Annotated in this window: 51 protein-coding genes, 2 tRNA genes and 1 pseudogene; 25 read left to right on the top strand and 29 right to left on the bottom strand. The window is 52.2% G+C overall.

Annotation, left to right across the window (positions count from 1 at the left end; translation table 11 throughout):
* Positions 1-3 precede the first annotated feature (3 nt).
* Both ABSE13_RS01920 and ABSE13_RS01915 read left to right on the top strand, forming a co-directional pair.
* Positions 4-109, top strand: a tRNA-Tyr gene (locus tag ABSE13_RS01920).
* Positions 110-125: 16 nt separating this feature from the next.
* A tRNA-Asp gene (locus ABSE13_RS01915) sits at positions 126-198 on the top strand.
* Positions 199-343: 145 nt separating this feature from the next.
* On the opposite strand, the gene ABSE13_RS01910 is transcribed toward ABSE13_RS01915, so the two are convergent.
* From ABSE13_RS01910 to ABSE13_RS01895, 4 genes are all read right to left on the bottom strand, one after another.
* Entirely contained in the window at positions 344-1,762 is a 1,419-nt protein-coding gene (locus tag ABSE13_RS01910; protein ID WP_424026786.1) for an MFS transporter, read from the bottom strand.
* Between the two features lie 346 nt (positions 1,763-2,108).
* Positions 2,109-2,387 carry a hypothetical protein gene (locus ABSE13_RS01905; RefSeq protein WP_424026785.1) on the bottom strand — a complete coding sequence of 93 codons (279 nt, stop codon included), beginning with the start codon at positions 2,385-2,387 and terminating at the stop codon, positions 2,109-2,111.
* A 147-nt stretch (positions 2,388-2,534) separates the two neighbouring features.
* On the bottom strand, positions 2,535-3,005 hold the full coding sequence (locus ABSE13_RS01900; protein WP_424026784.1) for a hypothetical protein: 471 nt from the start codon (positions 3,003-3,005) through the stop codon (positions 2,535-2,537).
* Between the two features lie 71 nt (positions 3,006-3,076).
* Complete coding sequence (locus tag ABSE13_RS01895) at positions 3,077-3,703, bottom strand: hypothetical protein (protein ID WP_424026783.1); 627 nt, start codon at positions 3,701-3,703, stop codon at positions 3,077-3,079.
* A gap of 117 nt (positions 3,704-3,820) precedes the next feature.
* Between ABSE13_RS01895 and ABSE13_RS01890 the strand changes: the two genes are divergently transcribed.
* From ABSE13_RS01890 to ABSE13_RS01875, 4 genes are all read left to right on the top strand, one after another.
* Positions 3,821-4,270 (top strand): hypothetical protein, encoded by a 450-nt coding sequence (locus tag ABSE13_RS01890; RefSeq protein ID WP_424026782.1) that lies wholly within the window; start codon positions 3,821-3,823, stop codon positions 4,268-4,270.
* Between the two features lie 165 nt (positions 4,271-4,435).
* Positions 4,436-6,019, top strand: coding sequence for a zinc-ribbon domain-containing protein (locus tag ABSE13_RS01885; protein ID WP_424026781.1), 1,584 nt, complete (start codon positions 4,436-4,438; stop codon positions 6,017-6,019).
* A gap of 68 nt (positions 6,020-6,087) precedes the next feature.
* Complete coding sequence (locus tag ABSE13_RS01880) at positions 6,088-6,357, top strand: hypothetical protein (RefSeq protein WP_424026780.1); 270 nt, start codon at positions 6,088-6,090, stop codon at positions 6,355-6,357.
* Positions 6,358-6,434: 77 nt separating this feature from the next.
* Positions 6,435-6,719 carry a hypothetical protein gene (locus ABSE13_RS01875; protein ID WP_424026779.1) on the top strand — a complete coding sequence of 95 codons (285 nt, stop codon included), beginning with the start codon at positions 6,435-6,437 and terminating at the stop codon, positions 6,717-6,719.
* Between the two features lie 10 nt (positions 6,720-6,729).
* Here the strand turns inward: ABSE13_RS01875 and ABSE13_RS01870 are convergent, their stop codons facing one another.
* Positions 6,730-7,650, bottom strand: a complete 921-nt coding sequence (locus tag ABSE13_RS01870; protein WP_424026778.1) for a DUF4349 domain-containing protein — start codon at positions 7,648-7,650, stop codon at positions 6,730-6,732.
* Between the two features lie 213 nt (positions 7,651-7,863).
* Between ABSE13_RS01870 and ABSE13_RS01865 the strand changes: the two genes are divergently transcribed.
* From ABSE13_RS01865 to ABSE13_RS01840, 6 genes are all read left to right on the top strand, one after another.
* The gene (locus tag ABSE13_RS01865) at positions 7,864-8,958 is read left to right on the top strand and encodes a hypothetical protein (protein ID WP_424026777.1); all 1,095 of its coding nucleotides are present in this window, start codon (positions 7,864-7,866) and stop codon (positions 8,956-8,958) included.
* Positions 8,959-9,366: 408 nt separating this feature from the next.
* Positions 9,367-9,969, top strand: coding sequence for a HEAT repeat domain-containing protein (locus ABSE13_RS01860; RefSeq protein ID WP_424026776.1), 603 nt, complete (start codon positions 9,367-9,369; stop codon positions 9,967-9,969).
* Positions 9,970-10,158: 189 nt separating this feature from the next.
* The gene (locus ABSE13_RS01855) at positions 10,159-11,358 is read left to right on the top strand and encodes an ankyrin repeat domain-containing protein (RefSeq protein WP_424026775.1); all 1,200 of its coding nucleotides are present in this window, start codon (positions 10,159-10,161) and stop codon (positions 11,356-11,358) included.
* A gap of 136 nt (positions 11,359-11,494) precedes the next feature.
* Entirely contained in the window at positions 11,495-13,645 is a 2,151-nt protein-coding gene (locus tag ABSE13_RS01850; RefSeq protein WP_424026774.1) for a PAS domain-containing protein, read from the top strand.
* Positions 13,646-13,756: 111 nt separating this feature from the next.
* Positions 13,757-14,377, top strand: coding sequence for a superoxide dismutase (locus ABSE13_RS01845; protein ID WP_424026773.1), 621 nt, complete (start codon positions 13,757-13,759; stop codon positions 14,375-14,377).
* Between the two features lie 361 nt (positions 14,378-14,738).
* On the top strand, positions 14,739-15,212 hold the full coding sequence (locus ABSE13_RS01840; protein WP_424026772.1) for a CAP domain-containing protein: 474 nt from the start codon (positions 14,739-14,741) through the stop codon (positions 15,210-15,212).
* A 130-nt stretch (positions 15,213-15,342) separates the two neighbouring features.
* Here ABSE13_RS01840 and ABSE13_RS01835 read toward each other — a convergent pair whose 3' ends face one another.
* The 3 genes from ABSE13_RS01835 to ABSE13_RS01825 all read right to left on the bottom strand — a co-directional run bounded on the left by ABSE13_RS01835 (position 15,343) and on the right by ABSE13_RS01825 (position 17,448).
* Positions 15,343-15,660 carry a hypothetical protein gene (locus ABSE13_RS01835; RefSeq protein ID WP_424026771.1) on the bottom strand — a complete coding sequence of 106 codons (318 nt, stop codon included), beginning with the start codon at positions 15,658-15,660 and terminating at the stop codon, positions 15,343-15,345.
* Between the two features lie 80 nt (positions 15,661-15,740).
* Positions 15,741-16,058 (bottom strand): hypothetical protein, encoded by a 318-nt coding sequence (locus ABSE13_RS01830; protein WP_424026770.1) that lies wholly within the window; start codon positions 16,056-16,058, stop codon positions 15,741-15,743.
* Positions 16,059-17,202: 1,144 nt separating this feature from the next.
* Positions 17,203-17,448: a hypothetical protein gene (locus tag ABSE13_RS01825; RefSeq protein WP_424026769.1), complete on the bottom strand. Its 246-nt coding sequence runs from the start codon at positions 17,446-17,448 to the stop codon at positions 17,203-17,205.
* A 215-nt stretch (positions 17,449-17,663) separates the two neighbouring features.
* On the opposite strand from ABSE13_RS01825, the gene ABSE13_RS01820 reads away from it, so the two are divergent.
* Positions 17,664-18,290, top strand: coding sequence for an ArsR/SmtB family transcription factor (locus tag ABSE13_RS01820; protein ID WP_424026768.1), 627 nt, complete (start codon positions 17,664-17,666; stop codon positions 18,288-18,290).
* The gene (locus tag ABSE13_RS01815; protein WP_424026767.1) at positions 18,280-18,699 is read left to right on the top strand and encodes a hypothetical protein; all 420 of its coding nucleotides are present in this window, start codon (positions 18,280-18,282) and stop codon (positions 18,697-18,699) included. Before ABSE13_RS01820 ends, ABSE13_RS01815 begins: the two co-directional genes overlap by 11 nt.
* A gap of 29 nt (positions 18,700-18,728) precedes the next feature.
* Here ABSE13_RS01815 and ABSE13_RS01810 read toward each other — a convergent pair whose 3' ends face one another.
* From ABSE13_RS01810 to ABSE13_RS01795, 4 genes are all read right to left on the bottom strand, one after another.
* A complete protein-coding gene (locus tag ABSE13_RS01810; RefSeq protein ID WP_424026766.1) occupies positions 18,729-19,448 on the bottom strand; it encodes a hypothetical protein in 720 nt (239 codons plus the stop codon).
* Positions 19,449-19,647: 199 nt separating this feature from the next.
* Positions 19,648-20,373 (bottom strand): hypothetical protein, encoded by a 726-nt coding sequence (locus tag ABSE13_RS01805; RefSeq protein WP_424026765.1) that lies wholly within the window; start codon positions 20,371-20,373, stop codon positions 19,648-19,650.
* Between the two features lie 118 nt (positions 20,374-20,491).
* A complete protein-coding gene (gene nrdD / locus ABSE13_RS01800; protein ID WP_424026764.1) occupies positions 20,492-22,675 on the bottom strand; it encodes an anaerobic ribonucleoside-triphosphate reductase in 2,184 nt (727 codons plus the stop codon).
* A complete protein-coding gene (locus tag ABSE13_RS01795; RefSeq protein WP_424026763.1) occupies positions 22,675-22,944 on the bottom strand; it encodes a glutaredoxin family protein in 270 nt (89 codons plus the stop codon). Before ABSE13_RS01795 ends, nrdD begins: the two co-directional genes overlap by 1 nt.
* Positions 22,945-23,077: 133 nt before the next feature.
* Between ABSE13_RS01795 and thpR the strand changes: the two genes are divergently transcribed.
* On the top strand, positions 23,078-23,617 hold the full coding sequence (gene thpR / locus ABSE13_RS01790; RefSeq protein ID WP_424026762.1) for an RNA 2',3'-cyclic phosphodiesterase: 540 nt from the start codon (positions 23,078-23,080) through the stop codon (positions 23,615-23,617).
* Positions 23,611-24,978: a CCA tRNA nucleotidyltransferase gene (gene cca, locus ABSE13_RS01785; RefSeq protein ID WP_424026761.1), complete on the top strand. Its 1,368-nt coding sequence runs from the start codon at positions 23,611-23,613 to the stop codon at positions 24,976-24,978. Before thpR ends, cca begins: the two co-directional genes overlap by 7 nt.
* 134 nt (positions 24,979-25,112) lie before the next feature.
* Here cca and ABSE13_RS01780 read toward each other — a convergent pair whose 3' ends face one another.
* From ABSE13_RS01780 to ABSE13_RS01760, 5 genes are all read right to left on the bottom strand, one after another.
* Entirely contained in the window at positions 25,113-26,654 is a 1,542-nt protein-coding gene (locus tag ABSE13_RS01780; protein WP_424026760.1) for a PAS domain-containing protein, read from the bottom strand.
* A 482-nt stretch (positions 26,655-27,136) separates the two neighbouring features.
* Entirely contained in the window at positions 27,137-28,159 is a 1,023-nt protein-coding gene (locus ABSE13_RS01775; RefSeq protein ID WP_424026759.1) for a Coenzyme F420 hydrogenase/dehydrogenase, beta subunit C-terminal domain, read from the bottom strand.
* Between the two features lie 5 nt (positions 28,160-28,164).
* A complete protein-coding gene (locus ABSE13_RS01770) occupies positions 28,165-28,908 on the bottom strand; it encodes a GltB/FmdC/FwdC-like GXGXG domain-containing protein (protein ID WP_424026758.1) in 744 nt (247 codons plus the stop codon).
* 3 nt (positions 28,909-28,911) lie between these two features.
* Positions 28,912-30,423 carry a glutamate synthase-related protein gene (locus ABSE13_RS01765; protein WP_424026757.1) on the bottom strand — a complete coding sequence of 504 codons (1,512 nt, stop codon included), beginning with the start codon at positions 30,421-30,423 and terminating at the stop codon, positions 28,912-28,914.
* Positions 30,420-31,469 carry a class II glutamine amidotransferase gene (locus tag ABSE13_RS01760; protein ID WP_424026756.1) on the bottom strand — a complete coding sequence of 350 codons (1,050 nt, stop codon included), beginning with the start codon at positions 31,467-31,469 and terminating at the stop codon, positions 30,420-30,422. Before ABSE13_RS01760 ends, ABSE13_RS01765 begins: the two co-directional genes overlap by 4 nt.
* A gap of 119 nt (positions 31,470-31,588) precedes the next feature.
* Between ABSE13_RS01760 and glnA the strand changes: the two genes are divergently transcribed.
* The 4 genes from glnA (at position 31,589) to ABSE13_RS01740 (ending at position 34,810) form a co-directional block, all read left to right on the top strand.
* Positions 31,589-32,914 carry a type I glutamate--ammonia ligase gene (gene glnA, locus ABSE13_RS01755; protein ID WP_424026755.1) on the top strand — a complete coding sequence of 442 codons (1,326 nt, stop codon included), beginning with the start codon at positions 31,589-31,591 and terminating at the stop codon, positions 32,912-32,914.
* Positions 32,915-32,941: 27 nt separating this feature from the next.
* Positions 32,942-33,136: a hypothetical protein gene (locus ABSE13_RS01750; RefSeq protein WP_424026796.1), complete on the top strand. Its 195-nt coding sequence runs from the start codon at positions 32,942-32,944 to the stop codon at positions 33,134-33,136.
* Positions 33,137-33,151: 15 nt separating this feature from the next.
* Complete coding sequence (locus ABSE13_RS01745; RefSeq protein WP_424026754.1) at positions 33,152-33,481, top strand: P-II family nitrogen regulator; 330 nt, start codon at positions 33,152-33,154, stop codon at positions 33,479-33,481.
* A 180-nt stretch (positions 33,482-33,661) separates the two neighbouring features.
* Positions 33,662-34,810: a hypothetical protein gene (locus ABSE13_RS01740; RefSeq protein WP_424026753.1), complete on the top strand. Its 1,149-nt coding sequence runs from the start codon at positions 33,662-33,664 to the stop codon at positions 34,808-34,810.
* 60 nt (positions 34,811-34,870) lie between these two features.
* Here ABSE13_RS01740 and ABSE13_RS01735 read toward each other — a convergent pair whose 3' ends face one another.
* From ABSE13_RS01735 to ABSE13_RS01695, 9 genes and pseudogenes are all read right to left on the bottom strand, one after another.
* Positions 34,871-36,460, bottom strand: a complete 1,590-nt coding sequence (locus ABSE13_RS01735) for an FMN-binding glutamate synthase family protein (RefSeq protein ID WP_424026752.1) — start codon at positions 36,458-36,460, stop codon at positions 34,871-34,873.
* Positions 36,461-36,658: 198 nt separating this feature from the next.
* Positions 36,659-37,765: a DUF362 domain-containing protein gene (locus tag ABSE13_RS01730; protein WP_424026751.1), complete on the bottom strand. Its 1,107-nt coding sequence runs from the start codon at positions 37,763-37,765 to the stop codon at positions 36,659-36,661.
* 57 nt (positions 37,766-37,822) lie between these two features.
* Positions 37,823-39,199, bottom strand: a complete 1,377-nt coding sequence (locus ABSE13_RS01725; RefSeq protein WP_424026750.1) for a response regulator — start codon at positions 39,197-39,199, stop codon at positions 37,823-37,825.
* Between the two features lie 50 nt (positions 39,200-39,249).
* Positions 39,250-39,714 (bottom strand): tetratricopeptide repeat protein, encoded by a 465-nt coding sequence (locus ABSE13_RS01720; RefSeq protein ID WP_424026749.1) that lies wholly within the window; start codon positions 39,712-39,714, stop codon positions 39,250-39,252.
* Between the two features lie 34 nt (positions 39,715-39,748).
* Positions 39,749-40,762, bottom strand: coding sequence for a hypothetical protein (locus tag ABSE13_RS01715; RefSeq protein ID WP_424026748.1), 1,014 nt, complete (start codon positions 40,760-40,762; stop codon positions 39,749-39,751).
* A gap of 134 nt (positions 40,763-40,896) precedes the next feature.
* Entirely contained in the window at positions 40,897-41,499 is a 603-nt protein-coding gene (locus ABSE13_RS01710; protein ID WP_424026747.1) for a DUF2179 domain-containing protein, read from the bottom strand.
* 144 nt (positions 41,500-41,643) lie between these two features.
* Positions 41,644-41,784: a YHS domain-containing protein gene (locus tag ABSE13_RS01705; RefSeq protein WP_424026746.1), complete on the bottom strand. Its 141-nt coding sequence runs from the start codon at positions 41,782-41,784 to the stop codon at positions 41,644-41,646.
* 1 nt (position 41,785) lies between these two features.
* Positions 41,786-44,181: pseudogene (locus ABSE13_RS01700) on the bottom strand (heavy metal translocating P-type ATPase).
* 127 nt (positions 44,182-44,308) lie between these two features.
* Entirely contained in the window at positions 44,309-45,733 is a 1,425-nt protein-coding gene (locus tag ABSE13_RS01695; RefSeq protein WP_424026745.1) for an MFS transporter, read from the bottom strand.
* A 148-nt stretch (positions 45,734-45,881) separates the two neighbouring features.
* Here ABSE13_RS01695 and ABSE13_RS01690 point away from each other — a divergent pair, with 148 nt between their 5' ends.
* Complete coding sequence (locus ABSE13_RS01690; protein ID WP_424026744.1) at positions 45,882-46,112, top strand: AN1-type zinc finger domain-containing protein; 231 nt, start codon at positions 45,882-45,884, stop codon at positions 46,110-46,112.
* 118 nt (positions 46,113-46,230) lie between these two features.
* On the opposite strand, the gene ABSE13_RS01685 is transcribed toward ABSE13_RS01690, so the two are convergent.
* Positions 46,231-46,557 (bottom strand): hypothetical protein, encoded by a 327-nt coding sequence (locus ABSE13_RS01685; protein WP_424026743.1) that lies wholly within the window; start codon positions 46,555-46,557, stop codon positions 46,231-46,233.
* An 82-nt stretch (positions 46,558-46,639) separates the two neighbouring features.
* Positions 46,640-47,320, bottom strand: a complete 681-nt coding sequence (locus ABSE13_RS01680; protein WP_424026742.1) for a hypothetical protein — start codon at positions 47,318-47,320, stop codon at positions 46,640-46,642.
* A gap of 330 nt (positions 47,321-47,650) precedes the next feature.
* Between ABSE13_RS01680 and ABSE13_RS01675 the strand changes: the two genes are divergently transcribed.
* From ABSE13_RS01675 to ABSE13_RS01660, 4 genes are all read left to right on the top strand, one after another.
* A complete protein-coding gene (locus ABSE13_RS01675) occupies positions 47,651-49,561 on the top strand; it encodes a hybrid sensor histidine kinase/response regulator (RefSeq protein WP_424026741.1) in 1,911 nt (636 codons plus the stop codon).
* 153 nt (positions 49,562-49,714) lie between these two features.
* A complete protein-coding gene (locus ABSE13_RS01670) occupies positions 49,715-49,906 on the top strand; it encodes a hypothetical protein (RefSeq protein WP_424026740.1) in 192 nt (63 codons plus the stop codon).
* Between the two features lie 163 nt (positions 49,907-50,069).
* Positions 50,070-50,540, top strand: coding sequence for a hypothetical protein (locus ABSE13_RS01665; protein ID WP_424026739.1), 471 nt, complete (start codon positions 50,070-50,072; stop codon positions 50,538-50,540).
* Between the two features lie 157 nt (positions 50,541-50,697).
* Complete coding sequence (locus ABSE13_RS01660; RefSeq protein WP_424026738.1) at positions 50,698-51,939, top strand: Ig-like domain-containing protein; 1,242 nt, start codon at positions 50,698-50,700, stop codon at positions 51,937-51,939.
* A 197-nt stretch (positions 51,940-52,136) separates the two neighbouring features.
* On the opposite strand, the gene ABSE13_RS01655 is transcribed toward ABSE13_RS01660, so the two are convergent.
* Positions 52,137-52,430 carry a hypothetical protein gene (locus ABSE13_RS01655; protein ID WP_424026737.1) on the bottom strand — a complete coding sequence of 98 codons (294 nt, stop codon included), beginning with the start codon at positions 52,428-52,430 and terminating at the stop codon, positions 52,137-52,139.
* Positions 52,431-52,514 lie beyond the last annotated feature (84 nt).

Raw genomic sequence — 52,514 nt, 5'->3', positions numbered from 1 at the left:
TGCCCCGCCTTAACTCAGCCTGGTAGAGTGCGCGGCTGTAGATTGGTTTACCGTCATAGGTAACTGCGCGGCTACCGCGATGTCCCCGGTTCGAATCTGGGAGGCGGGATTAACTGTACCAAAGTGCCCAGGTAGTGTAGTGGCCTATCATGATTGCCTGTCACGCAATCGACTCGGATTCGAATTCCGACCTGGGCGTCACTGCGATTTTATATTTTTTTTATAAACTTCATACCTTTTTACCAACTTTGACAATTACGGGAACCCTGATTATCCCTCATCGGATTGTTTAAAAAAGCACTACACCGTGAGTGGCCAACAGTGGTGACTAAAAAATCCTCGCTCACACCTTATACTCGCACACAGCCCCGGCCAGGCAGATGAGGCCGGCAACATACATGCAGTTCCCGAAGATGGCAGCAAGCAGCCCAGGGCCGGCATCTGTCAGCCCGGCATAGCCGGCCCAGTCCAGCTGCGCAGTCATAAGGAAGGCGGCGATGGAGATCCCGAACATGATGCCCAGGTACTGCAGTGCGGTGATCAGGCTCGATCCGATGCCGTGCAGCGCCGGTGGCAGCGACCCCATGATCCCGATACTGTTGGGGCCCTGGTACACGGAACGGGATATCCCGGCGATTACAAACAATACGAGGATGAGTCCGATGTCCATTCGCGTGAATGCAGCTCCGCACCCGAGGAATGCGATCCCCATAATTGCGATGCCGGTTACGGTATACCGGGATGACCGGTACCGGTCGTAAAGCCAGCCAAAGAGGGGGGAGGCGACCAGCATCGAGAGTGGTAGGATCAGGGCAATAAGTCCGATATGCGAAGGCCGGAGTTCTATCACGTACTCGAAATAGAATGGCTGGACCGTGAGCAGGACAAAGGTTGCCGTCAGGTACAGGATCAGGCTGACTGACTGCAGGACAAACCCCCGGTTACGGAAGATCCCTATCGGGACAACGGGGTTCTCGACCGATTGCTCGCGTGCGACAAATGCAATGAGGCAGACGAGACATATGCCTGACCAGATGCCGAAGGATTCCAGCCGGACCGGGGGATTCGAGAGCGCGTTCAGCGCCACGGCAAGCGATGCCATCAGCCCGATGAGGAGAAGAGCCCCGGGGTAGTCGATGTGCCGGAAGGTCATCGGATTCCTATCGATCGCAAGATACTTCGTAGCGGTAATCAGGAGCAGGATGCCGATCGGCACGTTAACAAGGAAGATGAACGGCCAGCCGATGAGGTCGACGATGAACCCCCCGGCAGCCGGCCCAACGATCAGCCCGAGCGCGATCACGGCCGTATAATACCCCATCGCCCGGCCGCGCTCATCCGGAGGGAAGACCTGCATGATGATCGCAACACAGACACTCATCAGCATCGATGCCCCCAGCGCTTGCAGGACCCGGAAGAGGATCAGATCCGGAATTGAGGATGAGAGTCCGCAGCCAAGGGAACTGATCGTGAAGAGCAGAAGTCCTGCCTTGAAGAGCCTGCCATTGCCCACGGAGTGGGAGAGCGACCCGAAGAGCAGTACCGTGGCAAGAACGGTGATCACGTAACCGGTCGCAATCCACTGGACCTGGCCGATACCGGCGCCCAGGAACTGCATAATGGTGGGAAGGGCGATCGCGACGATCTGGACGTCCAGCACGCACATAAATATCCCGACAAGGACGATGGCGAGAATGATATACCGGGCCTTATAACCGTTGGCCAGAATGATTGCAGGGTCGGGATCGCAGGCTTCTGTCATGGTCTGGAGTCCTTAACACTCTCACATGGCTGATGGATTTAAAGTTCCCGGGAGTGTGCGGTCTTATTGTAAATTAATTACTTGAAGGATCCGCATAGAATTGTTTTCGTTCCTTAACATGGAGTACGCACCTGTACTTGTATGCCCAGTGGATAGTAAGAGGGAACAAGAATTACCTGAGGGGGGTCAGCTGCAGACCTCGTTCCCATGCAGCTGGGGGCTACCCCCCTACTGGTATCCGGGATCACGCTTTCTCTTCATGTATCTGGCCGCACAACCGGGAGTAAAGCATGAAACTCCGGGAAAGCTCCCACTGGTTTTCGTGAACCGTGGAAGGAAAAAAGTATCAGCTGGTGGTGGTTGGCTGGATGAGTAAGCGGCCCCGCGATGTGAGCCTGAGGATCACTTCGCTGCTGGACTTCCCTCCATCAAGATATCGCTTGGAGAGGAGGACTCTGACACCGGACCTGACACTGCTCTCGCTATGGGTGGGATGCAGCATCTGAACAACCTGACTTATGTGGCAGCTCTGTTTGTTTGCAACTGCCCCGAGAATATCAAGATGGGTGGGAGTTGCTACAAATGCTACGGGGGTTTCAAAGGAAATTTCTTTCATTGTCGTCATAGTGCGCCCTGGTGATAGTGAAAACACGAGTATTTTTAGATCGCGTGGAACGGATCACCAGTGTAGTATATGCTGTTTGAGATGAAGTAATCATGTATAAAAAACGGGCATGAGAAAATGGACTTTTCTGCAGCACTGAAAACAGGGTTACTCGACCCGGTACCCGTGCGCCTCCAGGATCTGCTGGTACAGGCGCTCTGCATCGGGATGCCTAGGGGGAATTGCCTGTTCAGCCTCCTCCCAGTCCGTACGCAGGGCGGGATTGTCTGTATGAAGCGAGAGGTTGCCGGTCACGTACCCAAGTGATTTTCCGTCGGGGTCAGCGATCCGCATCACAACACAGCGATAGTGCTTGCATTGCGCAGGGCTGTCGCGGTGGATGGTGCAGCGGATAAGATCCCTGTCAGGCCTGAGGAACCGGCAGGCATGGGGGTGTCGGTCGGAAAAGGAATGATCAGAAAAGATCTCCCGCTTGTCCACATCGATCACAGCAGCGAACTGCGCGCCGGTGGAGACTGATTCACAGGAAAATGTGAAAGGACCCGTCTGCTTCTCGATTACAATAAAGTCGCCCAGGTACATACAGCAGGTGCCGCACTGACGGCAGGTGAACACCATTCGATCGCCCTCGTACCTGTACTATCCGGAAGTCATAGGTAAAAAAAGAAGCCGGTACAGGGTCAGCCGGCTCAGTGGATCCGGCCGGCTGCGGCCTGTGCGAGGGTTTTAAGCACTTCGTAATCCGTTGTCGTGCCCTTCATGCTTATCTGTTCAAAGACGTTGCTCTTCACGAAAATCACGCTGTATGCGGTAATATCCCCCGGTGAATTGCCCGTACTTTCCTTCCATGCAAGACTCTGGTCCCCGATGACCGGGAAGGGGACCTGATAACCGCTCGTGTTATATCCGGCCGGTACGAGCGCATCCCGCTTGATCCGGTAGACCTCGTTGATATTCTCCGGGGTATAGGTGCTGATCTGCTGGATTACATTGGTCATGTCATCGTGCTTCTTGTCCATACGGTAGTATGAGACCTCGTAGCCCTGCCGCCAGCCAAGGTCACGGTCCAGCTGGCTGATCCCGCCATAAGCGACAAGAGACCGGTCCCGCAATATATAATCTGAAGGAAGATCTGCGGGCTGCAATGCCATCTCGTCAATCGTTGCGTTGGCAGCGGGGGTTTGAGATGGCGTGGCCGTGGCGGGCTGGTTGTATGTCGGGGCAGGGCCGAACACGCTTGACAGGCACCCGGCAGATCCTGCCGATACTAATACGACGAGGATCAGGAGGAAGAATACACGATACCTGTATTCCATATCATACACCATGGCAGAGGCAATTTAAATTGTTGGTGGATGGAGCCGCCGGACAACCGCTTTCATCCACAAGCGCTATAATGCCGGCAGCAGAACATTGTGCAGGGAAGATACAACATGCCGATCACCAGCGTAGCCATGCTTGACAAGGATCACCATATCCACCTGATCCCTGCCGACCGGGTCCTCATGATGAGCATCGAGCACTCGGCGATTAAGAAAGTGGAAAACGAACGGTTCGAAGTTGAATGTTTCATCAAGCTCTCGGTCGAGGGATTCCCCCATCCGCTCGAGGATGTGATCCGGTTCACGTTTGCCGCAACGAAAATTCCCGGCCAGCAGATGATGACCGAACTGACATTCGTGCAGAACCATATCATCAAGTTTGTCTTCGACAAGGGGCTGGCCGGAGACCTCTGCAGCTGCGTGCCCGATACCCCTTCCGCCAGGGAATGCGGGATCACCATCTCGTCCGAGATAAAAACGGAAATGCTCGCTTCGCAGCAGTTCAAGTCGGTACTTGCCCAGCACGGGGCATTACCGGATTCGGTTATTTTCGTTAAGTGACCGGAAAAACCGTATCCTTTTTTTATCATCAGTCCCGCCATTTTTGGATCGTAATAACCACATAGTATAGCGGGGCAGTCGTTGAGGTAGCGGGCCCCTCTGGATAAATATCTTTTTCACATGCAAGAGACAACCACTACCGAACAGATTACGTGCGGTGGTATCATGGGCGATCCAGAAATCCGAAGTGACGAAAAAGTTCTCATGAGGACACAGGGGGTTCACGTCAAGTCGATCCCGTTTGAAGGCATCCTTACGAACAGGCGTATCATCCTTGTCGACAGGGCAAAGAACATCCTGCCTCCCAAGGAGATCCCGCTTGCTACGGTCAAAGACGTGGAAACCGGGGAAAATGCAATCAGTGACCTGACCCTCACCATCTCGATCATGGCAAAGACCGGTGAGATCCGCCAGATGATCCTCACTTTTTCCCGACAGGAAGGCGGGGACCGGACCAGGGAACGGGATGAATGGGCCCGGCTGATCCGGGAGAGCACATCGACTTCATTTGAGCAGGTGATCAGGAAAGTGATCCCCGGAGTTGATCCAGCGCAGCGTCAGTCGGCACCTGCAGCTCCCTCTACAGAGACTCCGAAAAGGGCCCAGCCAAGGATTGCGTTCGAAGGTGTCCACCCGATAAAGAAGATCATCGAGACCGCCCCTCCCGAATCCCCGGTACCAGCCGCTCAGTCCTCCACCGCACCTGCCACAGGAGAGGTCGTATTCTGTACCCGCTGCGGGAACAAGGTTTCTGCAGACTCAGCATTCTGCAACAAGTGCGGCTCACCGGTTGTCGTTCCTGCCGCTATACCCCGGCAACCCGCTGCCCGGCAGGCCGCAGCACCAGCGTCGCAACCGGCTCCCGTCCGCCGGGCACCGGCTGAGGCCGTCCGGACAATACCTGCGGATGTGTCCCTTCAGCAGTCTCTTGCATGGGATGATGAACCCGATCAGGCTCCCGTGCAGTCCCCCGCATCCCGGCAGGCTGCCCGCAAACCGGAAAAGAAAGGATTCCTTGCCGGTATCTTTTCGCCTAGGAAGCGTGTTGCGCCCCAGACGAAAGCGGCGGCACCCGCACCTTCCGCTCCCCCTTCCAGGAAACCCCGCGCCAGCCTGATGCCCGGTAAGAAGACCCTTATCGCCGGAGTCGTTGTCCTCGTTGTTATCATTGCGCTCGTTATCGGTGCCGTATTCGTGTACCCGATGCTGATGAATGGAAACAGCGCAGACGCGTCCGGGACAACCGGTACTTCCGGTTCATCTGGCAGCAGCGCACCCGCCGCCGCTCTGTCCAATACCGGTGTCGCATCCATTACCGTGAAGGAAACCACGGCCCCGAATATTCCTGCAACCGGTGTCTGGGTTAATATCAGTTATATCGGCGCCTGGTCGGGCACTTATGGTATGCCATCTGATCCGCAGAAGGTAACCTCATCCGGTATCCGGTTAGAAGAGGTCGTCAACGCCAGCGGTACGATCCAGGCCAGTATTACAAAACAGGACAGTTCAAAGCACCCTCTGACCGTTGATATCTACGATAACGGCAAACTCCTTGCCAGCGGTAATACCAGCGATCCATCCGGGAAAGTAATCGTGTCCGCAGATGCCGGTACCGCAGCCCCAAGTGCCCCGTCAACCACAACTCCGGCAAAGACCGGTACTACCACGGCTTCTGCCCAGGCGACAACTGCTGTGACTACCGCAAAAACCGTCGCCCCTACAGCCACTACCACCACCAAATCCACCTGATCCGGTACGGTCTGCACGATCGACCCCAATTTTTTTCCCCGGTCTCCGGATAGTTGTCCGGATATATCATGACCGACTTGGAACGTTTTCCCCTCGGAACCCCCTTAAGACCATCCCCGGCATTCGTGCCCTGGTTCATCATCGATTTTGTACTGTTTGCTCTCCTGATCCTGTGCTGTACCGCGTTCCCGCTCCTGCTTTCGGATACCGGAGCCCCTCTTGCCGGAGCGGCAGCTCTCGGCATCTTCGTCCTTGCTCTCCTTCTCTTTGCCACATGGACCCGGCTCTACTACCAGAGCATGTCGTACGAGCTCCATGATGACGAGATGCGCTGGTGACGGGGCGTCTGGTTCCGCACAACTGGTATCGTTCCTTATAATCGGATCACGAACCTGGATATCCGCCAGGGGCCGTCATGCGCAGGCTCGGGATCTCCAGCATCTCCATCCAGACTGCGGGATATTCCGGACAGGCCGTGCCGGAGATACGGATCGAAGCTATCGAACATGCCGAGGAACTCCGTGAGCTTATCCGGTCCCTGGTGCGCCGATGCAGCTCTCACGGTGACGGCACGGGTACCCGGGACGGGCCGGGTGCCCCGCAGGAAGTCCAGCCTGCCACCGGCTCCATGGCGTTCAATATCCTGATGCCCGGTGAGCTCAGGAAGATTCGCATAATTCTTGAACAGCAGAAAAAATAGCAGTGAAAAATTAGGGACTCTCTTTTTTGTCCGGTGCCGGCTGCGCCGGGTTTTTCCCTTTCCTCCAGCGGTAGATACCGTACCCGATGGCCCCGATGATGATAAGCGGGAGAATGGTCAGGAAAAAGATGATGATTGCGTCAATCATGCCCAGGAACCCGGCAATTCCTTCATTGATGGTAGCAACAAAGTCATGGCCCGCCTGCCCGCCGACCGGTTCCGGCTCCTGGAGATAGACCGTGATGGATGATAGATCGATCCGGTTGTTCATATAGTTCAGCCTGCCGTTCAGCTGGTCTAATTGTGTCTGGACTTGGTCGATCTGTTCCTGCACCGTGATGATATCTTCAACTTTGGTGCTCTGCTTCATAATTACATTATACTGAGCCAGCTGGTTCGTGTACGAAGTCTTCTGTGCCTGGAGATCCACGTATTCTTCAGTTACATCCTGCCCGCTTGTCGAGATCGACTTGACGGTCCCAAGTGCCTTTGCACCGGCAATGGCATTGTCGAATCCTACCGCCGGGATCCGGATAGTGACGGTGCCGGTGAGCTGGTTGTTGTAATCCTTCTGGATGTTTGTTGAGGATAGATATCCCCCCTGAGCAGTTGCTACTGCCTTGAGGGTATCAACCGTGCCGGGTACATCCTTGACCTCGAGGGTCATCTCGGCGGTTTTGATGATTTTGGTGTCGATGGCCCCGGAACCGGTGATGTCACCGGCAGTCGGGACCGGCATCATGACAGATCCGCTGCTTCCGGCCAGGACCACATTGTCTTCAGTCAGCACGCGGCTGTTTGCCGGTGAGATATGCGTGATATCTGGGGGGGAACTTTGCGTGGAGACGCTGCCAGAGGAAAGTCCCGTGCAGCCTGCTGCAGCGATCATAGCAATGATCACCACAAGCAGGGCAAAAACCTTGTAGTTCATATACACTCGATGGTCCGGGAAATATAAAAACACGTCGTTAACTGCGGTTTTTTTGGCAGTCATGGGGGGATTTGCCGGGCATCGTCAGGATAACCTGCAGGTTCCATGATCCAACCGTGCCGATTTTACGAATTTAATATACTGCCTGCAGACCGTGTATGCAGAGTTCCATCATGGAGGATGGAGTCCGGAAATACGTGGGGTAGATCGAACATGTCAGCAAAATCATCTCTTCTGTTGTTTGCTGCGGGGTGGTTGCTGCTTGCAGTAGCCACATTACCGGCCCAGGCTTCAGGTATAACCCAAACTTCCGCAACACCATCAACGGTTGTGACCGGAACGTTCCCGTTGTTTGATGACCAGGTCCCGTCCAGCCAGGCGCACCTGCTCTGGCTTGCAGCCCGGGAGGATGTCGGAATGCAGGCAACCATCGGATATATCGCGTCCATCAACGGGTCGACCAGCACCCTCTCCTCCATTCATGGGGACTTTGTGAACTGCCAGGGAAGTATCAGCCATGCGACAACACCCGCTGATATCAGGGATGGCCTTGCCGATCTCCGCAGGATCACGGAATCGTTCCGCGGAGAAACGGACGCCCGGCTCAGGGAAGCCGGCGGAAACCCTGAAAAACTCTGGCGGGTTGTACAGAACGCGACCTCCGGGAATCCTGCCGTCGCACAGGCCGAAGACCTGTACTGGGAGACCCGCATGCGAGTTGGGCTTTCGGATTTCGACCAGTGGGTGAGTCAGGCCAAGAGTACAATCACGCAATTACAGGAGAACGGGTATGAAACTACCTCAGCACAGGAGAACCTTACGGAGATCACCACAATGCGCAGCACACTCGAGATTCCATTCCGGGCGAGGAATGATGCCGATATCGATCAGGAAAGAAAGACGATTCATGGTGCGACCGTAGAATATGCACAGGCAATCCGGGCTTCGAAAAAGATCGTTCCTGAACGCGAGATGGAAGGGAACCTGCTGGATCAGGGCGAGGGGGTCCTGACCCGTTCCGGCATGATGAATGCGAATCTCACCTCTCTGGGTATTAACTGCACGAAAACCCGGGTGCTGGTCGAGACCGGTCATGCCCAGATTGCTGCCACCATTGCACAGGTGAATGCCGGGGATGTCCGTGGGGCGAGGTCTACCCTGGCCCAGCTGAACGAGACCATTCGTTTCCTCCGGGATGACTACCGCGGGATTCTTGTGCGAGAAGACCTGCCCCAGACCACAGCACAGGGAGTGCTTTCCGTTGCCCAGTCCCTGGATGTGATGTCTGTCCGTCTGGGAGCGTTCTGATTGGGAACTGGTTCAGGGAGCCAGATATGCGATGTGTCTGCATATGATCGGAATAACGCATTATTACCGGCAACCCGGGATGAATGCGGGTTCTGCCTGCGGGAGCATGTACATGCACACGTGCCTCTCTTGTGGGCAGAATGCCGCAGGACCAGGTTATAAACCAGATGTTCAGGAGGTTATCGCGAGCCCGTGAGCGAGGGAATGGAGACTGTACCATATATAACGAATCCTCATCCACAACTATGCAGCACTGCAATATCCCATACTAACCCATACCCGTGGCGGGCGAGTAAATCCCGCCCCCTTTTTTACCTGCGCATTTCCGATTCATTCATGCCGGATTTTCGCGGGACTGCCCTGGATCTCCCTTATATAAGAATACGGGAGATATCTCATGGTGATACTATGACCGAGACAATAATCCCGGAGAAACCGGAAAGCGGAGAGGATCTGGAAAAGCTGGGGATCGAAGGGCTTGTCAAGGCGCTTCATGACAGCACGGATCCCCAGGTACGGCAATATGCAGCGTACCTGCTCGGGAAGGCACAGAGTCCCCGGGCAATCCAGCCGCTGATAGAGGCTATGGCAGACTTTGACAAATCCGTCCGGGCGCAGGCAACCCTTGCCCTTTCCTCGATTGGGAAAGCCGCCGTTGCACCTCTCGCAGAAGCCATGAAAGAGCCCAAGTGGGAGACCCGGTACCGGGCGGCAGAAGCACTTGGAAAAATAGCCGATGAGAAAGCTGTCAAGCCCCTTATCCAGGGTCTCAAGGACAACCGCGATCACGTGCGGTACATGGCAGCCAAAGGGCTGCGGGGATTGGGCGACTCCGACGCGATCGAGCCGATGATTATCCTCCTCAGGGATGAGAACGTGTATGTCCGCACCATGGCAGTACGGGCACTGGGAGTTATCGGGGGTAAGAAGGCCGGGGAAGCCCTGACAAAGGCACTTGCCGATGAGCAGGATGAGAAAGTCAGGGAAACAATAACGGAAGCACTGAAATAATCTCTTTTTTTTCAACTCTTTTTTCAGGAATGTCACACAGGTTTCCGAATCTGATGGGCCGGAAGGTACGCATGGCATTGGATATAAACGATCTAATTTTTAATATCCGGAATGGAATTAGAAATACTTGTACGAGTACAATCTCCGGAGTCCCTACTGATGCCCCCCGTCCCACAGGAACTGCAGTTGATGGAAGCTATTGAATCTGGCAATCTGGAAACCGTACGTGCTCTCATCGCAAAAGGAACCGATGTCAATTACCGGGGCTCGCACGGCGAGACACCTCTTGTCAGATCCATGCTCTGCGACGACCCGCGTATTTGCGGTGCTCTCCTGGAATCCGGGGCAGACGTCAACCTGGCGACTATCAACGGGTACAGTCCCCTTACATTCGCCTGCCTCCAGAACAACTTTGAATATGTCCGGACCCTGCTCAAGTATAAGGCCAATGTCTCCCAGAAAACCGAGGAGGGCTGGACACCCCTCCTTGTAGCATCCACCAACCCTTCGATCTTCTTTGACAACATAGATCACGAGTTTTACAAAAAACTCCTCGAGATTGTCTATAAATATTCCCGCTATCATCCGGATTACAATCCTGTCCGTACGGTCAGCCTGCTCCTTGCTTCCGGTGCCAATCCCAATGAGTCCAACATGTTTGGTACAACCTCGCTGATGGCCTCGGCAAGCATGGCCAATTACCAGATCATCAAGGTCCTGATGGAACAGAAGACCGCGATCGACCTGCGCGATACTGAGGGAAAGACCGCGCTCATGTATGCGGTGATCGCAACCATTGAGGAACTGATCGACAGCCTCATCCACCTCCGGCTGGTCAGCTCCACGGTTACCCTGACGGATTTCATGACCCCGGAGATGCTCGCGCAGCTCAAGCCCCAGTTTGAACCGCAGAAAGAACTCTGCGTCAATTACCTGATCGAAAATGGGGCGGATATCCGGAGCCGGGACAAGAAGGGCATCTCTATCCTGACTCACGCATCGCGGACGGGCAACCTCAATGTTGTCAAGAACCTTGTCGGCCACGGTGCCGATCCGAAGCAAAAATCCCCCAGGGGCATCACGCCCCTCTATGCTGCGGCAATCAATGGGCACACCGAGATCGTGGATTTCCTTCTCTCCGAGGGAGTGGACATTGATGTGCGCCTCAATGACGGGGAAACGCCTCTTATGGCCGCAGTCTGGAACGGGCAGATTGCAACTGTCGAACTCCTGTTGAAGCGCGGGGCAAATGTGCATGCCAAGAAGGTCACACCTTACAAGTCCTCCGGAGACTCAAGTCTTGTCTGGGCCATGCACCGGCACAGGAACGAGAAAAACGAAAACTATGACATAATATTCCGGCTGCTTGCGGATGCCGGAGCTGAATAACCAGCCAGGTACCCTTTCCCCACTAGGAACCCGATCATGACTCGCCTTCCCTTACGAGAAGAATTTCGGATTGGTATACCGGTAAAATCACCGTGTGTTGCAGAATCCGGCCCGGACTGGGTGGACTGAGGTCCGCATGGGTTCGAAGGATATTCCCCCGTCCGGATACAGGTCATTCTCGTTTTATCTCCTGCTTTTCATGGTGATCCTGGTTATATCGATCGTCGGGTTCCAGACTATCAACGATTATCTTTATACCAAAGATAACTTTGACCTCGAATCCCACAACCTCCAGGTCCAGACCGAACAGAATGTGGAAGCAGCGATGCGCCTCTCCGATACTGCCGCAAATATCCTCGACAACAGCATGAATGACCGTATGTTGCAGGGTTTGAACGAGGTAAACCAGGAATATGCAAAGGCCGGCGGGGATCCCGCACGGATGGATCTTGATACGATACAGAAGAACCTTGGAGAGGGTTACGATATCTATGTCATCGATGAATCGGGTGTTATTGTTAAAACGACCTATCCTCCGGAACTCGGGGAGGATTTCAAGACGGTTCCATACTTTTACAGTTACCTGACAAAAATCCGTAATTCCACCGGGTTCTTCCCCGATCGCGTTGTCCATGAACTTCTCGGGGCCGGCCAGTTCCGGAAATATGCGTATATGCCGACACCGGATCACCGGTACGTGCTGGAACTGGGGCTTGGCGGCCCGTCATTTGATCTGATAAACCAGAAACTGGATAACTACAAGAATATCCAGAATATCGTCAATGCAAATCCGTATGCCGAACAGTATACGGTTTTCAATACCATGGGCCGGCGTATCGATAATAATACCCTCCCTGATAATCAAACCGAAGAATATCTTCAGCAGGTTATAAATGCCCGGCAGGATCTCGAGATATCCGATCCGGACCATTCCCGGACAACCCATTTCATCTTCGTGGACCTGAAAGATGAGACCTATGGCTCAGATCCGAGCCGGATCGTGATGATCACCTACAATATGGACCTGATCCGGAACGCGCTCAATCGCCTGATCATCTACCATCTCCTCATCGCCCTTCTGGCAATCTGCATAGGCTGCATCATCGCCTATTTCCTCTCCCGCCGGATGACCCGGCCGATACAGGCAATTGTGAAGGATGCAGGTATCATTGCAGGGGGAGATCTGGATCACCGGATCGGGACGACCCAGAACAGTGAATTTGCAGTCCTTGAACAGAGTATCAACACCATGGTCGATTCCCTTAAGGCCGCGTTCCAGAAAATGAAGGATGACGAGATCTTCCAGAAAGAGATGATCGATCAGTTGCCGGTTGCCATCTTCATCAAACGGGCAGATAACGGCCAGTACGTCTACTGGAACGCGACCAGCGAACGGCTGTTCCGGATCCCCGGATCCAAGGTAATCGGAAAGACTGACCAGGATCTTTTCCCACCGGAGATGGTATCAGCCATCAAGAAGGAAAGTATCGAGCTATTCTTAAACCGGAGCGAGGTGCGCAACAAGATCATCTCAAACAAGCACCTCGATGGGCGAATCATCCATATGATCATCGTTCCTATCTTCGATTCGAATGGATCACCCCAGTACGTGCTCGGGATCTCCGAAGATGTCAGCCACCAGAATATCAACCTCAAAATGGACCTGCTCTTCAGCATCACGCGGCATGACATCCTCGACAACCTCGCAGTCATTGCAAGCCATCTCGAACGCGCCCAGCTGATGAATTCGCACGAAGAGATGCAGCAGTTCTTTGACAAGACGATAGGGTCTATAGAATCCATCCGGAACCAGATTGCGTATATGCGAGTTCTCCAGGAGGGCGGTATCATCTCCCCCAAGTGGCAACGGGTCCGGGAAGCATTCGAGGCGGCAACCAATCTGCTCCCTGAGCATCGTGCGACGATTGGTGAGGATGTGGGCAATGTCGAGATTTATGCGGATCCACTCATGCCCCGGGTATTTTACACCCTCTCCGAGAACTCGGCGCGGAATGGCGGCAATTGTTCGTCCGGCATTCACCTTTCGGTGCGGAAAGACAATGCAGATCTGTTGATCTGTTTTGAAGACGACGGGTATTGGGTGTCGGAAGCGGACAAGGAGAAGATCTTTGATGTTGGATATGATACCGGGCAGATCCACGGGATGTTCCTGATCAGGGAGCTCCTTGGGTTCACCGGAATCACGATTCGGGAGATCGGCACACCCGGCGTCGGTGTCTTCTTTGAGATCAGGGTACCGGCTGGTAAATTCCGGAGCGTTCATTGATTGCAGCCCGTGACTACAGATCGCCACTTTTTGGTTCTGCTGCCTCCATACAATGTAAGAAATAGGGCAGCCTGCTAATACACCATTATTACTCCGTGGAGGAGAGGACGTATGGAAAATCCAAGATTGTATACCCTGCCCAAACTGCCCTACGAGTATAAGGCGCTTGCACCGCTTATCTCTGAAGAACAGCTGACTCTGCACCATGCAAAGCACCACCAGGCATATGTGACCGGCGCGAATGCGATCCTTGAAAAACTCGACAAGGCGCGAAAGGATAATGCCGATCTCGACATGAAAGCCACCTTAAAGGAATTGTCCTTTCATATCGGCGGCTACCGGCTGCACAACCTGTTCTGGGAGAACCTGGCCCCGGCAGGCAAGGGTGGCGGAGGCTTACCGAAAGGCGAACTCGCGAGAGCGATCGATGCGGAGTTCGGGAAGTTCGAGCGATTTAAAAAGGAGTTCACGCAGGCTGCATCGGGTGTTGAAGGTTCCGGATGGGCAGTCCTGACCCACTGTCTCAAGACCAACCGGCTGTTAATCATGCAGATCGAGAAGCATAACGTCAACCTTGTCCCGGGATTCCGGATCCTGATGGCGTTGGATGTCTGGGAACATGCGTACTATGTTGACTACCGGAATGACCGGGCAAAATTCATCGAAGGGTTCTGGAACCTGGTCAACTGGGACGAAGTAAATACCCGGTTTGTCACGCATTCCAAAAAATAAAAATCTGCTGCAGCTGAGTGACCCATGATCCCGGTCCCCCTCTGCTTCAGATTATGACGTACGCGGGTGGTGCGTATACATTCCCACCCGGATCACGGGAGAAGTGCCGGAATCCGCTTCTCGTCCGGCTTTTTTTCGTTCTCACATCTCCATTTCGCCCGGGTCCCGGAATTTTTGTAGCGAATGCGAGTTATCCGTCCAATTTCGTTCGTTCATAGAACCGGTGGGTTCGATGAAGCTACCCGGATGATTTTTTGAATTTATATCCAGAGCCTGTCTGATCAGGTACCTACAGGGATCTTATATGTCAGACAATTATGCTATCCGACGATATCACCGGCAGACCATGCCGGTGCTTGGTATGAACAGAAAGAAAAAATATCTTAAAATCTTCCTTGTGATAATGGTTGTCGGGGCAGCACTGGCTGCATATTTCGTATATACCTCCGGTATCCTTGCCGATGACAATCCCCGCATTCCCCAGCAGTTTGTCGACCGGATCAACCTTGAGCGACAGGCAAACAACCTGCCCCCCGTCCACATGGATGATGGCCTGAATAATCTTGCTACAAAAGAGAGCCAGGACGTGAAATTCTCCCAGCTGACCAGTATGTTGCAACCCACTGCAAAGACTGGAGCAAGCACCAACTTCTTTGTTATCCCCAAAATTTCCTGGGCAATCTCCGGTTATGACTCCCAGCAACAGATGTTCGATACTCTGGAAAACAATGATAACACGTTCCGTTCCAATATCCTGAACAGCAATTTTAAGATGGTTGGTATTGGTGTCAGCGGTGACGGGTATAATTATTATATTGCAACAAACTGGCAGTGAGTCCCGCGTGGCCTGATATGAAAGCCCCTGCCCGGGAACCGGATCCCGGACTCTTTTTCCTACCGGAGTTGCTTGTCATCTACAAGAGACCCTAAACCGGGCGGTCCTTATAAAAAATCCGGTATATAGATCATCTGAACTTGATCGTACCTCTCCGGGGCCCTTCCCCGGCATATCTTTCGTGAAGTAATATCGGGGCAACGTACTGGGAACCCCCGGCCCTGGTGCCGTTTTTTGTCAGCCAGTCCTCAATATTCTCCTCTGCAAGACAGTGGTTGACCCGGATCGCCTTTCCTGCAAATGTCCGGATCAGCTGGTCATAAAGCGGGGCATCCAGAAACACTGAGTACTCGCATCTTTCACCATAATAAACGACAATCGTACCGTCCGCATCCCGCTCGTACTCGAATCCTGATCCCCCGTTCCAGGTTGACAGCTTCGTTCTCATCGGTACCTTGTACTATGTATCGATCTTCTGGTCGGAGATAAAAAGTCTCTCCCTGCGGGTGCTGATAACCTGGCGGTTGATCATGTTTCAGGTTCTGTCGCGTTGATTTTCTTTAAAAAATTTTCACTGAAATTTTTTCCGGATTTTTTATATAAATTTTTTTCCTGAAATCGTTCTAAAAATTTTTTGAGAATTTTTTCCAAAACTTTTTTTGGGAAAACTTTTCCTGAAATTTTTACAAAATTTTTTCCGGAACATTTCAAAAAAAATCCGTAATTTTTCCCGGCCCGGAAAATATTCCGGGTACATTTATCCCATGATCTCCAACACTCCGCTCGCTGAAAACCACCGCCCCCACCGTCAGAAACACCCCCGTCACGGACCAGTTTTTTTCCCATTCCGGACACCCCCGAATCCGGGCACTATACGGCCCCCGTTTCCAAACAAAGCCCAAAATGGGCCCCGATTGACCTCCGCCAACCCCCTGTTTGATGCGATCCTCCTGGGTTTTTCACAAAGACAGGGTCCGGAGAACCATCTCCGTCGGTGATGCAGGTTTCACGTCGGAGATCATCCTGCCGGATCATCCTGCCGGAATACCACCGGGAAGATACATTCTGCTGATCTCCATTCTCCGACGGAGAGTCATTCCGGAAAACTCTCCCGGACCTGTTCCAGTGTGCCTTATTCCCGGAAAACGGTGCAATGAGGAGATTTTCCCGGGCGATACGGGCCCGGATTGAAATTTCTCCGTCGAAGATCCAAACGTGCGCTAATAGACGCAATTTGGATGGCCGATCTCCTTCTGATCAGGCTTTTGTATGGGAAAATGAAAAGAACCCCTGTTTTGGACCTTACGGGTACGGCCGCAGGATTGCAGATTTACGTCGGATAACTATCAACTGTTCGTCGTTTGCCGACGTGAAACGATCATCCGGACCCCCTGTTTGGCAAAATCTTCCAGGACTTTCGCACCAAACCGGGGGTCGGCGGATCCTAATCCGGGCGCGTATAGGGCTCCGTTACGGGAAAATGGGGAATCGGGGCACGTATAGGGCCCGGATTGGGGATGGTCTGAAACCGAAAAAATGAGGGTCCGGGGGGTGGTTTCTGGACGGGGTTTACGGTGTGAGGTGCGGGGATTCCGGTGCCGGGTTTGTTGTAACCGGGCCGGGAATATTTTGGAAAATTTTTTTACAAAAAAGTTTTTGAAAAATATTTTTCATGGACCGGATTTTTTCCGAATTTTTTCCGGAAAGATTCTAAAAAATTCCGGAAATTTTTTTTCGAAATGTTCCGGAAAATATTTCCGGAAAAAATTTTTGGGAAATCCGGAAATAAAATTTTCAGGAAAAAAAACCAGTGCCGAACCTGCGAAGGAATTGTCTTTAAAGCCATTCATCAATTCATCACCATATCGGACGGCTGAAGGAAGCGGGAGACCTCGTTGAGTCAGCGGAAGACAGCCCCACGTGGATCTGTAACAGTCTCACTCAAGTTCGGGCGGGGAAGCGATGAATCGGGTTGGCGGCGACAAAATAATTATTTTTTAATCAAATTGTATCTGCCATTTTCATTCCCGATCTCTTCAAAATATTCGTAAGTTGTGTAATGATGTTTTGGGCTACCTTTACAACATCTTCGCATTTCTGTTCTTACATCTGTAATAGGATGAGTGGAGCCTGCTTGTTGCATAACTCCAAATATTTCATCAATTGTTATCTCATCTATACCCTTAACTTCAGCAATCAATCTTGCCGCATGAAGAATCTCTTTGTGTGCTACCATACAATAATTCAGGAATTACTTACTCTATTTATAGATAGAGCCTTGCCATTGTCGTACCCACCTTGCCTATCTTATCTTGCAGTATTACCACGTCATATATTTTTTATCACCAACCGCTACTTATCACAAGCATCAAAACTTATCAATCAACCGCCATCCTATCAGAACCCCCAAACAATCCATTTAAATATCCCCCACACTAACGTTTTGTAAACATGAATGACGCTGCTGAGGTAGCCCGGTTGCTCGATATCCTCGGTAATCGCAACCGGCGGCGGATCATTGACCTGCTCCGGCAGAAGCCCTGTTTTGTCACCGAGATATCCGAGACCCTCGTGCTCTCGCCAAAGGCAGTGATCGATCACCTCCAGATGATGGAGCGGGAGGAGATCCTTTCCTGCGAGATGGATGAACGGCGCCGGAAATACTACTACCTGGCAAATGACATCCTGATCGATGTCAGTCTAAAGGGCCTCCGGATTATCAGCGAGCCAGAACCGGAAGAAACGAAACAGGCTGCATCACTCAGGCGGACCGTCGCCATGCTGAGGCGCATGATCAGGGCCCACGACCAGATCCTTGAAAACCTTGAGCAGATCAACCACGATATCGAGATGAAGATCACCGATCTTGCCCACAACCATAAGGATTTATTCAGAAGCGAACGAGAGATTAGTGTAATCATCGCACTCTCCCACCACCCCCTCGCAATTGCCGATCTGGAGCAGGTCACCGGCATACCGAAAACCCGGCTGTCGGATATTGTGAGGGAATTTGAGAGGCGCGGAATCGTAGAACACCATAACGACTTATATTCACTCGGAGGTATTCATGCAGAATAACCCAACCGGCCCCTACGATGATGTGTTCAACAACCTCGCAAAGATCGTAGAGGATATCGTAAAGAATATGCCTGAAAGCCAGCATGCACGCATTGTGGGATATACGATCATCACCCGTCAGGCAAACAGCGGAGATCCGGAGATGTTCCATGCTGGCATGCAGGACGATGACGATGAGATACCCTATGAGGTCGTGGAAACCGATACGGATCTCTTTATAACGGCGAAGTTGCCGGCTGACCCGAAAAACGCACCCATTGCGGATATCGAGATCACCTGCGTACGGATTATCGTGGATGGGAAAACGACCACGATCATGCTGGATCATCCGGTCGATCGTATCCACAGCTATTACCGGATTCACCGGGGGGTAATGGACATCTCCCTTAAAAAGAATAAGGATCTCTGATTTTTTTTATTTGTTTACGGTGGTTCGTTTTACGCAAGTTTCCAGATGCCCCGGTCCTGGTCATTGAAGGGAATATCAACGTACGTATCGTTTGCCGAGAGGGAATCGGGAACTATGTATATGATGTAACCATCCAGTGCATTGCTCGCCCCCGGGTAGAGGAAATCCGGATGTGTACCATGCGAATAACCGAAATCCTCGACATATTCTGATCCGTCCAGTTTCTGGAAATACTGGACCTCCTGGATCAGGACCGGCGTATCTTTTTCATCGGTTGCCTTGTCCGGAAGGTAATGAGAGGAATCAGGCCAGTACGTATTCCCGTTATAGTGTACGGCGATAATTGTTGCAGGTGGATACCAGACGCGGGTAGTCCCGATGTTTTCCATGCGCACGAAGATGAAGAGATACTTGTATCCCGGCATTGGTTGCTCGGGAGCAGTATAATAATGGTTGTCAAGATTGTCAAGCCAATGATATGTTTCGTTTATCCAGTACCGGTACACGGTTCCCTCGCTTGCAACGCTGCCGTTCCCGAATGGGAATACCTGTTTGAGCGTGAGTGCATGAGGAAAGGGGTCCGGTGTTGAGGTTAGCGTCAGCTGGGCAGTTGTTGTTGGTACAACAGAGACCGGTACGGTTATTGTTGATGGCAGAATTGTTTTAACGACCGGGGAATTTGTTCCGGTACAGCCCGCTGTTGCTGTGAGCAGCACCAATGCCACGCCAAGGATCATGATCGGAAGCATTTTAATAGCTCTGTCCTCCTGCGCTGGTATCCTTGCATTCCTGCTATTTCTGGTATCCTTGGAAATACTCCCCCTGCAGTGGGTTTGTTTTCTCATCCGCATACAGAATATTCAGACACGAAAACTACTAAAAAATAGTGGAACTGATCTCTGTCCCATCAGGACAGCGTCCTTCCTGCGTTCTCTGCAGAGTCCTGTTTTACCCGAGTATCCAGATCGCCGGATCCTGACCCGGCAGCACAATCCTCAGATACGAAGTCTGCGGTGTCAGTGTTGCAGGTACTTCATAGACAATGTACCCGTCAACAGCATTGCTCTCCCCGGGTGTGATATACCCGAGTTTCTGACCATGGGAATATCCGAAGTCCTCGACATATTCAGACGCATACATCTTTTTCACGAACTCGATCTCGCCAATCCGTATGATACTCGGAGGGGAATCCGCCTTCTGGTTCGGCAGGATGTGGCCGGGATCAGGGGATATGGTTGCGGAGGCGTAGATGATGCCCAGGTTGGCCTGTGGCGGCAGCGGTGCACGGTCGGTCCCCCGGTTCACCATATCGACGAAGGCGATGAGGTACTTTTTCCCTGTCGGTGCGACCTGTGTATAGTACCGGTTGTCATCCGGGCTCCACCATTGGTACGTGTCGTTGATCCAGACTTTGTACACGGTGATATCGGTTGTCCACTTGGTGCCATTGCCAAACAGGGCGACTGCATTGAGCGGTAGGGCACCCGGGAACGGTTCAGGTGTGAGTGTCGGTGCAGCGGTGGTTGCGATGGTTGCTGGTGGGAGGGTAGTGACGACTACATCCGTTGTCTGTGGCGGAGTTTTTGCCGGTGCGGGGGCAGATGGCCCGGTACAGCCGGCGACTGCAACAAGCATGATCAGGCCCAGAGCAAGGCAAACTTCCAGATACTTCATAGACTATCGTGATCGAGTGAGGTGAAAAACATACCGTTTCCAGAACTGGAGATCCCGAGGGCTCCGAATCGTTGACGTTCACAAAAGGGGAAAAAAAGGGTTTACGAATGATCTTACATCAGGCTTTTACCGGGAAGTCTGACGGGGTCCATTCGCTGATCGGTTCCTTGTCTTTGCGCATCTCGTGGAACTGGCGGAGCGAGACCGTGATGTCACGAGTGAATGCGAAGTACCCGATCTGGGTATTCCGGCAGAGTTTCATTGCCATGTCCATGAGTCCCCTCGGGTCCGGGCGTGCCTCGCCAAGCCAGATGTGGAATATGTTGCCGCCATCAACTATCGGGAAGAAGACATGTTCGATCTCCATCCGTTTTGTCAGCGGGACATCTGCCCCGGGGGCCACGTGGGTACCGTTTGTGTAATAGATCGGCAGGTCACGGCTCCTGCCCAGCTGCGGGAGGCTGTACTTCAGGTCCCCCTTAATCACCTCCTTTGCAAAATCATGATAACGGCGGTCGAGCAGGTCAGCAACGGCAAACCTCTGACCCGTAGTCTCAGCGGGTGTGCGGGCAAGGGCGATGGTCATGTTGTTCTTCTTTGAGAGCTCGCGTCCATAGAGTTCCATCTCGGTCATTGCACGGATTGCGAGCTTGAATGCTTCCCTTGATTCGTGGAGCTGCTTGCCGGTATGGTGCTGCACCATCTCGTTGACCCCAACGACCCCAATCGTGTATACGAGCCCTTCCAGATCCACGGCAAGCGCCCCGCGTTCTCCGGTGTTCGGGTCTTTTGGGCGCTGCATGGCAAATGGCATCCGGCTGTTTGCCCGTATCAGGTCCATCCACCTGCGCTTGATCCTGAATATCTCAACTGCTACATCCATAAGTTTCTTGAGTTCTGCAAAGAGCCGGGTATCGTCCCCTTCGGCGTTATAGGCAGCACGCGGGCAGTTGACTGAAACTACCTGCCATGACCCCATCGAGAAATGCCGGCCGTCTTCAAAGACCATTTTTTTGTCAAACTCGGAATCCTTGTCGGCAACGGTCGAGAACTGGTAGGCACAGCACTGGTAGCAGGAGATTCCTTTTCCGGCCCCGCGATAGGCAGGAAGCTGGTTGTCGTAATACGGGGTACCGAATTTGGAGGCGAGCTCAAACGTCATCAGGTACAGGTCCTGGTACGTGGGGAGATCAGGGTTTTTCCGGTTGAATTCCTCTTTTTCGTGCATAAACTCGGGTTCTATCGAGATCTCGGGCTTCGGGAAGTTGAACGGCTTTCCCCAGTAATCGCCTTCGAGCATCACGTCCATGAGCGCCTTGAAGAGCAGCCGGACTTCGCGCTCGAATTCACCATACGTCCGGAGCGGGGCCATGTGCCCGTCCCAGATCTTTCCCTTATAGACACAGGGCTTATCGTGCCAGAGGGCCGGGACACCCGGTGAGAGCTGGATGGATGAGAAGACCAGCTGGCCCCCACGGGCCACCATCATCTGTGTCATCTCGTACACGAACATCTGGACCAGCTGCTTGATCTCTTCGTAGTTCATCCCCTCACAAAACGGTGCAAGGAAGGTGAGGAAGTTGTAGTACCCCTGCCCGCCGGCAAAATTGGTCTGGGCGGAGCCGAGGGCCTTGACCGCATGGAGGATCGCCACTTCTGCCCGTTTTGCCGGGCCGGCAACCGAGGCTTTCGTACCATTGCCATCCGGCATCAGGCCGTAATAGAAGAAGTATCGCAGGTCCCAGTCCTGGCAGAACGGGCGGGTACCGAAATACTCGAGATCATGGATATGCATCTCGCCCGAGAGGTGATGATCTGCAAGAGTCGGAGGGAGCTGGAGCAGGTACTGCTCCTTTGAGATCTTGTCTGCCTTCTTCTTATGGGAAGTCTCTGCGTTCTCCTGCAGGTTCGCATTGTCATGAGCCTCAAATCCCTTCCCGACATCGATCTGATGCGCGTCAAAGACCGGTGTGCCGACCCTGGTCGAGACATTCCGGTACTGTATCATCCCTTTTTCAAGGAGGGTGATGTTAACGATCTCACGGATGAGCGGGCCTGAGAGCGACTTGAGTCCCATGTTCTTGATCCGGTTCTCAACTTCAAGTGCGATCTCCTGCGCGGTCTCTTCGCTTGCTCCCTTGTACCCGTAGAATGTCTCAACGAGTTTTGTTTCCTCAACAATCTGGTGGGCGATCCGGTTGCGGTCCCATTCGATAATATGCCCGTCAGTTGTTCTAACCGGAGGGAGCGTTGGTGTATAGGCACCAAAAATCGTCTTCTGCCGAGTCTCCCGTTTGGGCATTATTCACCTTTTAAGAGTCTGGACAGGTGTTCTGCATCGAGTTTGCCGGAGGGAAACAGATCCGCGGAGGTAAAGAAATCCTCGTTGCGCTGGAGGACCGGGGCCTCGTTCACGAATACACCATTGACCCGCAGTTCGGTCAGGGACTCTGCACTGGACAGGTCGCGCTCGTCAAACGGATGCCCCGCTTTCTTCAGGAATGTCTTGAGAATTTCGCAATTCGGGCAATATTCAAGCGAATATACGATCAACTGAGATTTCTTCGGCACGAAAAAACACCCTCACTCTGTCAACTATCCAATAGGCAGTATGTGAATAAAAAAATCTTGGTTATGTACTGACCGATCCTACGGACCCATAGAGCGATCACCATTTGTAGAGGAATGGAATAATAGTACCTTAATGGTCAGGGCGTTTATTGCGCTTGGGTTATCCCGGGAGATCCGGGAGAGCATCGGTGAGGCACAGCAGCAGCTCCGCGGATGCTATGCCCGGCTGGCGTTTGTGGATCCAGCCCAGATCCACATTACGGCAAAATTTCTTGGCGAGATAGATCTGTCAACCCTTGAAAAAGTGAAAGAAGCCCTCAAGGGAATTTCATTCGCCCCGTTTCCGGTAACCGTCGGGAAGGTGACACTCAACAACCCCCGCCGTCCGCAGACGATCTGGTGTACGGTGGAGGACCGGGGCAGAGGCACTGAACTTGTTGCCTTAATTGACCGCGTCCTGACACCACTGGGATGCGAATCCGAAACCCGCCGCTTCCTTCCCCATGCAACACTGGCACGGGTGAAATCGCCGGACCCTTCTCTCTTTGCCGCACTGAAACGGATCGGTGACCGGGAGTTCGGCAGCTGCATGATCGCGGGCATTACCCTGAAGAAGAGCACGCTTACCCCACAAGGCCCCGTATACGAGGATCTACTGGAGGTGACGTGGTGAGCCGGCTGCCTCATGAAGAGGAGGTGCTTGCAACCCTCCGCCCGACACAGGCGGAAAAAGATCATGTCTGTGGGATTGCCGAGCGTCTTCTCGCGGCAATTGCAGGAAGCGGCAAGGCACAGGGGATGGTTGTCGGGTCCATTGCCCGCCATACCTGGATCAGCGGAGACCGGGATCTCGATGTCTTCCTCCTGTTTGATCCGGCACTCCCCCGTGAGGCTCTCGAAGAGCAGGGTCTTGCACTTGCCCGAAGTATTGCGGCAGCGTTCACGGACCGCTTCCATGAAAAATACGCGGAACATCCGTACATCAATGCCGTAATCGATGATGTGGATGTGGATCTCGTTCCCTGCTACGATATTGCCAGCGCTGAACGGATACAGAGCGCCGTGGACCGTACCCCGTTCCATACGCGATACATCACGGACAAGATCAACGGCCTGATTGATGACGTCCTCCTCCTCAAACGGTTCGCCAAGTCCAGCGGTATCTATGGCTCTGACGGGATGACGGAAGGGTTCTCCGGGTATCTTTGCGAGCTTTTGATCCTTCGTTATGGGGGATTTACCCCGCTCCTGCTGGCCGCATCGGAATGGAAGCCCCGGACCTTCATCGATCCGGAAGGACATGCTGCCAAGGAGTTTGATGAGCCCCTTATTGTGATCGACCCGGTCGATCCCCGGCGCAACGTGGCCGCCGCGGTCTCCCTTGACCGGATGGCCGAGTTTGTGGAACTTGCCCGGGGATACCTGGATGCCCCGTCACCGGTCTTCTTTACACCTCCCTCCCCCCGCCCGATCTCACCGGATAAACTGGACGGCCTGCTTGCAGCCCGGGGAACCTTCCTGTACGCGATCATCTTTGACACGCCTCCTTATATTGAGGAGATCGTAGTTCCGCAGCTGAAGCGCAGCACGTATGCGATCTGCGAGCACCTTGAGCGCAACGGATTCCCTGTGCACCATGCCCATTACCGGATGGGAAAGAATACCTGCATGTTTCTTTTTGAGCTGCTGGTCAATGAACTGCCGGTGATCCGCAGCCATTCGGGCCCCCCAGTCTGGAACAGGGTCAACGCAGAAAAATTCCGGGCCAAGCATATCAGTTCCTCCCTGCCCGGCCCCTTCATCAACAATGGGAGGTACGAAACGGAAGTGCCCCGGGAGTTCCGGAGGGCTGGTGAACTACTGGCGTCCCCTTCGCTCCTGCAGGTAGGCCACGGAAAACATGTGCGCCAGTCGCTTGGTGCAGGCTGGCAGGTGCATAGGGGGAGCGAGTGTTACCTGCCGGAATTCGCCCCTTTTATTGCCGGGTTTTTCTCCCGCTGCTCCCCGTATGTGCGCATCCTGCAGGAAAAATAATCCTGTTTTTGCAGTCCTGCAAACGGGAGCGAATGATAGTTTTTTTCCCTTTGTGCGTGGCTGTACCATATCCAATCTGCTGTACGTATGCCCGTCGGTCCGCTCCAGAATGCATTCACCGGAAGTGCGTTTTTTTATTTTCGGCTCGTGTTACTCTCAGATTGTTTTCGACAGGAAACGTCCCGGATAATGACTAATATGCTCGTGATCTCTCCGGTTGCATCCCGAATGGGGCTTGAGATGAGTTCTCCCCAGAATGGAGTACCATCTGCTTTTCTCAGCAGGTACTCGTATGGTTCTGAATCGATATCTCCCGACAGGATCTTTTCTATCCTCTCACCTGCGATCCGGGCAAACGAGGGATCAATATAATCCATCACCGGACTTCCGATAATATTCCGTTCGCGGGGAATATCGAAAATCTCATACACCCGGGGAGTATCGAAGATGATCCGGCCTTCATGACTGATGATGGATATGCCGTCTCCGGAGGCACTGACAATCGCCCGATACTGCTCTTCGCTTTCCCGCAGATTCTGCTCCAGCCATTTGCGCTCCGTAATTACAACCGAGATGATCAGTGCAGTCGGCAACCCCCCATCCCAGGTAACCGGGCTGATCTGGTGGGTGAACCATTCTTCCACGGTATCACCCAGCGGGTGAGAGCACTCAAACCGCATCACTTCACCTATGCTGAAGACGCGTTCGAGTGCGGACTGCAATATTGGCTTCTGGTCGGGTGTCAGGTAATCATAGGCGCTTGTGCCGATGAATGAAGCCGGTGTGTGAGGTGGATGTGTCTTGTTGATGAAGAGGATGGAACCGCTTTTATCCAGTATAGTGATTATTGCCGGTGCTTTGGTGATGATTGAACGCCATTTGGCCTCATTTACAACAATTTTTTCCTGCGCGATCTTGAGATCCGTTATGTCATTGAGGGCGCCCTGAATGTAAAGGACAATCCCCTCAGTTGAGGAGACATTGTGAATTATTCCCTGGAGCCAGCGGATCCGGCCATCCTTATGGATAATGCGGATGGGGGAATCGACCCGGAAACCCGGTACGGTTGTCAGTTGACGGATATCCTCCTCAAATTTGCGGCGGTCATCCGGATGAACGAGCCCGTCGGGCAAAATTATGCCGGCCCTGATCTCATCGATGGAATAACCGGTGATCTCCTCCACTTTGCCTTCAAGGAAATGGTAATGGCCCCCAGGGTCTGACTGAAACGCAATCCCTTCAAAATTACGGACAAAATTCTGGAGCTGTTCTTTTGACTCCTCCAGTTGTTTCATCACCCTGCGTTTTTCAACAGCCTTCTCGATCTTGTGTGCAAGCTCGGCAAACTGGACAAGAGGATCGCCACCTTTCTGGACATAAAAGTCTACGCCATGTTCATAGGCTTCGGCTGCAACTTCCTCCCTCCCTTTTCCGGTAAAAATGAGAAACGGCTGATCCGGTTGCTCTTTCCGTACAATTTTCAGCAGTTCCAGCCCGTCGATTTCAGCCATCCGGTAGTCGGCGATGATGGCATCATAGGATGCAGCATGAAATTTCCGGAGTGCCTGGGTTGCGGTCAGTGCCGTGTCGACAGAAAACCTGCCGGAACGTTCAAGGACCCGTTTGCAGGTGTCCAGGACAACCTGTTCATCATCTACGTGAAGGACTGATATCATGAGGAATCACACGCTGCCGTACCTCGTGAGGAACGTTAGTAGTTACAATATCTCTTTTATGTATTTAAGGAATACTATTTGTAAATAATTGAATTTTGAAGTAATTTTTGGAAAATATCTTGATAATGAAAAGGATTTGTGAAAATTCCCCGGGTTTCCCAGGTTTCGTATCTGATTATTGTCAGGTTTAAGGATATGGTGCTATCCCGGGGAAGAACTGTTTCATCTATCTCATGGCCGGATACAATAGTTTATGATTCTGACCTTTCCGGATCCTTGAAGGAAATCCGATCCAACCTGCTCAACAGACCTTCGTATAGTGATCACATCATCTCTGGATCAAGAGGCTATGTATGGCCGTTCTCTGGTGAAGTATCGGGAAAACAGTATCTGAACAATTTTGTGCTATGTAAAAACCATAAATTTTAAACGAATACTGGTGAGAACGATTATGCAAAAAAGAATGGGGACGTTTTCTCCAGTTATCTTCCGGAATTTTTCTTGATCTTTGATGAGGCCAGTTTCTCAATCGCTGCCAGATCGATACCGGCACCGGTTGTGAGTTTGTGGTGTTGTACAGCACTGTCGACCATTCCTTTGCCGGTCTCGTTCCGTACAATGAGTGTGGTAGATCCTGCGGGACTTCCGATCGCGCCAGCGGAGAGATCCGACTGGACCGCAGTAAGATCCGTGCAGAAGTGGCAGCCTTTGCGGATGCAGGTCTCCAGTTCCGAAAGCGGGACGATGGTAATAGTGCCGTCCTGCTTGAGGATCTCAAGCTTGCCTTTCACATCAAGTTTCCGGATCTCGTGGGGTTCGAGTTTGTAATGCGCCTTAAGTTTTCCCTGTATCAGGGCCGTGTAATCAAATGTCTCCGTACAGAACAGCCCGACCACCAGCCGGATTGCCTTTGCATACGGTATGAGGAGGTCGTTGTCGCTCTTCCGTATATGGTCCACGGCCTGGACTGCACAGGGTACCCCCACGACGGCAATTTTCCTGAATTTCTTCTCTACGATCGCGTACTTGAGTGCGGCAAGGAGCGGCACCCACCAGCTGTACCGGCTCCCGGCCTGCTGTACGAGGACCTCGGATTTCGTGATAACAACCGATGACGGCCTGAGTGTCCAATGGTCTTCCGTGACTGTCACAACCGCATCGATCAGACCCTCATCCAGTGCATTGGCCAGGATCGCGGTCACTGCCCCGCCGCTCTGCTTCCGGGGGACATCAAACACCGCTTTGGCGGAGACGATCTCGAGATAGTTCCCAAGCGTTTCGGACGGCTGGTCGCCGATCCTGGGGCAGACTGCATAGCAGGCTCCGCAACTGACACTGTCCGTTGCCTGTTTACAGTATCCGTTGCTGCGGGGACTGGTGATCATCTCCCCTTCGTCAAAAAACAAGGCGTCTGCAGGACAGACCGCTACGCACGCACCGCACCCGGAGCATCTTCCGGTATCCCAGACCTCGCTTTTCAAATCGAGATAACTCTTTGCTGCCATCGCAATCACTCCCATGTATATTTGCTCGCAAACGGCCGGGCACTTGTGGCGGCGATGCGGGTGTATTCCGATGCAAGCAGGGGTGCTGCATCAATACCGAATGACCTGGCGAAATCCTCGATAATGGGGCGGATCATTGCTTTCTGCTCATCGGTGACCGGCGTCTGTCTTGTTCCACCCCCAAGATAGAGATCGTCCACCGGGCCCCGGACAAAGATCTCCCCCCCATGGATGCCGCTGCCCACACCCTGCTCCGAGATGGGCTGGACTCCCCCGAGCCCCAGCACGATGATAAGCCCGCCTGCCATATATTCGCCGAGGAAAGCCCGGGCACCTCCGCCGATCACTAGGATGGGACGTTTCTCCATGTACTGCTTCATGTGAATGCCGCCCCGGTAACCGATATTGTCCCGGACATAGACCCTTCCTCCCCGCATGCTGTGAGCGACCGCATCCCCGGCACTGCCGTGGATGATTACTTTTCCCTTGTCCATAGTGTTGCCGGGTGCATGGTCCGCGTTGCCGTGAAGAATGATTGTCGGGCCGCTCATGAACATCGCAAGGTCGCCGCCGGGAACCCCGTTCAATGTTATAGTAACGTCGTCACCTCTCAGGCCGTCCCCGATGAATCTCTGGCCAAGGACGTTGTTGATGGTTATCTCCTTCACTCCGTTGGCTATGGCCTTGCGGATCTGTATGTTCAGCGGCGTGTAATGCAGGTTTTTTGCGTCGATCGTCAACGTGCTCATCCCTTAGGCCCCCGCAGTCTTGACATCGAGAACATTCAGGATCCCCTCGTCGAGCATGTAGCCGCGGAGCCGGTCGCGGTTGCCGCGCAGGCTCTCAATGCTGTTGATGCCGGCGGCACCCATCAGCTCTGCGAGCTCCAGGGTCCAGCCATGGATAAGGTTCTCAACCTGCACCGCGTTGGTCTCAGGATCCAGACGCTTCGTCAGTTCGGGTTTCTGGGTGGCAATACCCCATGCACATACGCCCCGGTTGCAGGTTCCGCAGACACGACAGCCCATCGCAACGAGCGCTGAAGTACCGATATAGACAGCATCGGCACCGAGGCAGATGACCTTCGCCACATCTGCACTCTGCCGGATACCGCCGCTGGCGATGATGGACACTTCGTTCCTGATTCCCTGCTTGCGCAACTTTGCATCGACACTTGCGACCGCCACCTCGATCGGGATCCCGACATGGTCCCGGAAGACAACCGGTGCTGCACCGGTTCCCCCACGGAAGCCGTCAATGACCACGGCATCGGCCGAGGAACGTGCAATCCCGGCAGCGATCGCCGCTACATTGTGGACAGCAGCGATCTTCACAAAGACCGGCTTCTTCCATTCCGTTGCCTCCTTCAGACCGTGGACCAGCTGTTTGAGATCCTCAATACTGTAAATATCGTGGTGGGGTGCCGGGCTGATCGCGTCGCTACCTTCAGGGATCATCCGGGTGCAGGACACATCAGCGCAGACTTTCTCCCCGGGAAGATGGCCCCCGATACCCGGTTTTGCCCCTTGACCGATCTTGATCTCGATTGCGGCCCCGCGTTCGAGATAGTTGATGTCCACGCCAAACCGTCCCGAAGCGACTTGGACGATCATGTGTTTCTGGTATGGGTAGAGCGACTCGTGAAGCCCCCCCTCACCCGTACCCATGAACGTTCCGATACGGCTGACCGCTTTCGCCAGCGCCTGCTGTGCCGGCAGGCTGATCGCGCCGTAACTCATGTGCCCGATCATGATCGGGGTCTCGATCTGGAGGTTGGGAGTAAGTTTTGTAAGGAGTTCGACTTCTTTTCCGGCGTGTTCCTTTATCGAAAGCGAGGCTGGCTTCTTTCCGATATAGGTGCGGAGTTCCATCGGCTCCCGGAGGGGATCGATGCTGGGGTTCGTCACCTGGCAGGCGTCGAGCAGGAGCCGGTCGAAGATCATCGGGTACGGCAGGGCATTGCCCATGCCCCCGAGAATGATTTTACCGGTCTTTGCCTGGTTGAAGACCGCTTCCCGGATCTCCCGTGTCCAGACCGGGTGACTCCGGTAGTCTGTGGGCTTCTCGTAGATGCTGATCGCGTCTCTGGGACAGAACGCAGTGCAACGGTGGCAGGCAACACAGTTACGCGAGTTGACACGGATCTTATCGCCGTCAATCCGGTAAACACCATATGAACAGTTTTCAATGCAGCGTCCGCATTGCATGCACAGTTCAGGATCGATCTCCACTTTAAACCGGAGGGGAATGCTGCCTATGCTCATGCCACGACCCTCCCGATTACCGGCTCGCCGGCCTTTGGCATGTGGACATCTTTGATGTTCGGTTCAATCCTGCGGATAGCGGCTTCCTCGCTTGAGATGTAGAGCCGGTTGCCGTGCTCGCCGCTCACCATCGGGCGAAGTTTGATACGGTCCGTGAAGCCGACCAGTGTATTTTCATTGGCAACGCAGATCGCAAACGGGCCATTCATAAGGGCCGGGCCATATGCCATACGGAGAGCACGGTTGAGTTCTTCCTCCTTTGGTGGCATCCGGTCGATCTCGTTCCAGAATGGGGGAGCAAGTGCCCGTACAGCCATCTTCTCCGAGAGACCGTGTTTCCGTACCAGGAGATCAATGAGATAGGCGACGACTTCGGTATCGGTGTACATCGTGCATTTGTACCCATAACTCTCAATATAGCGCTGGTTGGTGCCGTAAGAGGTGATCTCCCCGTTGTGGACAACGCTCCAGCCAAGGAGGTTGAACGGGTGTGCACCGCCCCACCAGCCTGCAGTGTTGGTGGGATAGCGGTTGTGGGCGAGCCAGAGGTAGCCCTTGTAATCCTGAATGCGGTAGAAGTCAGCGACCTCTTCCGGCCAGCCGGATGCCTTGAATACGCCGAGATTCTTGCCAGATGAGAAGATGAGCGTGCCGTTGTGCGTCGTGTTCACGCTCATGACGATGTGCATGATGATATCATCAGCGGATGTATTCTGCTCCGGTGCCATCTTCGGGTCCGGCTTGAAAAAGTACCGCCATGGGGTGTGCACTCTTTTTATTTTTGAAGCAAAGGTTGGGATTTCTTCATCGTGGACAATGGTTCCCCATTTTTCGAGCTCCCGGTCGAGTGCAGGTTTGTTTTCGTGAAGGTTATCAAAAAAAACATGGAGGGCGTACGAATCTGCAAAGTCCGGGTAAATCCCGTAGGCCACATACCCGGCACCTTCCCCGTTTCCACGCTCGTTCATCAACGCTAACGCGTTCCGTATGCCGCTGCCATCCATGTACTGACGGCGTTTATCGATGACTCCAATTATTCCGCACATGATATCACAAATCGGATCGATCTATAGTAGTAAAACGTAATGGAAATTGAATGTGAGCATTCTTCTCTAAGCTTGGTTCAGAAAATATAAATGTAATTGGGTGGAACCTTTTTTCCATTATGTCAGCAGACGTATCCAAGTTGCTCAAGAAAATTGCAGCCGATGATGTCAAATTCATCAGGCTTCAGTTTTGCGATGTTCCGGGTATCCCGAAAAATGCGGCAATCCCGGCCGACTATGCCGAGAAATCCCTGACAGAGGGAACCTGGTTTGACGGATCTTCGATCGAGGGTTTCACCCGGATTGAAGAGTCCGACATGCTCCTCAAGGCAGATCCGTCATCCTATCAGGTCCTGCCATGGAGACCCCAGGAAGGCAAGGTTGCCCGGTTCATGTGCGACGTATATACGTACGGTAACAAGCCGTTCGAAGGCGATCCGAGATATGTCCTCAAGAGGCAGATGGCGGAAGCCGCAAAGATGGGATACACCTTCAACACCGGCCCCGAGCTCGAGTTCTTCCTCTTCAACCTCGTTGACGGAAAGCCGACGACCCAGTTCGCTGACCAGGGTTGCTACTTCGACCTTGCCCCGAACGACAAGGCAGAAGACGTCCGCCGCGAGATCGTCCTGGCACTCAAGAGCATGGGACTCGAGATCGAGATGTCCCACCACGAAGTCGCCGCAAGCCAGCACGAGATCGACTTCAAGTATGCCGATGCACTCACCACCGCTGACCGTGCCATGACCTTCAAGTTCGCAACAAAGGCCATCGCGCTCAAGCACGGGCTCCACGCGTCGTTCATGGCAAAGCCGATCGGCGGCATCAACGGCAGCGGTATGCACACCCACGGCTCCCTCGCCAAAGGCGGCAAGAATGCGTTCTTCGATGCAAATGCAAAGGATGGCCTCTCCGATACCTGTATCTACTACATTGGTGGTCTCTTAAAGCACGCAAAGGCAATCACCAGGGTCGCAAACCCGACCATCAACTCGTACAAGAGGCTCGTCCCCGGTTACGAAGCCCCCTGCTACATCTCGTGGAGCACGACCAACCGGTCCGCCCAGATCCGTATCCCCGCTGCACGCGGCAACAGCACACGTGCGGAATTCCGGAGCCCGGATCCGATGTGCAACCCGTACCTCACCTTCGCCTGCCTCCTCGCAGCAGGTCTCGACGGCATCAAGAATAAGATCATGCCCCCCGAGCCGACCAACACCAACATCTATCATCTGAGTGCAAAGGACCGGAAGAAGATGAAGATCGACATGCTCCCCGGCAGCCTTGCAGATGCCCAGGTCGCACTCTTAAAGGACGAAGTAATCTGCAATGCTCTGGGCGCCCACATCGTGGAAACCCTCTCCAACATCGCGGAAGCCGAAACCGATGCGTTCAGGCTCACGGTTCACCAGTGGGAACTGGACCGCTACCTGTCCACCTACTAATTCTCTCTTTTTTTCCCTGTATCGTGCCTGTATCTTCTTGGACTTCGTGAGGGTACTGCATATCTGTTTATTGCCAATGCGACTGGTGCCTTCGCAGCACTTATCTACGCGTTTGTCCTAACATACATCCTTGCAATCCTGGTGGACAAAGCCCTCGGTCTGCGAGTCACGGAAGAAGAATACGCAGGTCCCGGCATCTCCCAGCATGGGGAGCGGACCTGAACGGGTGAAACAGCAATGAAAATGGTTAAGGCAATCATCAAACCGGAACGGTTCGAGTTCGTTAAGAAAGCACTCGAGGACAAAGGCTTCAACGGCATGACCATAACGGAAGTGAAAGGGCGGGGCGAGCAGAAAGGGATTACCCTCGAATACCGTGGCGGCCTGATGACGGTCGATCTCCTGCCAAAGACCCAGATCGAGATCGTGGTCCGGGATACTGAAGTTGACGGTGTTATAATGACGATCTCCGAATCTGCCCGCACCGGGAAGATCGGTGACGGGAAGATCTTTGTTCTCCCAGTGGAGAAGTCGATCAGGATCCGGACCGGGGAGACCGATGTTTAACCGGCCCCTCTCTCCAAGAGATCATTTTTAGGAATGCATCACGATTCTGCCTGCTGTTTCTGCCAGCTGTTGTTGGATGTTCCCCGATCCAGGGGTCTTTCCACTGCGCCTGCTGTGACCGGAATGGTTGGCAAAGCAGATTGTTATCTACTATAACGGCAGAATTTCTTTACTACTATTATGATCCCGTGGCTGAATACCAATTTCCAGCATTTCAAACCCAACGCGATGATCGCACTCAATGCCACGCGGCACATGAACAAGATCGAGCGAAAGAAATTGTTCTCGCCGGATATCGAACCGATGCGAACCGCGGAAGGCCGCTGGTTTGAAGCGATCGTCTACGAGATGTTCCTCGATATCTCCAAAAAATCGGGCACGATAAAATACCTCGCGATGAAAGGCGCGGATGCCCCAAAGAAGCGGGAGGACGTCCGTATCGGGCAGAACGGTCTCTTTTATTCAAAATATGGTGATATGACGGTTCGGGGGAACGGACAGGATCTTGCCGAATTTGATCTGATGCTTGTTGATGCCGACAATCACGTAGCCTTTGCCGAAGTTGTCACGTCCCCCTCGGACCTCAAGGAGTTCGAAGTCGAGATTGCCTACAAGAAGAAACTGCTCGGCTATCTCTATGGCCAGAAGATCACGCCCTTCCTGCTGGTCTCCTCGTTCGATCTCTCGAATTATTCCGTAGTGAAGCGGCTTGCAAAGGACCGGACCAATGCCATCATCCACACCAGTTCCTGCGAGCAGATCAAATCGCTCGTCAAGCACTACCGCCCCCGCATCCTCTATAACCTGCCGGAGAACCATTCCAAGTTGATCCCGGCAACGAGTATTCCCCTTAAACACCCGTTCGACTACAAGTCATATCATGATGATGTGAAGAACAGGATCTTCACGGAGATTGCCCGGGCCTCCGGCCCGGTCCGCCCTGAAATCACGGATCAGACCGGCCAGCTGGTGAAGAAAGTCCTCTATGGCGGGCTCTTCCCCCCGGCCATCAAATCCGTTTGCGACAACTATGGTTTCCTGGTGCGGGGAAAGAAGATCGAGTACGAGGAGTTCTCCCGGTACTACTCCAAGGCAATCCTTGCGACAGATATGCCAAACTACGAACTGATCATCTACCTCCGCTCAAGACAGAAGAAGGAGTACCACAAGATGATCCAGCTCAAGGATGGCCATTTCAAGTTCGAGCGGCCGACTCCTCCCAAGGTGGGTTTCTTCCTCTGGCTTGAATCCATCCAGCCCACCTTGGGGGCCCGGGCTGCGCTCCAGGTCCTCGATAATTTTACTATCGCACCCTCGCAGAAAAAGTAGATTTACCGGTTCCCGGAATACAAGGAGCGGCGAACAACCAGTTTCAGCATTTTTACCTGTTCAATCGAGCAGCTGGCTTATCGCCTCATCATATCGGGCTGTCATGACGTACTGGATGCCGGAAACACGGGCCGCTTCCTCTGTCAGAGCCATCAGATCATTGCGTGTGATGCTTGAGATCCGGAAGTTACGACTGCCTGCCATGAGCTGCTGGAGTCCCGTCCGGAATTTCGAAGTGTAGGTGTAAATTCCCATGGCACCGAGGGGGAGATCGTTGATATGTTCCCCGTATTTCTCCTTCAGTTCCTCGTAGCAGACAAAGATCTCCGGTACTGTGGTACCGAATCGTGAGACAGATTTCGGGAGCTCCCCATCCCTGATCCATTTCCCGATGTTCTTTCCCACCATACCGGGGATCATGAGCCCACGGCCCATGGCTACTGCACGGAAGTACGGGCTGCCCATTGCAAGCGCCTTGAAGACGCCCGGCTCATCCGAGAATCCCCCCGCCATCGCCAGGTCCGGAACCCGGTATCCTTTCTTCACTAGTTTTCCTGCAAATTCGCATGCAAGTGACTGAAGGTAAAATGTCGGAATACCCCATTCGTTCATCATCGGCCACGGGCTCATCCCGGTTCCTCCGGAGGCCCCGTCGATCGTCAGCAGATCGATTCTCGCTTCCGCACTGAATCTCAGGGCCATTGCCAGTTCGACCATGGAATACGCGCCCGTCTTAAGGGTAATCCGCTTGAACCCGATATCCCGGAGTCTGTCGATCTCCTCAAAAAATCCTTCGCGGGTGATGAAACCAAGACGTGAGTGGCGCTCGAACTCCCGGATCGCACCTGCCCTGAATGCAGCCTGGACCTCCGGGACCGTCGGGTCCGGCATAACGATATATCCCCGTGTCCTGAGCTCGATGGCACGTTCGAGAGATTTGACCTTGGTTTCGCCCCCGATGCTTTTTGCCCCCTGTCCCCATTTAAGCTCAATCGATTCAAAGTTGTGCCGGCTGGCAATATATTCCGCGGTCCCGAGCCGGGTATCCTCAACATTCATCTGGACCAGCATCTCCCCGAAACCTTCGTGGTACTTCTTGTAGACCCCGATGCGGCGATCCATCTCTGGCGATTCTCTAACTTTCCCGGTACTGTCGAGTTTCAGATCCGGATCAACGCCGCAGACATTTTCCCCGCAGACGATCGTGATACCGGAAATGGCAGCGCCGGCAGCAAAATGTTCCCAATTGTTCCGGGCGATATCCGTTGATCCGAGCGCACCGGTGAAGATGGGGAGGCGCATCTTCACCTTTTTATCCCAGCCGTACTCTGTTTCCGTATTTACTGATGTGAAGACTGCCGAATCCGGTCCAGCCTCGGTGTTTTCGGGAAATCCTTTTGCACCTATTGCATATCCCTGAATGTTGAGATGCGAGTAATCCACCGGATAATTTTTGTCTGCACCTGCCGTAATCTCGCCAAACGGGCCCGGATACAATACTTCCCTTCCTCGGAACGATGAGAGCCAGATATCGCAACTGCCTTTGCAGCCATCCATGCAACGGGTGCAGATGCCGGATACCGGGGCAACATTCCGTGATCGGTTCACTGTTCCAGTTGCTTCATTTGCGTTTGGCTGCCTGAGATTCATGAAAACTCTCCTTCGTTAATGGGAGTACCTTCGGAGTGCAGGAAGGTGCTGCCGGTGGTGGAAGTGCCCGCCGATAAGACCTTTTTAAATTCCCTTCCCTAATAAGTACTTGCATACAGTTACCAGAACCGCAGGATTTGTCCTCCCGGCATTCGTTCCGTTCTGGAAGCAATGGATCGATTCTGACGAAAAAAATAATTACAGGGATATCAGTTCATACTGGCTTTGTCCCAGCCCGATCTCTTCAGCGTAACGTATCTGGCGGAACCCGTCCGTGTTGGCATGCACACCGGAAAACTTGTCTTCGCCCCGGTGATGGTGTGTTGTCAGCAGTGAGTCAGAATATCCCTGCTGCTGGTTGACGAGATCGAAACTTGCCGCATCAATCGCTACCGGGTCCATGGAAGCAAGAATCCCGATATCAGGTACGATCGGGGCATCACTGAACGGGAAGCAGTCACAATCCGGTGTGATGCGGATCAGGAAATTCATGTAGCCTACCTTATTCTGTTTTCCCGCGACAGCACCGTACGCATACTCCACCATACGCTCCATGAAGGCCGGGATCTCCGTCTCCCAGTCGATATCGATTGCATGTTCAGGACAGACATGCATGCACTCGAAACAGCCGATGCAGAGATCCTTGTCGATAACCGATTTCTTTGCATGGATACTGATCGCTGTTTCCGGGCAGATTTTCATGCATGCAGCACAACCAGTACAGTTTTCGCTGATCGTGAACGGACGGGCATTGTGCTGCGCCCGTTTCCCTTCCGGTGGTGCACAACCCATGGCAAGGTTCTTGATGGCCCCTCCGAATCCCGAGACAATATGTCCCTTGAAATGGCTGAGTACGATCATGCTGTCAGCGGCTGCGATATCCCCGGCAATCGACACTTCACTAAAGTGTTTCTTGTTGATGGACACTTTTTTTATGTTCTTCCCGGTAAGCCCGTCTGCTATAATCACGGGGGCACCGGCAACGGCGAAATCAAACCCGTGGAGGATAGCGGTCGTGATATGTTCCACGGCGTTGGACCGGCTGCCGAGATACAGGGTATTCGTATCCGTGAGAAACGGCATACCCTGGCATTCTCTCACTTTCTCTACTACCTGGCGGACATAGACCGGGCTGATGAACCCGTCATTGCCCGTCTCGCCAAAGTGCAGTTTAAGTGCGGTCTTGTCGTGAGGGCTGACAATTCCGGAAAAACCGGCCCGGTCAAAAAGCCGTCGTACTTTGGATGCCATACTATCCTTGTCGGAAGAGGCCCGCAGGTTTGCAAAATAGACAGGACTTTTCATGACATTGCCTCTATGGGGGATGATTGTATTCCGGATGGTTTAATGCATCGGATCCGATCAGATCAGGGAATCGAGATTCCGCTTTTTGAATCTGGCTTTTCCCGTTTTGCCAAGTTCGTTGGAACGGTCAAAATACTGTCGTGCGGTCTCGTCTTTTTCCAGTTCTTTCATGCATATCGCAAGACCGTTCCAGGCTTCGGCATTGTTCGGGTTCATTTCCAGCACTTTGTTGAAAGCCCTGACCGCAGCATCGATCAGTGATTTTTGTTCCCGCAGTATGCCCCTCTTCCTGAGAAGGTCAGCCCTGCTGAAGAGTATTTCCTCATCTGTTGGTGCGAGTTCTGAGGCCTTCTCGAAATCTTTTGCCGCCTCCTCGTCCTGTCCGATCTCCCTCAGGGCAACCCCCCGGTCATGCCAGGCATACGCGAATTGGGGATCGATCTCGATTGCCTGGGTGAAAAGGGGGATGGCCTCGCGATATTTTCCTTCCCGGAATGACAGCCTGAGACCCTCCTTGTGTGCGGATTTGGCCTTGCCGAGAAACTTGTTGAACATGTTTCCCTGTGTTACTGAATGGCCTGAGACTGGTCCGGTAGCATCAGAAACATAATCCGCCTGCCTGAGAAGTTCCTCTCCGAGTTCATTCGTAATATCCCTGACCATGCTGAGTGCGGCAATGAATGCCCCCTTCGCATCATACAGGGCAGTGGCCTTCATCCATAGTACACCCGGTGTTCCATCAGCTCTCGTGATTTTTATCCAGGCAAAGATCGTAGCCTGCTCTTTATTGATAATCGTGTAACGGTGGCTCCTGATCGTTTCATCCTTCTCAAAGATCAGATCCACGAGCATGGGTGCCTTTCGCCCGAAGAAGGGAACCGAATACGCTCCTTCCCCTTTGCCTATGATATCCGCGTCACTGATCCCCGTGAGGTCTGCCATTCCCAGGTTCCATGCCAGCACTTTGCCCTCACGATCGATTGCAAACGCCGCCTCCGGGAAAAAACTGACCGTACCGGAAAGGACTTTTTCGGAGATGCCAAGGGATCTTCCGACATGGCGTCGTTCAACCGCACGATTGATCATATGGGTGAGTTCCCGGAATTCCGAGGATGGATTATCTCCTTTTTTTAAGAAAAAATCTGCTCCGTTATTGAGTGCTTCAATTGCTGCATTCTCCCTGCCAACCCCGGTAAAAATGATAACGGGAGTTGTATCGCCCTTTGCCCGGATGATCTTAAGCAGTTCAATACCGGTGATCTCGGGAAGGTAATAATCGACAACCAGCGCATCGAAGGTCTCCGAAGCGAGAATACTGAGCGCTTCTTTCGTAGAAATGGCGGTCTGAACCTTCATGCCGCCAAACCGTTCGAGAAATGAACGTGTGGCATCCAGCAATATTTTTTCATCATCAACGATGAGGACAGATCGCATTGGGAACTCTTATGTAAAGAATACTTTGCAGAAAGAAATAGATTGCGGGGTTATCCCCGTTGCATAATCTTCTTCCTGTCCGCTTCCATATCAAGAATGATCTCGAGCTCGAGAGATTTTCCGTAGGCTTCCTGCGCCTCATCACTTCTGCCAAGTTCGTCGAGGCAGACACCTTTGATGTACCATGCCGCGGCATCATTTCCGTTCAGCATGGTAGCCCGGGTGCTGGCAAGCACAGCATCCTCGTACCGATCAAGATTGAAGAGGGCGAGGCTCTTGATCGACCAGGCATCCGCGTAGTTCTGATCCATAGACAGTGCTTTATCGCAGTCTGCAATGGCCTCTTTGTGCCTGCTCGTTTCGACATACGCAGCGGCCCGGAGGTACCAGCTCTCCGGGTACTTCGGATCGAGCGACATTGCTTTTTCGTAGTGCGCGATCGCCTCCTTGTATTTTGTGCGCTTTGCCAGGGCTTTTCCCCGTTTAAGCAACTCGACTACGTCTTTTACCGGCATTGTCCGCCTCCGGGTTGTCCATTATGTTTCCTGATCATGTGTCCCCCCATGCATCCGAGATCAGATCCCCGAAAATTTTTTTCAGTGCCGTCTTCTCGTACGCCTCTTTCTTTTCATGCGCTTCCAGCAGGTGTTTGGGGGAGTCCCAGACAAACCAGTCCCTCATGGTCATGTACCCTATAAGGTTGTTTGTCAGGTTGATCCCGACTTTGTACAGATCATAATAATAGTCCAGCGTAGGCTCCGCACTCCAGTTTACCTGGTATAAGGGGCGCTCGATGATCTCGAGCATATTATCCCCGAAGACCTTTGACTGGTACCATGCGGTCTGTGTCCAACGGGTAGTCAGCATTTCCTTGACTTCGAGATGATTGAATTTTTTCATCTGGGGAATATTGAGGACCGGCATCAGTTCGTCGGCCGGGAGGATCTTTGCAAGAAACATGTCCCGGGCGTAAAACATCGCCTTGTTCAGGACAAAATACCGGCGGGGAATGATGCTTTCCTGGTCCATCATCTCGTCCATATCGCTCTTGCTCTCTTTCATGATATGGTAAAGCTGGGTTTTCCGGATCTTGGGCAACCGGTGGTAGACACTCGCGTTTACGATCGCATTCCAGGGAACCTCGTTGATATCGTCATTGAAATGGGAAAACAGGATTAAAAGCATCTGGATCAGTTTCTGGACCGGGAGCTTGTTGTCTTTCTTGGCCTCATCCTTGAGGGCGTCCAGGTAGATCTGGCGCATGCCCCGGTAGACTGAGTCTTCAGTGTACGAACAGACCTCGTACCGGCCTTTTTTGGCTGCTGCTCCCTTGATGAGCAGGTGAGTGCAGTGCTTTGCGATGATAAAATCCTTGAGAAGACCCACATATTGCGCCGGGAAGATGATTATGTTGTGTTCGATATTGTACGTATAAGTATCTACGAGTGTTCCCCCCGGTTCTGCTTCCGGCTGACGTAAAAGGGAAATTTCTGTATCAAGGGTTTCCTCAGTATGAAGAATAAACCGGCGGATGGGTTTGGATAATGGCATCTCTGTTTTCATGAGAGCGCTCCTCAAAAATCTGCATGTGTATTAACGATATTCGCCTATACTTTCACTTGGCGCCGGTGCACTTTAAAGTATGCGAAATACGTGGCGAAAAAAAGAAAGGGAACTGAATGGAGCTGTCAGCTCCATCACTTTTTCTTTCGGGGGCGGATGAACGAATGGAAGAGTCCGGTTATCGCGTTGGGTTTTTTCGGACGGAATACCCCCTGATTGACGTACCGCACATCTTCAATGGAGAAGAAAGCAGTGGGGTTTGTGGTCTGTATATGTCCGGTGATACGGGGGACATCAGCCCGGTTGACGAGCGAGAGGATCATCTTGACACTTCCCCGGGAACCTTTCGCATCCAGGGATGTGACACCGAAGTGCTCGGACTCTAGGAATTGGGCAATCTCCTCATTGGACTCCTCGGTTGTGACGATCCGCATGATCACCATGCCGATCGAGAGCCTCTCTTCAATGACCAGGCCGACATATGTCCCTGTGGCAAAACCGAATGCGAAAGCAAAGAAATTCGCGATATTGGAAAGGTCGCTCATAACGACTTCCATGGCCAGCAGCCAGATGATGATCTCAAAGAACGCAATGATGGGTGCGAGATACTTGATGCCTCTTGAGATGTAGATGACCCGGATTGTCTCCATGCTGACATCGCCGATACGGGCAAGGAAGATCAGGAGCGGGAGGATGAACCAGGAATAGATTTCAGGACTTATCAGGTAAAATGACATGTGTTCGCCTTTTTAGCGGATTACTCATCTTGAGCTGGAAAAAGGTTGCAGTGTATTTCTATATCAAGATTGTCAGAAAAGGACTGAAAAAACGGTGAATTTGGGTGAGAAATGCGGATCGCGCGGAAAACTCCGCCCGATTGTTCAGATGTACTTCTGCGGGTCCGTGTCAAACGTCTTCTTGCAGCCCGGAGCACAGAAATAATATTTCCTGCCCTTGTATTCGCTCGTAAATTTTGCTGTCTTCTCGTCGACGGTCATCTTGCATATGGGATCGATTGCCATCTTAAACCTCAGCAGTTCGTATTTTCGCTTCCGGTATATATCCTTTGAGAAGCAGGGACAGCGTGGCCACGGTCACAGAACTTGCTGCCATTGCAAGGGCTGCCAGTTCTGGCCTGAATGTAATGCCAAACGAGGGATAAAGTACCCCCGCCGCGACCGGTATAAGTGCTGCATTGTACGCGAATGCCCAGAAGATGTTGCCCCTGATCCGGCCCATCACTTTTCGCGACAACTGGATAGCGGCTACGGCATCGACAAGATCATCCCGGATCAGTACAATATCCCCGCTCTCGATTGCCACATCAGTACCGCTCCCGATCGCTATACCCACATCAGCCTGGGTAAGCGCAGGGGCATCATTGATGCCATCCCCTACAAAAGCAATTACCTCTCCGGCCTGCTGGTGTTTCTTCACTTCCTCCGCCTTGTCACCGGGCAAGACCCCGGCACTGACATGATCGATCCCGATCCTGCGGGCTATCACGTCTGCTGTCCGCTGGTTGTCTCCGGTGATCATCGCGACCCGTATACCCATCGCTTTCAGCCGGGCGATCGCAGTCGGTGTGGTCTCCTTGATGGTATCGGCAATCGCGATCAGGCCGATGATCGTTCCATTCCTGGCTATCATTACTACGGTTTTTCCTTCTCCCTCAAGCGTTGTGATCCGCGTATCGGATTCTGCCGGAATCTGCACTCCGTTCTCTATGAGAATGGCCCGGTTGCCCAGCAGGACACGTTCGCCAAGGACCATTGCGGATACCCCCATCCCGCCGGACGTATCGAATTGTGTTACCTGTGTCGGGACGATTCCCCGCTCCTGCGCTTTTCGCATGACTGCCCTGGCGAGCGGATGCTGTGAGTTCGCTTCTATGCCGGCTGCCAAGGAAAGGAGGATATTTTCCGGAATCCCGATAGCGGTGAGATCCGTCACTTCCGGTTTTCCTTTTGTGAGCGTCCCGGTCTTATCGAAGATGACCGTTGTCACTTTCTCGCAGGCTTCGAGTACCTCCCCGTTACGTATCAGGATGCCGAGTTCGGCCCCCCGGCCTACGCCAACGGTGATTGCAGTCGGGGTGGCAAGGCCCAGTGCACAGGGAAGGCGACAACAAGTACAGAGATCATGCACGTCAGCGCGAAGAGAGCCGTGGCATGGAGGATAAATAACCACGTGATGAACGAGATAGCCGCTATCAGGAGCACAACCGGAATAAAATATGCCACCGCTATGTCGGCTATCCTCTGGACTAGTGGCTTGGTTCCCTGTGCCTCGTCCACGAGCCGGATGATCTGGGCAAGGACGGTATCCTTCCCGACTTTTGTTGCCCGGATCATAAGAACACTGTTCGTGTTCAATGTCCCCCCCACGACCCGGCTGCCGTTCGTTTTTTGCACCGGGACCGGCTCACCGGTTATCATTGACTCGTTGACATAACTCCCGCCTTCCGTGACCATCCCGTCCACCGGGATCTTTGCACCGGGCAGGACCCGGACAAGATCCCCGGCCACAACATCCTCAGCGGGAATTTCCATCTCCTTTCCGTCCCGAATCACGGTTGCCGTCTTTACCTGGAGGCCGGCCAGTTTTTTTATCGCGTCTGAAGTTCGTCCCTTCACCCGGGTTTCAAGGTACCGCCCGAGCATGAGGAATGCCGCGAGCATGATGGCGGTATCGTAGAACATGAATTCGTTTGTCAGGATGATATTGAAGGTCCCGAGTACACTCGCGATGAATGCAACGCCCGTACCCATCGCGTACATGACGTCCATTGAGAGTGTGCGGTGGCGGAGTGCGATCCAGGCGGCATGGAAGATCGGGTATGCCACCCAGCCAAAGACCGGCGTTGCAATAACGAGCATCACGTAGGCCAGCACCTGCATGGAGACCGGCAGCGGAATGTACATCGCTGCCATCAAGGGGATACTGACCGCAAACCCAAGCGTAAACCGGATCAGCTTGTCGTGGAGGTCCTTGTCCCGTGCGATCTTCTCCGCTTCATCGCTCACCTCCCCCTCGATACCAAGGTACTGGTACCCGGCATCTTCGATCGCGTTCTTCATATCCGGGATGTCGGAGAGCGAGGGATTATATGTAACATAAGCTTTCTCCGTGCCGAGGTTTACGTTAACAGAAACGACTCCCGGAAGTTCCCGGAGTGTGGCCTCGATCGTCCCGGCGCAGGTGGCACACATCATGCCTCCTACACTCAGCGTTACCTCATGGTTGATCACATTGTACCCCGCGTCCTTCACTGCCTTCTCGAGCGTGGAAAGGGATACTTTGGATGGATTGAACTCGACATGGGCGGATTCTGTGCCGAAATTTACCCGGGTTTCTGATACATCCATCCCGTGCGAGAGTGACTCTTCGATAGTGGCAGCACAGCTAGCGCAATGCATCCCGGCAATCTTCAGCTCGGCTTTTTTTCTTCTCCGGTTCCGGCATCGGTATTTTCCTGTGTGGTGTCTTCTGCTATGGACTTAAAATCGTTACGAATGGGGATAATCGTGAGATTGGATTCCATTATTACGGACGGGATTTCCGGTCTCCATGCCCGATACTCCTGCCACGTAACCAGGAAAGGATCAGGGCGATCCCCATGATTGCGACCGATGCCCAGAGAGATGCATCGATCCCGTGGAGGAATGCCTCGGAAACGCCACCGATAAGACTGGTCGTACCAATGAAGACCTGAAAAGCAACATCCCGGGGGATTGAGGCGGATGCCACAGTAATGGCGATAACAAAACTTCCGAGGATCCCGATGTTCTGCACGGTCCTGAGGATACCTGAGATACTACCGTAGGACCCGTGCGGGGCATTGGCCATGACTGCGCTGTTGTTCGAGGGAAAGAACATGGCAGAACCGATCCCTGAAACCCCCGATGCGATGAGCACCACCCAGAGCGGGGTGTCGAGCTGGAGTGTCAGGTACAGGAACGTGGCGAGGATCAGCACGCCCGCGCCGGAAGTTGCAAGGAGCCGGGCGCCATACCGGTCGGAGAATTTCCCCATCATCGGCGAGAGCAGGCTCCCGACAATATATCCCGGTGTGAGGAGCAGCGCAGCGTACAGGGGTGAAAGCCCCCGTATCCCCTGCAGATACATAGTGATGAGAAATACAACAGAAAGGTAGCCAAGACTTAAGAAAAACGCGGCGGAGACCGAGTAGCGGAGCACACGGTTTTCGAAGGTATGGAAATCGATGAGGGGGTGGGGAATCTTCGATTCGTATACAATAAAGAGGATAATGGCGATAATTCCAAGGATGAATGTGATGATATTGGTCTGGGCAAGACCCTGGCCGGCAAAATCCACTCCCGCATATGAGACGAGCGTGAGGGCCGCACCCAGCAGGAGCATCCCGATCACATCAAGGTGAGCATCGGTCCTGACGTTGTCCCTGACGTACCGGAAACCGAGAATGGTTGCTATGATCCCGATCGGGATATTGATGAAGAAGATGTATTCCCAGCCCACGTATGTGGTGATGATCCCGCCAAGGACGATACCCAGCATTGCCCCGCTGGTCCATCCGAGCGAGATATACCCAAAGGCGGTTCCCCGTACCTCGACAGGGACAGTATCGGCGACAATCGCACCGCTGTTTGCCTGCATCAGGGCTCCACCGAATGCCTGGACCGCCCGGGACAGGATAAGCCACCCGATCCCGGTAGAGAATCCGCAGAAGAGTGAGCCGAGCGTGAAAACACCAAACCCGGTATTGAACATGCGGCTTCGGCCATAGATATCCCCCAGTCTCCCGAGTTGTGTCGTGCAGACTGCTACTACGAGGAGGTAGATGAGGATAATCCAGAGCGTGGAGAGCATGTCCGCATGGAGGCTCTGGGAGATCGTGGGAAATGCCAGGATGACGATCGTTGAATCGAGCGATCCCATGAGGGTGCCGAGCATGAGCACAGCGATGATAATTTTCTGTCGGGTGTCCATCTGATCGTGCAGAGATTTTATAGTACTGGTTGAAGTACCTGTCGAAAATTACAGAATATAAAAACCGGAGTCATATGAGTGACTTCATCCCTAGTCTCATGGCACCGGATTGCACAGTATTTTACTCTGCACAGCGAAGTGTTCATGCATGGGACTGAGAGAATCAATTTCCCGGTTTTTCCTGCGGTTTTTCCCGGAAAAAAATTATCCTTTATACAATACCTGCGCGATCTGCGGCGAACGCGTCTATCTCCCGTTCCTTTGTGAATACTGCGGCAAATATTATTGCGATAAGCACCGGCTGCCGTTTGATCATGACTGTAAAAATATTGAGGCATGGAAAAATTCGCGGACGGGAAAGGGGTCGGGGAGAAAATAAAATCCTGTTATGAAAAAATATGTATCCGGTTGGATATGTGTTCTTCCAAAACCGGCGAAACAGCCTGTGCATCCGGATCAAAAGCAGTAACATCCATTTTTATGAATCACCTGAAAAATTATTTTATCTTCTCCACGAGTTCCTCAAGGAGTCTTCGGATTTCTGCATTTTCTTCCCGTTGCAGTCTCCTCAGGGTCTGGATCTGGCGATCCTGCCAGAGGCTGAAGCCAAAGGCAACGACAAGGAAACCGATCGCAATTGATAATGAGCCCCATTTTACGGTAAACGGGGATGTGAGGAGATAAAAGCCAAAGTAAATGAACAGCGGACCCGCGATGAGAAAAATTCCCACCGATATAATGTTCAGCAAATTCCGATCCTCAAATTGTTCAGCACTGGTCTCTTCTTCCTCGAGAAGAATTTTATTTGTGTCAATGTCCATCATTTATACCTCATCATTTTTGCAAATTATCTTGTTCTTCATCGTTTCCGATCCACAGAGTGCAGGACCGGGCCTGTCACAACCGTCATGAAAAATCACTGCTCAATCCTTTCAGCTCCGGATAAATGCGTTGTATTTCCTTTATGTGGCCCTGTGTATCCTTTACATTCGCCGAAAAACCGGCAGGATCCTGACTGGTATCTGCCAGAACCGCCATCTTGCATGATATCTCCGCATTCTGGCATTCCTCCCTGATCGCTTCGATCCGGGGGATCACCATTCCTATCGTGAACCCTTGTGCAGATCCCGGGGTTGCACTGGCTTTTGCTGCAGCGAAATATTCAAGAGACTGTTCGAATTCAGTATCTGCTAAGGAAAATTGCCTGCAGACTGCTACTTTTTGTTGTGCCGTCGGCAAATCGTGAGCATCGAGCAGTTCATAGAATGCAGTGGTGCTATCAGAATATCCGGATTCGAAAGCCGTAACTCCGCGATTCCATTGTTCCTGGAACGTATTGTCCATATCGTTGGTCGCTATCAAAGACTGGGAATAGCCGGAAACACTGCTTTTCATGTATTCATTCCCGGGTTTGTCCAGTTCCTTGTAAAAAACATCAGATCCAAACTGGTAAACCGAGTCTGCCGTGAGCTGAGCATTTTCGGGATCCGTGAACAGTTTCTGGGGGTTCAGAGGCCCGGTGACAACGGCAGTACTTGCAAGGATCGCTCCGATGAGAAGGCCATATTTTATAATAATCAGGTTCATGATAGTGGAATTTTATTGTTGAATTATTGGTTTTGGATCTCGTTGGTTGCCCGCGGAAACACTTGCAGAATTATCCTGAATATCAGTCACGGGAAATAAATACCTTATTAACATAGAGATATTGAGAATCTATATTCAATTTTCATTCAAATCGGCGATCAGGGAAAAAATAATACTTTTTTTAAGCAATGTACAAATATCCGGGCCTTTTCCGTAACTCGGATGGATTTGATCCGGACCAAAAATATATATTTATATATACTCTATGGCTAGAAACTATAATCACGGTCCAGAAGATATACATACACACCGTAATTCCGGGAAATTGCCATGCTGTCAGTTCTGTATGTTGACGATGAGGAGTGTCTTCTCGAAATCGGCAAAACCTTCCTTGAGATGGATGGTTCGATGCAGGTTGATATTTCAACTTCAGCACAGTCTAAACTGGAGGGATGGGGCAATATAAACTATGATGTGATAATATCCGATTATGAGATGCCTTTGGTGAATGGCATTGAGTTTCTGGAAACACTTCGCTCGAGAGGGGACAGGACTCCTTTTATCATTTTTACCGGGCGGGGGCGGGAGGAAGTGGTAATAAATGCCCTCAATGCCGGTGCAGATTATTATATCCAGAAAGGGGGTGCACCCAAGGCACAGTTTGCGGAACTCACTCACAAAATAAAAAAGGCCGCAGAGCGCAGGCAGACCGAATATGCGCTTGAGCAATCAAATTCCGTTCTCCGGGCAACCCTCGAATCCACTGCCGATGGTATCATGGTGGCCGATATGAGCGGGGAGATCACAATCTTTAACAAAAAATTTTTACAGATGTGGCAGGTTCCGCCAGATAATTCTCAAATCCTTGACGAAAGTGCATTTATAGAATTTGCCCGGAATCAGGTTGTGGATTACCCGGCATATCTGAAAAGGATCGAGGAGATACGGGCCGAGAAGGGATCGACGAGTTATGATATCATCAGTTTTTCAGATGGTCGGGTGTTCCGGCGCTTCTCACAAGCGCATACCATGAATTCCCTTGTCGTGGGGAGAGTCTGGAGCTTCCGGGATATTACCGGGCAGAACAAGTCGGAGCTCGAACTGCGGGTCACTTATGAACAGTTGTCTACTGCGGAAGAAGAACTCAAACAGCAATACAAGGAGCTGGCAGATAATGTCAGAATACTCCAGGATCTTGAGAGGAAATACCGGGGAATTTTTGATACGGATATGTCTCCCCATCTGATTGTGTCAAAGGATACGATGAAGATCCTAGATCTCAACGATGCGGCATGCCGTTTGTACGGATACACCCGGGAAGAGTTTCTCACTCTGTCCTTTTCCAGCCTCTCCACTGATCCTCAGCGGAATTCAGAACAACTCACAGGGAATAAAGCCGATCTCCAGATGCATTTTCATAAAAGAAAAGACGGGAAGATCTTCCCTGTTGAAGTTTCCTTCACCTCGTTTGGCGATGGTACGCCGAGCATCCTGATCCTCTCAATCCGGGATATTTCGACTATAAAACAGGTTGAAGATGCCTTACGGCTGGCCAATGTCAAACTCAACCTGCTTCTTGGTATAACTCGTCACGATGTACTTAACAAGCTCTCCGTTCTCATGGGGTACAATGAAATCCTGCGGAGTAAAACTGATGATGGGGAAATCCTTGAGATCCTCAACAAACAACTCCGGGCATGCCAGACAATAAAAAGCCAGATTGATTTCACAAAAGAATATGATAACCTTGGGATCAGGGCTCCTCAATGGCAGAATGTCCAGGAAATTGCTTCACGGGCTTTTTCCCAGATGCTGAAGACCGTACCGTTCCGGTGCGTCACGGAATCCATAGCAGTTTATGCGGATCCTATGCTGGAAAAAGTGTTTTACAACCTTTTTGATAACTCCTTTCGCTATGGGGAATGCGTCTCCGAGATCAGTCTCACGTTCGATCGGGCAGGACCGGACATAATTCTCTCGTACCGGGATAACGGTATCGGTATTTCACAGGATGATAAAAACCATATATTCAGGAAGGGATTTGGTAAAAACACTGGTCTCGGTCTCTTTTTATCCCGTGAGATCCTGTCGATCACCCGGATGACCATTATCGAGAATGGAGAATATGGCAAAGGCGTCTGCTTTGAAATCAGGATCCCGGAAGGAAATTATCGTTTTGCTCCACTCCCTGAAAAGGCCAGGGAGTATGGGAAGGAACAGAAGGTTCTGGCAGATGAATGAGAGTTGGCGGCGACGTTCCGGAATGATTTCTGACACCGCAACCTGTCCTTGCAATAAGGAGATTACAGAGCCAGTAAAGAATCGGGGAAATATCTTCTGGAAGCGTTCCAATGTCATACAAAATGCCGGTAACCCGTGGTTGGTGGTAAACGCATGGGATACGCTTCGTCCAACATGATCAATCTTGATGGTCCGCTTATCCAGATATTTGTCGGTTTCCTTCTGGCAATCATTGGATGTGTGACTCTTATCAGTGCGCCGGATTTCTCCCAGCTGGCTTATGCGCTCTTTCTTATTGCTGGAATTCTGGTTTCGGTCTCTGTTATTTCTTTGACCAACGGATGAGGCCCATCTCCCTCTATATTTTTTAAAAAAATATATAAATTGTGACCGCGTAATAGAGTAATTGGTACACGTAATACTCAAGACCTCCCTTATTGCGTTGCAGTAGAAGGATGTTGATCACGGGTATGAAATGATCCCTGATAAAACAACGGTTCGGATACAAATGAATTTATTACTGCGATATGGTCTTATCAGTGGCGCGATCTGTGGGGAGGCGATGGTATTGCTGGTTCTTGTCAATACTATTCTCCTTCAGCAGTTTGCAGCCGGCGGGATGAGCCAGACGGGATCGTACGTATGGGGGATAACCTACCCGCTTCTGGTCATTCTGATATTTGAAGCAGGGGGCATCTTTTCGTCATGGCTCTGTCGCGGAGAAAAACAGACACCGGCAGAATCCCTTATCCCGGGTTTTGTCACTGGTGTTATGGTAAGCATCATCCTGGAAACGATGTGGATCTCAAATTTAATCAGCCTAGCCTCTCATGCCCTGAAGAACGGTTCGGATTATGTCATGGGTTACGGGGATTCCTTTGTGACGATTGCCATCCTGCTTGTTCTCATCCTGATGGGTGGAATCCTATCAGCATTCGGATCCTACATCTTCACCATGAGGAATTCATTCGATCAGTGATCGGCTTGTTTTCTTGTAAGAATTATCAGAGTTTTCTGTATCCTTGGCATGAATCCTTTGGCATTAACTATAGTGAGATATTGTTTGAATATATTCTAATATAGATTCTATTAATAAGTAATATAATCCGGCAGAGCACATTGAGTAGTGAAGTACCATGAGAAGAAGAACCGGTGAGGAATCTGTTTCGGTGATCGTCGGGACGCTTCTTCTGATCCTTATTACGGTGACTGCCGCTGCCGGTCTTGCCCTCATGGTTTCTCAGATACAGAAAGATGAGATGAACCGGCAGACTCATCTGAATTCGGTGAAGAACGAACAGGTAAGTATCATGAATGTGATGTTCCGTTCCGATCCTGTTGACTGGGCCGCTCATGGGGGTGTGAATAATTCCCTGTACTGGAACAATGTCACCATAACACTGGTAAATCTCAATACGGATGATGTAAGGATTACAGGCTTGGCAGTCAATAATATTTATGCTCTCAATATCTCCGACAAATCGTTTTATGATACTACCGGTAATCCCCCGCAGATATGGAATTTCACAAGCCCCGTTGACATCCCGGGGACCCAGAGCCAGAAAGTGTATATTGATTTCATCTCAAATTCCACGGTAGATCCTTTCATTTACTATCGTCAATCCCAGCAGTTTGATGCGACACAACCCCAGGATATCAAGGTTCTTACATCTCTCGGTAATTTCTTTGAAAAGATCCTCAAACCACCTGTCCCGCTGGCGCAGATCAAAATGGAAACAGATGATCTCGGTAACGTCCAGCGCGATGCACTGGTTCTTGACGGTTCCCAGTCAACGGCAGACAACACGGTTGTATCGTGGAACTGGACCGTCTATGATGCGTCATCAACTGTTCCCCCAGGCAACTGGAGTGATATTATGAACTGGACTATCCAGAACCAGACGTTCACAGGAAAAACGGTTCGGCTGAATTCACTGAATAACACCCCGTATTACCGGGCTACCCTGACCGTTAGGGACGATCTGGGGATGAGTGCGACATCAGAGCCAATCAGCCTTCCGGCCGGAAATTTCAATCCGCCTGCAAGTCTTCAGCTGGCAATAACTTCTCCCGCAAACCCGCAAATACCAGATAATCCCAATCTCTATAATAGCACGTTATCCGCAACGCTTTACGATATCAACAACAATCCCGTACATGGTGTGCCGGTCATCTTCATCATTGATAATAACCCGAACACACCGCAGAATTGTTTTTCCATTGACAAGATGGCAAATGTGACGTACAGTAACGGAGTTGCCTCTGCTACGGTAATGCAAAGTAATACTACGTCACCTATCTGCCCGCAACCCGTAACAATGCATGCGCAGTCCGGCAAACTGATCTCCCAGACAATTCTGGTCCCCGGAGTACCCTGAACGTTGCAGGAAAATTTCAGAACCTATTACCTGATCTCCCAAGCCAGCATCGTCTCCTTACTATGAGAATTCCCGGATAATCATTTGTTTATAGGAAAAATCTCGTTTTTGTGCTGATATGCCTCGGGATGGGGCGAAGAACCCTCTAAAAAAAGAACTGGAGTAGCAAGTAGTTTCACGGTACTTTTTGCCTCTTGCTATTTCAGCGACTTGATCTTGTTGTCAATCTCGGATTTTGTCATAGTGAGGATCTCTTCAAATGATCTCTGGATCTGTACCGTGGTATCCTTCAGGGTCTTTTCGATATATCGCTTACCTTCCTCACTTGTCACCAGATCCCGGGAAACGTTTGCAACATCATCCATTGCTGCAATCACCGCAGTTGTTGCGGTACTGATTCGTGCATCGATCCTGATCTCAGGACTATGAGGTACAGGTTCAGGTTCCGTTACCCACCTGCCCTGTTCAAAATGCCCTTTTGTTCCTGTCATGATGATCGCATATTCCTCAGATGGAATACCATTCTTTTGGAATGATACTAGAAATGCTTTCCAGAAAAAATTCGTACGGGCTGG

The sequence above is a fragment of the Methanoregula sp. genome, assembly GCF_049518935.1.
In the GTDB taxonomy this organism is placed as follows: domain Archaea; phylum Halobacteriota; class Methanomicrobia; order Methanomicrobiales; family Methanospirillaceae; genus Methanoregula.
This window is presented reverse-complemented; position numbering and strand designations above follow the sequence as displayed.

Bases quoted from the DNA above. Each gene is read 5' to 3' on its own strand.
- ABSE13_RS01910 (WP_424026786.1), bottom strand. From the start codon at position 1,762: ATGACAGAAGCCTGCGATCCCGACCCTGCAATCATTCTGGCCAACGGT.
- ABSE13_RS01905 (WP_424026785.1), bottom strand. From the start codon at position 2,387: ATGACGACAATGAAAGAAATTTCCTTTGAAACCCCCGTAGCATTTGTA.
- ABSE13_RS01900 (WP_424026784.1), bottom strand. From the start codon at position 3,005: ATGGTGTTCACCTGCCGTCAGTGCGGCACCTGCTGTATGTACCTGGGC.
- ABSE13_RS01895 (WP_424026783.1), bottom strand. From the start codon at position 3,703: ATGGAATACAGGTATCGTGTATTCTTCCTCCTGATCCTCGTCGTATTA.
- ABSE13_RS01890 (WP_424026782.1), top strand. From the start codon at position 3,821: ATGCCGATCACCAGCGTAGCCATGCTTGACAAGGATCACCATATCCAC.
- ABSE13_RS01885 (WP_424026781.1), top strand. From the start codon at position 4,436: ATGGGCGATCCAGAAATCCGAAGTGACGAAAAAGTTCTCATGAGGACA.
- ABSE13_RS01880 (WP_424026780.1), top strand. From the start codon at position 6,088: ATGACCGACTTGGAACGTTTTCCCCTCGGAACCCCCTTAAGACCATCC.
- ABSE13_RS01875 (WP_424026779.1), top strand. From the start codon at position 6,435: ATGCGCAGGCTCGGGATCTCCAGCATCTCCATCCAGACTGCGGGATAT.
- ABSE13_RS01870 (WP_424026778.1), bottom strand. From the start codon at position 7,650: ATGAACTACAAGGTTTTTGCCCTGCTTGTGGTGATCATTGCTATGATC.
- ABSE13_RS01865 (WP_424026777.1), top strand. From the start codon at position 7,864: ATGTCAGCAAAATCATCTCTTCTGTTGTTTGCTGCGGGGTGGTTGCTG.
- ABSE13_RS01860 (WP_424026776.1), top strand. From the start codon at position 9,367: ATGACCGAGACAATAATCCCGGAGAAACCGGAAAGCGGAGAGGATCTG.
- ABSE13_RS01855 (WP_424026775.1), top strand. From the start codon at position 10,159: ATGGAAGCTATTGAATCTGGCAATCTGGAAACCGTACGTGCTCTCATC.
- ABSE13_RS01850 (WP_424026774.1), top strand. From the start codon at position 11,495: ATGGGTTCGAAGGATATTCCCCCGTCCGGATACAGGTCATTCTCGTTT.
- ABSE13_RS01845 (WP_424026773.1), top strand. From the start codon at position 13,757: ATGGAAAATCCAAGATTGTATACCCTGCCCAAACTGCCCTACGAGTAT.
- ABSE13_RS01840 (WP_424026772.1), top strand. From the start codon at position 14,739: ATGAACAGAAAGAAAAAATATCTTAAAATCTTCCTTGTGATAATGGTT.
- ABSE13_RS01835 (WP_424026771.1), bottom strand. From the start codon at position 15,660: ATGAGAACGAAGCTGTCAACCTGGAACGGGGGATCAGGATTCGAGTAC.
- ABSE13_RS01830 (WP_424026770.1), bottom strand. From the start codon at position 16,058: ATGGGAAAAAAACTGGTCCGTGACGGGGGTGTTTCTGACGGTGGGGGC.
- ABSE13_RS01825 (WP_424026769.1), bottom strand. From the start codon at position 17,448: ATGGTAGCACACAAAGAGATTCTTCATGCGGCAAGATTGATTGCTGAA.
- ABSE13_RS01820 (WP_424026768.1), top strand. From the start codon at position 17,664: ATGAATGACGCTGCTGAGGTAGCCCGGTTGCTCGATATCCTCGGTAAT.
- ABSE13_RS01815 (WP_424026767.1), top strand. From the start codon at position 18,280: ATGCAGAATAACCCAACCGGCCCCTACGATGATGTGTTCAACAACCTC.
- ABSE13_RS01810 (WP_424026766.1), bottom strand. From the start codon at position 19,448: ATGCTTCCGATCATGATCCTTGGCGTGGCATTGGTGCTGCTCACAGCA.
- ABSE13_RS01805 (WP_424026765.1), bottom strand. From the start codon at position 20,373: ATGAAGTATCTGGAAGTTTGCCTTGCTCTGGGCCTGATCATGCTTGTT.
- nrdD (WP_424026764.1), bottom strand. From the start codon at position 22,675: ATGCCCAAACGGGAGACTCGGCAGAAGACGATTTTTGGTGCCTATACA.
- thpR (WP_424026762.1), top strand. From the start codon at position 23,078: ATGGTCAGGGCGTTTATTGCGCTTGGGTTATCCCGGGAGATCCGGGAG.
- ABSE13_RS01780 (WP_424026760.1), bottom strand. From the start codon at position 26,654: ATGATATCAGTCCTTCACGTAGATGATGAACAGGTTGTCCTGGACACC.
- ABSE13_RS01775 (WP_424026759.1), bottom strand. From the start codon at position 28,159: ATGGCAGCAAAGAGTTATCTCGATTTGAAAAGCGAGGTCTGGGATACC.
- ABSE13_RS01770 (WP_424026758.1), bottom strand. From the start codon at position 28,908: ATGAGCACGTTGACGATCGACGCAAAAAACCTGCATTACACGCCGCTG.
- ABSE13_RS01765 (WP_424026757.1), bottom strand. From the start codon at position 30,423: ATGAGCATAGGCAGCATTCCCCTCCGGTTTAAAGTGGAGATCGATCCT.
- ABSE13_RS01760 (WP_424026756.1), bottom strand. From the start codon at position 31,469: ATGTGCGGAATAATTGGAGTCATCGATAAACGCCGTCAGTACATGGAT.
- glnA (WP_424026755.1), top strand. From the start codon at position 31,589: ATGTCAGCAGACGTATCCAAGTTGCTCAAGAAAATTGCAGCCGATGAT.
- ABSE13_RS01745 (WP_424026754.1), top strand. From the start codon at position 33,152: ATGAAAATGGTTAAGGCAATCATCAAACCGGAACGGTTCGAGTTCGTT.
- ABSE13_RS01740 (WP_424026753.1), top strand. From the start codon at position 33,662: ATGATCCCGTGGCTGAATACCAATTTCCAGCATTTCAAACCCAACGCG.
- ABSE13_RS01735 (WP_424026752.1), bottom strand. From the start codon at position 36,460: ATGAATCTCAGGCAGCCAAACGCAAATGAAGCAACTGGAACAGTGAAC.
- ABSE13_RS01730 (WP_424026751.1), bottom strand. From the start codon at position 37,765: ATGAAAAGTCCTGTCTATTTTGCAAACCTGCGGGCCTCTTCCGACAAG.
- ABSE13_RS01725 (WP_424026750.1), bottom strand. From the start codon at position 39,199: ATGCGATCTGTCCTCATCGTTGATGATGAAAAAATATTGCTGGATGCC.
- ABSE13_RS01720 (WP_424026749.1), bottom strand. From the start codon at position 39,714: ATGCCGGTAAAAGACGTAGTCGAGTTGCTTAAACGGGGAAAAGCCCTG.
- ABSE13_RS01715 (WP_424026748.1), bottom strand. From the start codon at position 40,762: ATGAAAACAGAGATGCCATTATCCAAACCCATCCGCCGGTTTATTCTT.
- ABSE13_RS01710 (WP_424026747.1), bottom strand. From the start codon at position 41,499: ATGTCATTTTACCTGATAAGTCCTGAAATCTATTCCTGGTTCATCCTC.
- ABSE13_RS01705 (WP_424026746.1), bottom strand. From the start codon at position 41,784: ATGGCAATCGATCCCATATGCAAGATGACCGTCGACGAGAAGACAGCA.
- ABSE13_RS01695 (WP_424026745.1), bottom strand. From the start codon at position 45,733: ATGGACACCCGACAGAAAATTATCATCGCTGTGCTCATGCTCGGCACC.
- ABSE13_RS01690 (WP_424026744.1), top strand. From the start codon at position 45,882: ATGGGACTGAGAGAATCAATTTCCCGGTTTTTCCTGCGGTTTTTCCCG.
- ABSE13_RS01685 (WP_424026743.1), bottom strand. From the start codon at position 46,557: ATGATGGACATTGACACAAATAAAATTCTTCTCGAGGAAGAAGAGACC.
- ABSE13_RS01680 (WP_424026742.1), bottom strand. From the start codon at position 47,320: ATGAACCTGATTATTATAAAATATGGCCTTCTCATCGGAGCGATCCTT.
- ABSE13_RS01675 (WP_424026741.1), top strand. From the start codon at position 47,651: ATGCTGTCAGTTCTGTATGTTGACGATGAGGAGTGTCTTCTCGAAATC.
- ABSE13_RS01670 (WP_424026740.1), top strand. From the start codon at position 49,715: ATGGGATACGCTTCGTCCAACATGATCAATCTTGATGGTCCGCTTATC.
- ABSE13_RS01665 (WP_424026739.1), top strand. From the start codon at position 50,070: ATGAATTTATTACTGCGATATGGTCTTATCAGTGGCGCGATCTGTGGG.
- ABSE13_RS01660 (WP_424026738.1), top strand. From the start codon at position 50,698: ATGAGAAGAAGAACCGGTGAGGAATCTGTTTCGGTGATCGTCGGGACG.
- ABSE13_RS01655 (WP_424026737.1), bottom strand. From the start codon at position 52,430: ATGACAGGAACAAAAGGGCATTTTGAACAGGGCAGGTGGGTAACGGAA.